Source organism: Pseudoalteromonas sp. c7(2019) (assembly GCF_011378625.1).
GTDB lineage: Bacteria > Pseudomonadota > Gammaproteobacteria > Enterobacterales > Alteromonadaceae > Pseudoalteromonas > Pseudoalteromonas arctica.
On sequence record NZ_WTKS01000006.1, the window covers coordinates 173,015 to 230,685 of the forward strand.

Here is a 57,671-nt window from a genome sequence, read left to right on the forward strand (position 1 = left end):
ACGTATTCATCGCCTTCAAATTTAGCGTTTGCTGCTTTAGGCGAGCGCGATATTTACCCATGGAAACACCGCTTAAATTTACTTGCCCTAGAGGGACAAATTTACGAAAGCGATGCGCAAAACGCAGAGCTAGCGCAGGCGGGTAAAATTGATTTTGTATTTGTAGTAAGTGCATTAGCACCGCTGATAGTTATTTTACTATTTCATGATTTATTTGCTAATGAGCGAACAAGCGGTAGGCATGATTTATTAGTAACTACTGCTAGGTCTTACTTTGCATTATGGGGGGCACGTATAACTGTGCGGTTGATTGCGGTAATAGTGTGTTTAATGCTGCCATTTTATATAGGTACATTGCTTAGTCATTCGGCCCTTGCTGATGTGGGGTTTGTTACTTTTATTTGTGTAATTTACATTGCGTTTTGGACTGCGCTCAGTGTGTGGTGGGGTAAAAATGCCAGCAGTGCGCCGCGTGTTGCTTCAACGTTAATTGGTTTTTGGGTGTTAGTTGCTTTTATTATTCCTATTTTAGGCGATTTAGTTATAAACAAAACGGTGCACTCACCAAAGGGCGGCGACATTGTGCTTACTCAAAGAGAGGCCGTTAACGATGCATGGGACTTACCAAAGAAAACAACAATGGATGCTTTTGTTGCTTCAAATCCACAGTGGAAAGATCACGTTGATATGCAAAGCGAGTTTGAGTGGAAATGGTATTACGCATTTCAACAAGTTGGAGACGAAAAAGCAGGTGAACTTTCACATGCGTATCGTGATGCTGCGCATACAAAGTATCAATTAGCGGGAATTGTATCGTGGTTTTCACCGCCATTACTGTTACAACGCAGTTTTACACGACTGGCGAGCACTGATGCTTTAGCTGCATTTAGATACGAATACCGTATGCGAGGATTTCATAAAAGTTTAAGGGAGTTTTACTACCCTTGGCTGTTTATAAAGGGCAACCCACCAAAAGCGGCGCTTAAGAATATGCCTAGCTTTAAAAAAACAATGCTTAATGAAATGGATGAGCCTGAAGTTACAGGCGTTAAGCTAAAAGAAAATTTATCAGTTAACTAATTAACAAGGTTTATAATGAATACCAATAATAAAGGGCTAAAGCTCACCTATTTAAGCGCATGCTTAGTCAGTTTATTTAGCAGCCATGCTATGGCTGTTGAGCAAAACCAAAAAGATGACAGCGTTAATAATAGCCCTATTGAAAGATTGGCTGTAATGGGTTCGCGTCAAGCGTATCAAGGTAAATTTAGTGCGTTAGAAACACCGCAATCAGAACTGAAAATAGATTTAGAAGCGCTTGAAAACGCAGGTGCGATAGATTTAAACCAAGCACTTGATTTATCGGCTTCGGTTGCTCGTCAAAATAACTTTGGTGGACTTTGGAATAGCTTTGCACTACGTGGTTTTGTAGGCGATGAAAACTTACCAAGTAATTACCTTGTAAATGGGTTTAATGCCGGGCGTGGTTTTGGTGGCTCGCGTGATTTGTCGGGTATTGAGTCGGTTGAGGTTTTAAAAGGCCCACGAGCTGCCCTATTTGGCCGAGGAGAGCCTGGTGGTACAGTAAACCTTGTTACTAAACGCCCAACATTTGATACAAGTGGCGAGCTAAAGCTAAGCGTAGGCAGCTTTGACACCTACCGCGCTGATGTAGATTACACCACGCCCCTTAGCGACGACGTAGCAATTAGACTGGTTGGTTTTTATGAAGACGCAAAAAGCTTTCGCGATACGATAGAAACAACTAAACAAGGCTTTAGCCCATCAATAACATGGAATATTAATGATAATAGCCAGCTAATATATGAGCTTGAATACAGCGACCAAGAGGTCCCTTTTGATAGAGGCGTATTAGCCATAGATGGCGAACTTGGTTTAATACCACAGAGCCGCTTTTTAGGTGAGCCAGGTGATGGCCCAATAGAGGCTGACGTACTTGGTCATCAATTAGAGTTTGTTCATGACTTTAATGATAACTGGAGCGTATTACTGGGCGCTAACTATCGTGATACATCGCTTGAGGGTTTTGCTACCGAAACCGGTTTTGCAGGTGTTGTTGATGGCGAGGTAAATCGCTTTAGGCGTTATCGTGATTACGATGCTACATACCAAGTATACCGTGCAGAAGTTACCGGTAATTTAGAGGTTGCTGGGTTAGAGCATCGTTTAATAATTGGTGTGGACTCTGATAAATTCGAAAATGATCAATTTGTTCTTCGCGTGCGTGGCGATCAGTTTATTAATGTATTTAACCCCGTGTATGGTGCGTATGAGTTACCTACGCCAACGGCCAATACCGATAAGTTAGAAGTGCAAGAGTCGTTAGGTATATTTATACAAGACCAAATAAGCCTAACCGATAAGCTAGATATACGTGTAGGTGCACGTTTTGATGACTACGAACAAACACTTAATAACCGTTTAGCGGATACTCAATCTAAGCAAAACGAATCGCGTGTTAGCCCGCAGTTTGGTGTCGTGTATGAGGCGAGTGAGTTTTTATCTGTTTATGCTGCTTATGGCGAAAATTTTAGGCCTTTATCAGGCACTGATACAAATGGCGATGGTTTTGAGCCAAATCAATCAACGTCGTCAGAGGTAGGCGTTAAATTTACTTTAAACGATGGCGCTTTATTTGGCACTATCGCGATGTTTAAAGTAGAGCAAGACAACATGCTGGTGGTTGACGATCCCACTGCATTTACTTTTGCTGCAATAGGGGAAGCACAAAGCAAAGGCATAGAAATTGATATAAACGGTGAGCTAACGGATGATGTAAGCCTATGGTTATCGTATGCGTATGTTGATGCAACTATTGAAAACTCATTTTTTGATGCGAACTTTGGCTATACCGTTGAAGCGGGCAGTTCTTTATTAAATATTCCTAAACATCAACTTAGTTTACAGCTTGTTAAATCAGCCGAGTTATATGGCAAAGCAATTAAATTTGGCGCAGGTTTAGTTTATGTAGACTCTCGAAACGGTTTTTTTGGTACCGACTTTGAGCTACCAAGCTATGCAACAGCGCGTACGTTTATAGATATTGATGTAACTAAGGCAATTGGCTTGCGTGCAGAGGTAGATAACCTGTTTGATGAAACTTATTACACTAACTCATTTGCTGATGCCTGGGTTCAACCGGGCACACCCAGAAGTGTAAGGCTATCTGCAACGTATAAGTTTTAAACGTAAACTAAAACGATACTAACGAAAAGGCTGCTTAAATTAAGCAGCCTTTTTGCTTAGTTAAAAACTTAGTTAAAAACTCGATTAAAATGGTGCATAGCCGTCGTTCGTCTTTTTAGGGTTAATCCAGCGCTGTTTAGCATTAATAGGAATGCGTGGTGCACCTTGTGCTGGTAATCGCCCACGTTCTCCATACAACCACAAAACAAAATTAGTTCGCTCACCACTGGTAATAGGCTTTGCTGCGTGTGCAATATTGCCACGATGTAACATGGCAGTGCCGGGCTTAAACGTAAGTGAATTAATGGAGCCTGTGTACGGGTGATAAAAGTCAACTTCTGACCCTGTAAACTCTTCGCCTGGTAAGTTTAAGTTAATATTAAGCGTTACGGCCGATGCATCGGTATGTGGGCGAATTGACGAATCTGTGTTTGGCTCATAATAAATAGAAAAACCAAATGTTTGTGTATCAAACCCCGTAACCTCCGGGAACAGCATACGCGAAATAGGGCGCATGTAAGTGTTTAGTATTTCGTTATAAAACGCTTGAATGCTTGGCGCTGCTAAATGACCTTCTGATCGGCTATCAAGCATTGCACCACGGCGATTTAACACTATGCCATATGGTGGGCGCATAGGAATTTGCGAATTCCATACTTGTTCTAAATACCCGCGTAATACGGCAAGGCGCTCTGGATCAAAAAATTGAAATTGAAATACATCAGTCGCTACTTCGTGTAATAACGCTTTTACGGCCAGCTCTTTTGATGGATCTTCCCATGCTTGCTTTACTGCTTCGCGTAGGTTTTTATCAAGTAGTGTATCGTCAAGCGTAAACGTTGAGCCATCTATTGATGTTGTTTCCCATTCGCTCCAGGCGTTTGTAATTAGGTCGGTGTTACTATTCCAAAAGTGTTGTACTGCTGGTTCACGGTAAAGCATGGCTTGGCGTGTAGGTAACTCTAGAGCACGCGCTAGCTGTAATTGATTGGCAAACATTTTGTGTAACTCCAGTTGTTGAATTTGGTTTATATCAATCTAGGAGTGCAATTTATTGCATTTGATTTAGTAGATAAACAGCCTGCTTTAGGAAACAGAATATACTATTTATTGATAATGAAGGTTTGTATACTTTTTGAAGCAGAGAAAGCTAGCTTTGTAGATATATAAAAGGCTGCACAATACGCAGCCTTTTGTTGGTGTAATTTAAGTTGCTTAATAAATACTAGTGGGTTGCTCTGTCGCCCCAAATATTTTCTAGGCGGCTATCGCGACCACAACGCCAACGATAAGTGTTGTATCGGATTGGGTTGTTTTTGTAATAATCTTGGTGAAAGCTTTCCCTCCCTTTAATAGGGTAAAAGGTACTTGCGTTTAGTATAGGTGTAACCACAGTTTGATTAGGAAACTCGGCTACAACAGCTGCTTTTGTTTTTTCAGCTAATTTACGTTGTTCGTCGTTTTGTGCAAATATAGCGCTTAAGTAACTAGGGCCTTTATCGCAAAATTGGCCTCTGGCATCAAAAGGATCAATATTTACCCAGTAATGATCAAGTATACCTTGATAGCTTACTATGGCTGGATCGTAAGTGATTTCTACGGCCTCGTAATGGCCTTTATGATTACCATTGTATGTTGGGTTTTTAATTTTTCCGCCTGTAAAGCCCGATATTACATCGGTTACGCCTTCTAGCTTTTCAAAGTCACTTTCCATACACCAAAAACAACCTCCAGCTAAAACGGCTTTTTCGGTTTTAGCTGCATGAGTAAATGTGCTAAACAATATTGCGGCAGATGTTAATACGAGTGCGAGTGATTTTTTCATAAAATTATCCACCTGAAGTGTGAGTTTAAATACTTATGAAGTTAGACCCGCTAAGTGCTAATACTATTTCATTGTAGAGGCATAGTTTTAGCTGGCTAACTTATATATGGTGCAAACTAATGTGCTTAAGATGTTTTATAAACGTAAAGCAGGTATTTAGATCACTTTTTAGTTAGCAGCATGGTTTAATTGGGTTAGCCAAATAAGCGTTATTTAATGGGGTGTTGAATTATGCTGGCTTGTTCATTAAAGTGACAACATTCGAGATATAAATTAGCAGGTGATAAATGAACCAGTTAACTGAAAAATCAATAAGCTGCCCCTATTGTGGAGAAAGTATTGAAGTATTACTTGATGCAGCAGATATTGATGAGCAATACATAGAAGACTGCCAAGTATGCTGTAAGCCTATTTCGTTTGTAGTATTTGAAGATGAAGACGAGTTAAACGTTAATGTTTACAGTGAAGACGAAGCATTTTAACTAGTTAATTAGATATTAGGCTGCAAAATTGCAGCCTTTTTATTGTGTATGTGTTTGGTTAGCTATTTTGCTCACGCGCTAGCTGGTTAGGAAGAAGTTCTTCTACTATTTCGCGTGCTGGAAGTGTATAGCGTGTGCCGTCAAACATTACTGAGGTAAACTCGTTAATATTAGTAATGCCTGTTAAGGTCCAGCCTTCGCCGCGCTTTGGGCAATATACTGTGGTAGTGGGTTGTATTACTTGAAAATCGTCACTCATTACGTTCTCTTACTCTTTTTGCTTTAAAGATAATGCTTGTTAATGGGGTATGGTAAGTTAATAATGCCTGCCCATAAAGAGCTAATTTAACTAACCACTTAAATAAAATGTTTAATACCACAAAGCTTGAACGCGTTACGCTGCGTTTAATTACCCACAAACACGCTGCGTGTTTATTTAATATTTTAAACCACCCGCATGTGTCAGAATTTAACGACTACGAAACACCGCTCAGCAAAACACAAATCAAACAATTAATACAAGATGATATTAGTGCCTACTACGAAGGCGAAGTGATTAGAGTTGCAATTGAACATAATATATCTGGAAAGTTAATGGGTACTTGTGGGCTTTATAATTTAACGCCGTGTAAAAGTAGTGCGTTTATAGGATTTGAGCTGCACCCCGACTTTTGGGATAAAGGCGTAATGTTTGAAGTAGTCACCGGTTTTATTGAAACGCTACTTAAGGAAATTGCGCTTAAACATTTATCGGCTGAGGTGAGTGCACACAATGCACGTTCCCATAATTTACTTATTAAGTTAGGTTTTAGCTTAAGAGAAAATTCTATTTGGCATAAATCACTTTAACGAAAGACGGCAATTATAAGTGCTTATCTTTTTTCAATCCTGAAAGGTCAACGCCTCCAAGTGTAAATAAAATACAAAAAATAACGGCTTTCTATTATAGTTAAGCGTAAGCAAATGAATTTGTTACCCGTGTTTTATTAAATATTTACGCTTAACAAGGATTTTATATGCTAGAAAAACTATCTCAAGATGCGCTTGTTATTTGGGCAACCATTGACCCCATAGGCACTATGGCGCTGTTTGCTGCGCTTACTTCTCATTTAACAGATCAACAACGTCGTAAAACAGCCTTTAAAACGGTCCTCTATGCTGGTTGCGTACTATTGGGTTCTATATTGATTGGGCAGCTAATACTTAATGCGATGGGAATTAGGTTGGTGTCGTTTCAGTTAGGAGGCGGAATTATATTGTTTTTGTTTGGCCTGCAAATGATATTTGGAAACGATTCTAACAAAGCTAAACAAGACCCCGATCACGATATAGCAGTGTTTCCGCTAGCTATACCAGCAACTGCGACCCCTGGCGCTATTTTGGCGGTGATACTACTTACCGACAACCATATACACCCAATTACCACTCAAATAGGCACAGCGCTTGTTACAATTGGTGTGTTGGGTATTACTTTAATACTATTGCTGCTTTCGGGTAAAATAATTAAGCTTATTGGTACTGGCGGCGCGTCTATTTTAACGCGTGTGATGGGGATGATTTTAGCCGCGTTTTCGGTTGAGCTTATTATGACCGCGCTTGAAATAAAACAATGGGTTAAGCTCGATTAAATAACTCTTAAACATTTGAAGGAATGCCGCATGGCAATAAAAATAACAAAACACTATTTTATTAATTTAAGTTTAGCCGTAGTCATTTTTGCTATCGGTATTTTAGCCATACGCTATTACAACCATTATGTATCGGCCTATACAGACGTAACAATTAACTCAAGCGTGCTTAATGAGTCGCGCAAAGTGTTTATAAGATTACCCGCTAATTACAATCCTAAAAAAGCGTATCCGTTAATTATTAAAACCGATGGTAACTTTAATTTAGATACATGGGACAAAGCACTTACAAAACAAGCTAAGAGCGAAAAAGGGGATAAGGCTATATTGGTGTCTATTCCTAATTTGTTTTTTACAGATACACGTAATCGCGATTTAGTGCCTCCTTATGCTCGCCAAGATGTAAATACACAAGCGCGCCCTGAGGGCGAAACACTTATAGAGCCTAATGGTGAAGCCGACAAGTTTTTAGCGTTTATTGAAACTGAGTTATTCCCGTATTTATCGGCAAAATATAAGCTTAGTAATAACCGTGTATTAAGTGGTTTTTCGGCCGGTGGCAGCTTTGTACTTTATACACTGCATACAAGGCCTGAACTGTTTAATGGCTACTTTGCATTTAGCCCAGCGGCTTGGTATGACGACATGACAGTGGTTAATAATGTAGAAGCGTTTTTAACTACTCAAGCAAATAAAATTAAGTCGCCTACTTATTTATACCTTTCGGTGGGTGGAGCAGAGCATCCGTTAATGTTAAAAGCGTTTGATAATTTAGAGTCTGCTTTAACAGCAAATCCTAATAATAACCTTGTGTGGCAAAGCGCTATAAACGAAGGTGCTGAGCATTCAGATAATCCAACACTGAGTGTATCAAAGGCATTAGCTGGTTTTAGTAAGTTTATTAAAAAGTAGGTTAGATAGGCATAACCGGTAACTGTGTGCATATACAGTTACCGGTGTTTTAACTATTTATGATAACGAATCAGCTTCATAGCACTTTACTTAGTTTAATGTTATTAACGACTTACAAAGGGAGTTGTTTTAATTTATTTTTACACAGTAAATACGCGCACTGTGTTTATATACAGCACGTAGGTGTTGAGTTAGAATACAGGCAGTACCTATGAGCATATGTGATCAGCAATAATCAGTGCAAGCACTTTGCAATTTCAATATAGTTTCACCATCTTTATATACTCTGCATGCAATTAATATAAGTTAGCTGGTGGCTTTACAGTAAAAGAACACATCATACTTAATTTTATTATAATGCTAAGCTTAGCAATAGAGTCAAATTGAAAAAAAAGTAATCAGGAAGGTAGTGCAAATAATCAAGTCTACGGTAACTTCAGCCAATAAAGATATAGATGCGAGTAGTTAACCTATTTGTGATTCGTTAAAATTTTGCTCGTTCATTGTATTGGGCAGCAAACGGTAGACGTAAAAATAGGGGCATCGTGAGTTGATGGTATTACACATTAAAAAAACAATACCAGTGCGGCTGTTAATGCATTTGTTGAAATAGCCTTAAATGCAAAACCAAATATTCAACAAAGCATGGCGAAATAAAAAAAGCCCAGTTAAAAAAGTTAAAAGGGCTAAAAGGGTTGTGCTTAGGGAAGTTGTAGTCGTTTTTAAACTTATATTTAGAGCTTATATTTAGAACTTATATCTAAAACCAAATGCTATACCGTCGTCTTCCGACTGCTCCATTTGTGCTTGTTGATCGTTGTTATCACTTTCGAAGTCACTAAAGTCCTTACGCGCTTCTATGTAGGCAATAGTGGCTTCGTCAATTAGGTAATGAAGGCCAATAACAGCAAACTGACGCTTAAATACATCGTTAGGATCGGCGTTAAAGTTTGGCTGAATTACGTAATCATCGCCGGCATCAAACACGTTGTAGGCAATAAAAGGGCGAAAGTCGTTATCAAAACGGTATGATGCGAATGTTTCTATACCAATTGCGTCTTTAATTAAGCGACCAATGTTATCTGTGTCGTGGTTTTTGTTTTTATTTACGTTGGCAGCAACGTAAAGGCCGCGTTTATCGATGCTGCCCCACATAATACCGGCACCATAAATTAAATCTTCAACATTACGAGTAGAGCCATCGCCAAACGTTAAATCAAACTCACCTCGGTTAACACCTGCCGTAAGCGTTAGCATATCGGTAGGGGTATAAGTAACAGACGCACCAAATGTGTAGTTAAATTCAACTTCTTGGGCTGCACTATCGCCAGAGTTCCAAAGCGTTTCGCATTCTTCTTCTGAAATATCGCTTACGTCACAGGTATAAAACTCGCTGTTTTTAAGCTGCGCTTGTACTGCAAAGCTAAAATCGTTATAGCTATTGCGGTACTGGACTAACTTATCACCACGGCCAGTGCCATTTACAGCGCCATCGTCTTTGTTATAGGTGTAAACGCCTGCTGCATTACCATCCCATACAAAGCTATTATTTGTTCCATAAACTACGTCGTACCATGCACCCCATTGTTTACCAATGGTAAGTTGACCGTACTTTTCGTGTGAAAGGCCTGCGTAACCTAAACGGTTATACAAAAATTCGTCCTGAATTGACTCAAAACGATTGTTATAAATAATGTCGCTACTACCAACAGGGTTTACACCCCATTCTACAAGAGCAAGGGCAGTCCAACCTTTCTTTAGCTCTCTAGTAAAACCAAAGTTAATGCGCGAAGTGCCGTTAACAACTTCGGTTTCGTTTTGTGTGTTAATTACACGCACATCAAGATATCCACCTACTTTTAGAGTGTTTTTATCATCTTTGTATAACTCTACCGCCGAGACAGCGGGTGCGAATACAATACTTGCGCTAATCAGTGTCGCTAATTTTTTGCTCATCTTGTGTGTTGCCCTGTGTAAATTTTTAGTGTTTTTACGTAGGTAAAAATTCAGATTTGAAGACTAACAAAGCAATAAAGAGCTCAAAAGTGAAAAATACTCAACAAAATTCACAGGCAGATTCTATTGATATTCACTAGAGGTTAATTTTGTTTTTCAGGTGTTGCAGAAGTTTGTTTTTATATTGAATATATAGGTAAATAGGATGGTAAATTTGTGGTGTGTTAAAAATTTAATTTGAATTAATTTCATCTTGTTCAAAAAGTAGCAACTAGTGCAAAAGCTCTAAAAGTGCTTTATTTTCATAAATATAACTTTTTATTGTTACTTCGTGTACAAAAATGAGTTAAGTAAACACACAAACACGTTAAAAGTGTTTTTACTCTAATTCAGTATACGTAATTCTAAACTCCCTAGACATATTAAAGTGAATATATTGATGAATTTTTACTTGTGTAAGCTGAATAAAAATTTACAAAACCATTTAATTTAATCTGTTATTTGAGTTACCCACTATACAGTGCTAATAAATGGCTAAACGCGTTAGTTTGCCTTTAAACTTTCATAGAAAAACAGGCCATTTTGGTTTAAACTGCGCGCAATTTAATTACATCCATACTCCCTTGGAGGGTAGCGCTATTATTAGTACAGCTAATGTCACCATGCAATTTGGTGCTAAACCATTATTTGAAAATATCTCAGCAAAATTTGGCGATGGAAACCGTTACGGTTTAATCGGTGCGAATGGTTGTGGTAAATCAACATTTATGAAAATTTTAAGTGGTGAGCTTGAAGCGTCTTCAGGTAATGTTAGTACTGATCCTAATGAACGCGTTGCTAAACTAAACCAAGACCAGTTTGCCTACGAAGAATACTCAGTAATTGATACTGTGATCATGGGTCACAAAGAGTTGTGGAAAATTAAACAAGAACGCGACCGTATTTACTCTTTACCAGAAATGAGTGAAGACGACGGTATGAAAGTAGCCGATCTTGAAACTGAATTTGCCGAAATGGATGGTTACTCTGCTGAATCTAAAGCAGGTGAGCTTTTATTAGGCGTAGGTATTGGTACGGATCAACACTTTGGCCCAATGTCAGAAATTGCACCAGGTTTTAAATTACGCGTGCTACTTGCTCAAGTATTGTTCTCAGACCCAGACATTATGCTACTGGATGAGCCTACCAATAACTTGGATATTTACACCATCAAGTGGTTAGAAGACGTGTTAAACCAACGCGACTGTACCATGATAATCATCTCGCATGACCGTCACTTTTTAAACTCTGTGTGTACTCACATGGCCGACATTGACTACGGTGAGCTACGTATTTACTCAGGTAACTACGACGAATACATGTTTGCAGCAACGCAAGCACGTGAGCAGCTACTTAGCGAAAACGCGAAGAAGAAAAACCAAATTGCTGAACTTCAACAGTTTGTATCACGTTTCTCTGCTAACGCATCTAAAGCTAAACAGGCAACATCGCGCGCTAAACGTATCGACAAAATTCAGTTAGACGAAGTTAAAGCGTCTTCACGCCAAACGCCGTTTATTCGTTTCGACCAAGAAAAGCAGTTATTCAGAAACGCGCTTGAAATGAATAACTTAACGCAAGGCTTTGATGACAACACGTTGTTTTCTGGGCTTGAAGGTTTAGTAGAAGTTGGCGAACGTATTGCTATTATTGGTGAAAATGGTGTTGGTAAAACAACATTACTTAATACATTAGCAGGGCGCTTAGCACCTAAAGCCGGTGAGTTTAAGTTTTCTGAAAACGCGAACATTGGTTACTACGCGCAAGATCACGCAGATGAGTTTGCAACCGACATGAACTTGTTTCAGTGGATGGAGCAATGGCAACAAGAAGGCGACGACGAACAAGTGGTTCGCAGCTTCTTAGGTCGTATGTTGTTCTCTCAGAACGATATTAAAAAGTCAGTTAAAGTAATTTCAGGTGGTGAGCAAGGCCGCATGCTGTTTGGTAAAATTATGATGCATAAACCAAACATATTGCTAATGGATGAGCCAACAAACCACATGGATATGGAATCTATTGAAGCGCTTAACTTAGCACTTGAAGCCTACGAAGGTACATTAATGTTTGTATCGCACGATCGTCAATTTGTATCATCGGTAGCTACCCGAATTTGGGAAGTTAAAGATGGTAAAATCATTGACTTTAGAGGCAACTACGCAGAATACCTAGCTAGTAAAGAAGCTTAATTAGCTATTTACCCGTTAACCCTAAAAAGCCATGTTTAAACATGGCTTTTTTTGTTTTTGTGGCTTTGTATTAGTCGCAATTAATATGGCTTTGGGTATAATACCCGGCTTAAACAGGACATAAGTCCGCTATTTTAAAAATACATTACTGAGGAGTATTTATGACTGTTGGCATTATTATGGGTTCTAAATCAGATTGGCCAACCATGGAACATGCAGCACTTATGCTTGAGCATTTTGGCATTAAGTACGAAACTAAAGTCGTGTCTGCACACCGCACTCCTCAATTACTTGCTGATTACGCAAGTTCAGCCGCAGAACGCGGTATTAAAGTTATTATTGCTGGCGCTGGCGGCGCGGCTCATTTACCAGGTATGGCTGCTGCTTTTACATCGCTTCCTGTACTGGGCGTGCCTGTAAAATCAAAAGCATTAAATGGTGTTGATTCACTTTTATCTATTTGCCAAATGCCTAAAGGCGTTGCAGTGGGCACACTTGCAATTGGTGAGCCGGGCGCAGCAAACGCAGGTTTACTAGCCGCACAAATTTTAGGGTGTCAAAATCCAGAAATTTTTGCAAAAATTGAAGCGTTTCGTAAAGCTCAAACCGACACTATATTAGCTAATCCAAACCCTGCAGAGTAATAATGAATATTTTAATATTAGGTGCAGGGCAACTTGCACGTATGATGAGCCTTGCAGGCGCGCCGCTTAATTTAAACGTGGTTGCATACGATGTAGGCAGCAAGCAAATTAAGCATCCGCTAACTGGTGAGGTTTATAGCACGTCACTTGAGCAAGCAATATTAAACGCTGATGCAATTACTGCAGAGTTTGAGCACATTCCTGATGACGTACTAACACTTTGCTGTAACAGCAATAAGTTCTACCCTGGGAAAGCCGCTATTAAAACCGGTGGCGATCGCTCGCTTGAAAAAGCATTGCTTGATAAAACAAACGTAACTTGTGCGCCGTATCAATTAATTACTGAAAAAGCGCATCTTGAACACGCAGTTAAAACCCTAGGAAAGCCACTTGTTATTAAAACATGCCAAGCGGGTTACGATGGAAAAGGCCAATGGCGTTTAAAATCGGATAGTCAAATAGACGAAATTTGGTCACAAATGTCTGATTTTATTGCATCGGGCACCGAGCTTGCGCCACATACAATTATTGCTGAAAAAATGATCCCGTTTGATCGTGAAGTATCTATTATTGGTGCGCGCGATAAACACGGTAATGTTGCTATTTATCCGCTAACAGAAAACGAGCACACAAATGGTGTGTTAACGCTTTCTATTGCCGGTAAAAATAATCACTGCGTTGAAGCGCAAGCAAACGATGCATTTACAAAAATAGCAAACGAGCTTAACTACGTTGGCGTATTAGCAATTGAGTTTTTTGATGTACAAGGCACGTTACTCGTTAACGAAATTGCACCGCGTGTACATAACTCAGGCCACTGGACGCAACAAGGCTGCCATTGCTCACAGTTTGAAAACCACATGCGTGCTGTTGCAGGTTTGCCGCTTGGCAATACAGAGCTTAAACACATTACCGCGATGATAAACGTACTAGGGCAACCTAATATTCCAGCTGACGTACTTAAATATGCAGATGTGACTAGCCATTGGTACGGTAAAACTGCAAAACCAGGTCGTAAAATGGGCCATATAAACGTATCGGCCACTAGCATGAACGACCTAGCAGATAAATTAGGTGAGCTTACTGAATATTTACCTGAGCAAGACTACCCTGGTATTTTAAAAGCGGCGGCAAATTTAATCCTTCATTAAATGGCTAACCGTTTTATTAAATGCCGAGCTTGCTCGGCATTTTTTTGTACTTAAAAAAAGCGCAAGGTTACCTAGATTGTGAAATAATGATTGAGTCTAAAATTTTACAGTGAAATTATTTAATGAAACTTAAAGCAATTTATAGCGCACTACTTGTTGCCGCTTCTTTTAGTCCTTTTTTTAGTAACAGTGCATTTGCATCAGACTCTCTTCGTGTTGCTACTTTTAATGTAAGTATGGATGCAACTAATCACACACCTAAAGGTGAGCAAGTTAAAAGTGATGCTTTAGTTAATGCACTTAAAGCAAACCACCAGCAAATTAAGAATATAGCGGAAATTATTCAACGTGTTCGCCCTGACATTATTTTACTTAACGAATTTGATTACATCCCAAAAGAGCAGGGAATTGAATACTTTAATAAGCATTATTTAAATGTAGGTCAGCAAAAACAAGCCGCTATTAATTACCCTTACTCTTATATTGCCCCTGTAAATACAGGCCTAGCTACCGAGTTTGATTTAGATAACGATGGCAAGAAAAATGGCGTGATGGGCGATGCACAAGGCTTTGGCTTTTTTGAAGGCCATTACGGTATGGCTATTTTGTCGAAGTACCCAATCGATTTTGATAAAGTAAGAACCCTTCAAACCTTTAAATATAAAGACATGCCAAATGCACAAATGCCCGTAATGCCTAAAACAGGCGAAAACTGGTATAACGCACAAGAATGGCAAGCGTTAAGACTTAGCTCTAAATCGTTTTGGGATTTACCTATTAACGTAAATGATAAAACCATTCATGTTATTGCATCTCACCCAACACCCCCTGTATTTGACGGTGAAGAGGATAGAAACGGCAAACGTAACCACGATGAAGTAAGATTAATTGCCGATTACGTTTCAAACGCTAAGTATATTTACGATGATAAAGGCGAAAAGGGTGGTTTAAAAACTTACTCCCGGTTTGTTATTTTAGGTGATTTAAATGCAGCCCCTGAAGGCGATAAAGCCCGCACAAATACCACCGACCAACTACTTAAAAACCCATTGATAAACGCTCACTTTGTTCCAAAAAGTGAGGGCGCTAAAGAGCAGTATGCTGTGCCTTATGCACAAAATTACAGTGCTAATTGGCAAGCGCGTGTTGATTACGTTTTACCGTCAAACTACGGCTTAAAAGTTAAAGACGGTGGTGTGTTTTGGCCAACTAAAACGAGCGATGAATATCGTTTAATTAAAGACAGAAACGCATCGAGCGATCATCGACTGGTGTGGCTTGATTTAATAGTTGAATAACGCCTATTAACAGGGGATGCGCTAGTAAACTGAGCTTTACCCTGTTAAATGGCTATTTATCTTAAAAAATTGCAATAACTTGAGTGCTTCTGCTTAAATACGGCTTAATTATAATAACCGTATAGAAGCACTATGATTTTTAATTTTTCTTCATCTAAAACGTTAGTGGCCTTAGCTGTTGCCTCAAGTGTCATGCTTGCAGGTTGTAGCGCGACCGCTAACACCTCATCAACACAGCAAAGTGCTTTACCAGCAACATCGGTTGCTGCGGTTGTAAACACGCCAGCAGATATCGGCTCACAAAAAATAACGCTAGAACAAGCAATGGCCGATCCGGATTGGATGGGCAATCAGCCAGAGAGCGCTTATTGGGCTAGCGATTCGGCTACTATTATTTATGCTCAAAAAGAGCAAGGTAATACACTACGCGATTTATTTAGCCAATCGGTTACTAGCCAAACAGCAGAGCAGGTAGCACTTAATAAACTTCATACTGTGGGTTCAAATAAAGCTGTTTATTCAAAAAATAAAACAATGGCGGCCTACACGTTTAAAGGCAATGTGTTTGTTAAAAACCTAAAAACCGGTGAACTTAAACAAATTACAGCGACATCAGCAAGCGAATCTAAACCACAATTTTTAAATAATGGCGATTTAGTTTACCGCCAAGGCAATGTATTTTTTAAAGTTGATTTAAAAACAGGCTTAACGAGCGAGCTTGCTAACTTAAAACTTGCTGATGAGCCAAAAGGGATTGAAGAGCCAAGCACGTATATTGCTAAAGAGCAGCATAAATTGATTAAGTTTGTGGCGCTTCAACAAAAAAATAAAAAAGATAAGCAAGCACGTAATGAGCAAATTAATGAACAAAACAATTCAATTGCTAACACGGCTTACTACTTAGGTGATGGTAATAAAGTTGCAGAAGCACAGCTTTCGCCAAATGGTGATGCGCTGTTAGTCGTTGTACAAAAGCAAACAGATTGGCGCGGTGATGGCGATATTATGCCTAACTACATTACAAATGACGCCACTATAGAACCTAAAAAAGCACGCCGCCGTGTAGCCGATGCTAAAGAAGAAACCTCAAAGCTTGTGTACATCAATTTAACTAACAAAGAGCAAACATCACTTAGCTTTAATACCTTACCGGGCTTTGATGAAGATGTTTTAGCCGCAGTTAAAAAAGAAAATTATGCACGTGATGGTAAAACATATAAGTCTAAAAAGGCGCCTCGTGGCATTAACCTTATTATGGACTGGGGTTTTGAGCAAAGCCCAATAGTATGGAACGATGACGGCTCACAAGTAGCTGTAATGCTTGAAGCATGGGACAACAAAGACCGCTGGCTTGCTACCGTTGATTTTAAAAACAACAAACTTGTCTCGCAACATCGCCTTCATGACGATGCATGGATTGCTTACGCGTTTAACGACTTTGGTTGGTTACATAACTCAAACACGCTTTATTACCTATCGGAAGAGTCAGGTTACAGCCAGCTTTATAAAAAACCAATTAACGGCAAAGCAACTGCGCTAACACAAGGCCAATTTGAGGTTTCTAACTTAACGCTTACCAGCGATGACAGCGCTATTTATTATAAAGCGAATGTTGAGCACCCAGGCCTGTACGAAATTTACCGCGTTAACCCACAAACAGGTAATAGCGAGCAAGTTACTGACTTAAATGGCATGACTGATTACACGTTAAGCCCAGATGAAACTAAGCTACTCCTTAAGCACTCTACAATTACCATGCCTAATGAGCTTTATGTAGCTGATGCTCAAGCCAATACAAAAGCAACGCGCTTAACGCATACTGTGTCGGATGAGTTTTTAGCTAAAAAGCTAACTGCACCTAAAATTGTTGCTGTGCCATCGAGCCATACTGATCAACCTATATACGCAAAAGTGTATTACCCAGCTGATTACGTTGAGGGTGAAGTAGGTAAAAACCGCAAAGCGGTTATTTTTAATCACGGCGCGGGTTACTTACAAAACTCACATATGGGGTTTTCGGTTTATTTTCGTGAATTTATGTTCCATTCATTGCTCGCTGATGAAGGTTACATAGTAATGGATATGGATTACCGCGCATCTAAAGGTTACGGCCGTGATTGGCGCACCGCGATTTATCGTCAAATGGGCACACCTGAAACACAAGATTTAGCCGATGGCGTTAAATGGATGGCGCAAAATGCCAACGTTGATACCAAAGCAGTTGGTACTTATGGTGGCTCATACGGCGGCTTTATGACCTTTATGGCATTGTTTACCGCGCCTGAGTTATTTCAATCGGGTGCAGCACTACGACCTGTTACCGACTGGGCACATTACAACACAGGTTATACGGCTAATATATTAAACCATCCTGATGTTGACCCGATTGCATATGAGCGCAGCTCGCCAATTTATTACGCTGAGGGTTTAAACAAACGTTTATTAATTAACGCACCCATGGTTGACGATAACGTGTTTTTTCAAGACTCAGTGCGTTTAGTACAGCGCTTAATAGAGCTTGAAAAACAAAACTTTGAAACAGCTATATTCCCTGTTGAACCACATGGTTTTGTACAGCCTTCAAGTTGGTTAGACGAATACCGCCGTATTCATAAATTATTTAAAGAAACGCTTTAATCTTTAATTCTTAAAGTATAAAAACAAAAACGCCGCATTAGTTTAGTTAACTAATGCGGCGTTTTTATTGGGTTGAACAAAATCTAACTTTATTTTTTCTTTTTAAAGTTTTTTTTAAGGAGCTCTATAGCCAGTGGTAGGGCAAGCAGAGTCCCGCCAATTACACCAATTAAATGTGCGTCAATAGCCACAGTGGAGTTAATAAGCTTTCCTATATCAGCATTAGGGCCGCTAAATTGCTCAAACGCTATTTTAATCCATACGCCTATAAATAATAAATAACCCGATTTAAGCCCTAAGGTTATATCTTTAACTGCCCCCCAAATAATTACACCATGCAGCAGAGCACTTAATCCGGTGTAAATATGTATGCTTGGGCAAAACCAATACACGCCGAGTCCACACCACAGTGCTAGCGCAGTTGTATTAAAAGCGTAGCGAGTAGGTGATGTGTATTCGCCATGTAAAAGCCATATTAGTAAAACACCACTGGCATTTAGTCCCAAATGAGCCCAATTAGCATGAACAAATTGGCTAGAAAAAATTCGCCACAGTTCGCCTTCATCAATTAGGCTTCGGTTAAATTCAAGTAAATTATTTAAATCAAATGCAGCAAAAATGGTACTAAATAGCAGCAGAATAATAGGCGGTAATATATAACGAGGTTGAATAGGTAAATTAAGCATTTTATTATATTTTTTTAGTCAAAATTTTTGCATATTGTGCCCGTTTAACTTTAAGATGCCAAATACAACTACGTAATTAAGTGTTTTTAGTATTTTTATGCATTTTAAACTTAACTCATTATTTGCCATTGGACTGTGCGCAGTATCACTGCCTTCATTTGCACAGCAAGCAACTCAAATTGAAACTCGCGAACCTGAAGCCGCTACTGGATTAATCCATAAAAAAGTAGTGCAAGGTGATAAATACATGGTTGCTGCGGCAAATCCATATGCCTCAAGAGCCGGTCAACAAATTTTAGCCCAAGGCGGCAGTGCCGTAGATGCTGCCATTGCTACTCAACTAGTGCTTACTTTAGTTGAACCGCAATCGTCAGGTATTGGCGGTGGTACATTTATGATGTACTACAACAAAGCAAACAATAAGCTGACTAGTTTTGATGGCCGCGAAACAGCACCTGCAAATGCAGACGAAACGCTGTTTTTAGATAAGCACGGTAAAGCCGTTAAATGGATTGAAGCTGTAGTAGGCGGACGCTCTGTTGGTGTGCCTGGTATTTTACATGCCTTTGCAAGCGCGCATAAACAATACGGTACATTGCCGTGGGAAGCGCTTTTTAAACCGGCTATTGAACTTGCAGAGCAAGGCTTTGTAATTTCGCCGCGTTTACATGGCTTATTAGCACGCCAGTTAAACCCAGGCGTGCTGAGCATGCCGATTATTAACGAATACTTTTACCCAAATGGTAAATTAATCGAAGCGGGTAGCGTTAAAAAGAATCAACCACTTGCTGATTTATATAAAGACATTGCAAAGCAGGGCATTGATGCATTTTACAAAGGCGAAAACGCTAAACAAATGGTTAATGCTGTACAGCACTCTAAAATTGCCCCTGGTAAATTAAGTGTGCAAGATTTAGCAGATTACAAAAGTATAGAACGCGATGCGGTATGTATACAATACCGTGCTTATAACGTGTGTTCTATGGCGCCACCAAGTAGTGGCGGTGTAGCAGTACTACAAATGCTTGGCCTACTTGAGCATAAAGATATGAGCGCACTTAAACCAAATGGCGAAAAGGCGATTCATTACTTTAGCCAAGCTTCGCGTATTGCATTTGCAGATCGCGATATGTACATGGGCGATCCCGATTTCACTCAAGTACCTACAAAAGAGCTTTTAAACAAAGATTACATTGCCTCACGCGCTAAATTAATTACCGAAACAGACCAAAAAGCCGTAGCCGGTAATCCAGTAGGGTACTTAAGTTATGCAATGGATGATTCATACGAGTTACCTTCTACCTCACATGTATCTATTGTCGATAGTAAAGGTAATGCCGTATCAATGACCAGTTCAATTGAAATGGCGTTTGGCTCTACGGTTATGGTTAATGGCTTTATTTTAAATAACCAACTAACTGACTTTTCGTTATCGCCACGTAAAAACGGCAAGCTTGTAGCAAACCGTGTAGAGGCCGGTAAACGCCCGCGTAGCTCTATGTCACCGGTAATGGTATTTAATAAAGATGGCAGCTTACGTTTAATTGTAGGCTCACCTGGTGGTAGTCGTATCATAGATTACGTTGCACAAGTTGTTGTGGGTGTTATTGACTGGAATTTATCAGCACAAGACGCTATTAACTTACCGCGTACAACAAATCGTAACGATTACACCAGCCTTGAAAAAGGCACAACCATTGAAGCCATTGCGCCTGCGCTTACTAAACGCGGCCACAATGTACGTATTATTGATTTAAACTCAGGCTTACACGCAGTTGAAGTTAAAAATAATACCTTATATGGTGGTGCGGACCCTCGCCGTGAAGGTGTTGCGTTATCTGATTTAACTGATAATAACGCCACTATACAATTTTAAATTATGTATAATATGCATGTGGGCAGTGAAGCCCGCATGTATTTTCTCTCAATGGTCTGACTAGCTTAATTGTCGTTGCAATTAAACCTTTAACACTGATAATGACAGATCATAACTTAAGACTCCGTTAAAGCTTGGAAATATGACAACTAATACTGATCCTAACTACTTATATATTCATCATTCTGGCCCTGGCCTAATTGAAACACCGCTATTAAATAAAGGCAGCGCCTTTAGTAAAAAAGAACGCGAAAATTTCAATCTTGCTGGTTTACTTCCTCCTCGCTTTGAAACAATAGAAGAGCAAGTTGAGCGTTGTTATCAGCAGTATTCTAGCTTTACCGACAACCTTAATAAGCATATTTACTTACGTGCGATTCAAGATAACAACGAAACACTTTACTACCGTTTAGTGCGTGATCATCTTGAAGAAATGATGCCAATCATTTACACGCCAACAGTTGGCGACGCTTGTGAAAAATTCTCAGACATTTATCGCAGCGCACGTGGCTTATTTATTTCGTATGAAGATCGTTACCAAATTGACGACATTTTACGCAACGCTACCAAAGGTAAAGTAAAAGTTATTGTTGTAACTGATGGCGAGCGTATTTTAGGCCTAGGCGATCAGGGTATTGGTGGCATGGGTATCCCAATTGGTAAATTGTCACTTTACACTGCGTGTGGTGGTATAAGCCCAGCATACACATTGCCTGTAATGCTTGATGTGGGTACTAATAACGAAAAGCTTTTAAACGATCCTATGTACATGGGTGCACGCCATAAGCGTATTGCTCAAGACGAATACGATGAGTTTTTAGATTTATTCATTAAAGCGGTTAAACGTCGCTGGCCAAATGTATTACTTCAGTTTGAAGATTTTGCACAACCAAATGCAATGCCGTTACTTAAGCGCTACCGCAATGAAATTTGTAGCTTTAACGATGACATTCAAGGTACTGCGGCTGTAACGGTCGGTTCTTTACTTGCTGCGTGTCGTGTTAAAAATTCAACCCTAAGCCAACAAAAAGTAGTTTTTGTGGGTGCAGGTTCTGCTGGTTGTGGTATTGCTGAACAAATTATTAGCCAAATGGTTTTTGAAGGTATTACAGAAGCTCAAGCGCGTAGCCAAGTATTTATGGTTGACCGTTTTGGCCTACTTTCAGAGGGGATGGAAGGCTTACGCGATTTCCAACAAGCACTTGCACAACCTCAAGGTTCAGTAAGTGATTGGACATACAGCGGTGAATACGCATCACTTCTTGATGTTATGCACTGTGCACAACCAGACATTTTAATTGGTGTTTCAGGTCAACCAGGTTTGTTTACTGAGCAAGCTATTCGAGCAATGCACGCCGGTTGTGAACAGCCAATTATTTTCCCATTAAGTAATCCATCTAAGCAGGTAGAAGCGCATCCTGCTGATGTGATTAAGTGGACTGACGGTAAAGCACTTGTTGCAACAGGTAGCCCATTTGATCCGGTAGAACACAACGGTGAAATTTTCCCAATCCCACAATGTAACAATAGCTATATTTTCCCGGGTATTGGTTTAGGTGTTATTGCCGCTAAAGCGACACGCATTACAGATGCTATGTTAAGTGTGTCTAGCGAAATGCTTGCAGAGTCGTCGCCGCGTGCAAACACAGGTAAAGGTAGTTTATTACCAGCCCTAACTGAAATTGAAACGCTAAGTAAGCGTATTGCATTTGCCATTGCTAAAAAAGCAATCGAAGAGGGCGTTGCTCTTGAGATTACTGATGATGCGTTATGGGCAGCAATCGACAAAAATTACTGGTTACCAAAATACCGTAACTATAAACGTTGTAGTGTTTAATAACGTTTATACGTAATTAAAAGTAAATGGTGTAATAGCATTAATTACAACGCTTAACAAAAAACAGGCAATGGCCTGTTTTTTTGTGCTTGTTCATATTTAATTAACCACGTACGGTGTTTACTAGCATTTACATAATTAAAGGATCGACTTAATGAAAACACTGACTCTTGTTTTAGGTAGTGCACTGGCTTTAAACGTACTTAGTTTTGATGCACTCGCGGCAGCGACTCCCGATGCTCCTCATATTTATGTTAAAGGCGAAGCTACTCTTACCACAATGCCAGATTACGTACAGCTTAGTGTAGGTATTACCGAAGTTGATAAAGACTTAATTGCTGCTAAAAATAAAACCGACTTAACCATCGCCAAAGCAATTAAGCTCGTAAAAGAAATTGGTGTTAAAGAGGAAGATATAAACGCCGGGCAAATCTCAATAAACCGTGATAGCCAATACAACCGCACTACCGGTAATCAAGAATTTAAAGGCTTTAAAGTATCTCGCACGCTAACTGTAAAACTTAGCGATATAAATAAATACCCTGAGTTACTACAAAGCTTAGTTAACAACGGTATTAACGAAATTAATCAAACGCAATTTTTAGCAAGCAACTACAACGAACTTCATAAAAAAGCGCAAAAGTTAGCAATTAAAGACGCACGGGATGCAGCAAAAGAGTTTAGTGAAGATTATGGCGTTGATTTAAAAGGATTATATAGCGCGTCACTAAGCCCACTCAATGTGCAGTCGCAACCTTATATGCGCGCAGAAAAAGTAATGATGGCTGATAGCGCACCAAGTAACTATGTACCTGATGCCTACCATGCTGGAGAGATTAAAGTAACAGCCTCAAGCTATGCTGTGTACTACATAGATTAAAATATAGGTTCTTCCTAGGGACGATTAACTCTATGTTGCTCGGTTTTTACTTAGCCCACTAGGTTACAAACCTCGCGCCGCGATTTAATCGCCCCTAGATTGAACAAATTTCAATCCAAATAATTCAACACGCCCTAGTGGTGCTCAAAACGTGCCACCAACTTCTCACCTTGCTCTTGGCTAATACGCGCTATAGAGTTGAGCATATTAGTCACTTCGCGTCTGTCGTATTCATTAGTTACATGTTCATTTATGTCATCAACAATCGCATTTAAGTAATTAAATAAACTGTTTCGTGCATCGGTATCTTTATGGGCAACAAACAAAATATTTTTAAATGCCTCAAGCACGTTTGTCATTACGTATGCATCGCCTTTGGCGTAATTACGCAGCGGTGTAAAGTTGTCGTGTAATAACTCATCAAAGCTTGTTTCATGAAGGTATAACAATGGGGCATTATCACTGTGCTTAAACGAGTAGTTAATATCGTTAATTGAAAGTCGTTGAATAAGTAAAATACTCAGCATATCAATTGATTTAACCGCAGTACCTGGATCGTTTATGCCCGGGCTCATTGCCTTAACTGCAATTTCTGATATTTGCGTTAACCCATAACGGTAATGATCGCTAATGTACTCTTCTATATAAAAAATAAAGCAGTCGAGAATTTTATTTATCAACTCTTCATCGTTTGATATGTCTTTATTACACTTTAAAAACGGATAGCCTTTAACTGTAAAATAGCCTTGGTTAACAGAGATATACACCTTTATATCTTGCTCTGCCAAAATGGCACAGAGCTTATCGGTTTGCACGCCTTTATAATATCCTTCTGTTTTACTGCTAACCGAATGCCACTTGCTAAAGTCTGGAAAGTCTTCAACTGGGTTCTCTTGTTGTCTTTGTATTATTGTTTTAATTTCGTTTTTAGTTTGGCTAAACAAGCCATTTAATACGTTATCAACCTGAATGGCGCGAGAGATTGAATGTATAAAAAATACAAACAAACCTAATGAAATCAGGCCAAAAATAAGTGCAAACAGTACACCAATTGAAGGAATAGCCGTACTGCCACCTTCAAGTTTATTAATATTTATAAGCATAATAATTGAGTAAATTATGCTGCCTAAATAAAAGCCCAAAACCATTTGGTGTGATTTACGCGTAATAAGCCCAGGCACTACGCGGGGCGATAAACTCGCACTGGCCGAATTTAAAACCACCATTACCATCGAAAAACTAAACACAGTAAGCGAAATAATACTCCCCGCTAAAGTGCTTAAAATAGTACGCGCGTTTTCGGCGCTATCAACAAGTACAACCGATATAAACGATTTCAGCTGCTCAATAGGGGCTAAATATTCAACCGACATAGTTATAATGGCAAATACTAAAAAGCCCACTGAAAGCATAGAAGGGTAAAAGCCAATACTGTTAATCATTTCACGGTAACTGTCGGCTACTTTGCGAGGTACAAACATAAAATCCTTATGTAATTTTCTACTTACTTAATACCCTTAGCTTAGCATAGGCATTTATTAAACTTCTGATAATGCTGCTCAAATTTATATGTTATTATCACGCTCACAATAATAAAGCGCATGCTTATGCGATAAAAATAACAGGAAAACGCCGTGATCATTTCAACTTATGCTGCATTACTTGCATTCTTTTACATTTATTTGAGCTTTAACGTAATAAAAGTGCGCCGCGCGGAGCAGATATCACTTGGTGATAATGGTAACGCAACGCTACAACGTGCTGTGCGTGCCCACGCTAACTTTATGGAGTACGTGCCAATTGCTTTAATTTTACTTTTTTTGGCAGAGTACCAAGGGCTTGCTAGCCATTACTGTCATATATTAGGTGGTGCGTTATTAATAGGCCGTGTGTTTCAAAATTTAGGCATAGTAGAAAAAAGCCTGAAATATCGCCAAATTGGTACCATTACTACATTTTTAGTGATTATTGTTAGCGCCTTTGTATTGCTAGTGACACGCGGATAATTAAAGAAAAGTTAATGAGCAAAATATTTATAATAGGTTTACCGCGTACCGGCACTACTAGTGTGTGCCACGCATTTTTAGAGCTTGGTATTACAACGGCGCATACCGCGTATACTAATGCTTGTTTTGAAAATGCTAACGCGATTGCCGACACTCCCATATTTAATGACTTTAAAGCGCTTGATATTCATTACCCAGACTCTAAGTTTATTTATTTAGAGCGCGAACTTGGTGCATGGCTTGTATCAATAAAACAGCTTTTAACGCGTATGCACACTAATTTAACCCGTGCAGACGGGGGCTTTAATATTCATATAAAACGTTGTTATTTAAATACGTTTAGTGAGCTTTCGCTTAATAATATTAGCGACGATAGTTACTTAGCAGACTGTTATAAAAAACATTTTAATGATGCTCAAACGTACTTTAATAACCGTGACAACGATTTTTTATCCATTGATATAGCAAAGCCTGATAGCTATAAAAAGCTATGCAATTTTTTAGCGTTAAAAAGTGATAAAACTGATTTTGAAAAAATGAATATGGGCGGAAAAGTCACCGCATGGAACGATATTAAACACCCGTTAAAAGTTGAGTCTACGGCTAAAGGGCGCATAGATAAATTACTGCCTTACAAGATTTTTTAAATCAAATACGTTAAAATCCCCGCATTATTATTTAAGTTGTACAGAACATGTTTGAATTAAAATACCACACCCCATTTGAATGGACCGAAGTTGTCCTTGCTGACTTTAATACTTTTTTACAAGATCATGCCGCTGCTGAAAAAAAAGCATCGGGTATGGCTATGTCTATGCTTTCGCATTATCCAGACAAACGTAAATTAGTAAAAGCTATGACCGATTTAGCACTAGAAGAATTAATACACTTTAAACAAGTGCTTAAGTTACTTTTAGAGCGCGATGTAAACTTAGGTGACGACAAAAAAGATCCGTACATAAAACAAATACGTGCACTATTTAGACACGGTCGTGATGGTTTTTTAATGGACCGATTACTAGTAGGTGGTGTAATTGAAGCACGTGGCCACGAGCGTTTTTCTTTAGTTGCACAAGCACTTCCTGAGGGTAAAGAAAAAGACTTTTATGTTGCTATTGCTAAGTCAGAAGAAAAACATAAAAACCTATTTGTAGAACTCGCTTACGAATACTTTGAAAAAGAAGAAGTTGATGTTCGTCTAGAAGAGCTGCTTATAGCTGAAGCTAAAATTTGTGAAAGCATTCCGTTTACAGCCGCTTTGCATTAATTAAAACTAGCGCAGAGCTTATTTTACTCGCTTTGCGCCATACACTTCTGCTCTTATTTCTTTGTTAATCTCTTCATGAATCATTGATTTGCAATTTGCGAATCAAAATAATAAAAAACACGTTCATACATCTTAATCCATTGATTATAAAAACAAAAACCTTTGGCCTCATACTTGCTACCTATATAGTAAGCAAATTGAGGGAAAGGCTTATGTTAAAATTTATTTTTATACTATTACTAATATCTTTTACCGCTATGGGCAGTGAAAGTCATTTAGATTATATAGAAAATGCAAATGGTGAGCGGGTACAAAAAGTATCGCACTTGGTTAAATGGACGCATACTCGCTTTGTGTTTACCCGTGATATTTCGCGTATAGCACTAGGCCACGAAACAACGCTTGATGTGAACGTGGTAAATGGCCGTGAGCTACTAATTTTAGCTAAAAAGTTAGGCCGTACATCTATGATGGTGTGGTACGACGATAAAAGCTCTGAAACATTTTTACTTGGCGTAACCGAAGACTACAGCGTACTAGAAAATGCCTTAAACGATATTCACCCTGACGTACAGCTAACCATAGCGCCTGATCGCCATGCTGTTGTATTACGTGGTGAAGTACCTACTATAAATTATCGTCATGCCGCTTATGAAGCTGCAAAAAACTACCTTTATGCCAGTAGCTCACAAGCATCACAACCCGTTATCACCTCAAATCCTAACCAAGGTATGTTTAATTCACTTGCTCAACGCTTGCAAGGCTTGGGTAACGCAAACGGCGGCAGCTCTCAAAACTCGAGTAAAGTCGCTATTATTAATTTAATAAAAGTAACTCAAGCACCCAAGCCTAAAGAAGAACGTATTAGCGAAGTAATAAAATCAATGGGCGCAGATAAAGTGACCATTAAACGCATCTCGGTTGATGAGTTATCAAATGACGACAACGATGTGTTTTTACTTTCCGGTTCTGTAAAAAACCAGATAGAGCTAGTGCGCTTATTAAATACAATTAATAAATTATTCGAACCAGAGCAAGCATTACAAACTCAGGGATCTCCTCTTGATCCTAATAATTTAATGGGCGGCGCAACGCAGGATAAAAGTTCAGGTATTGAAGTACTTGCCAACGAGTCGGGCGGTTTAATAAATGATGCTACCTCAGGATTAAATTTAAGTAATGTAAGTTCAAACATTGCAAGAGCAACGTTGCTTTCAGTGGCTGGCGGTAAAGTTTTGTCGAGCATTGAAGTTGAAGATTTACCGCAAGTGCGTGTATCGGTGCAGCTATACGAAGTAAATCAACGTAGGTTAAAGCAATGGCGCCCAGATATTAGCGTGCTCTCTAATGGATATGAAAAAGAAGCGGGCTTGTTTGGTCGTGACGGTATGACTAATCGCGAATCTGGCTCTGCAACAATAGAAAATGCGCTGCAATTAATTGGTGGTCAATTAACTAATAACTTACAGCTTTCAACCTCACAGTTTGCCATTGATATGTTGTTTTCATTACTTGAACAAGAAGGTATTTCTCGAACGCTTTCTCGCCCTACAATCACGGTTTTAGCCGGTGAAAGTGCCGTGTTTAAAGTCGGTGGTGAAGTACCTGTACCTACAAGTTATAGCCCTTCAGGAATTACAAGCGGGCAGCAAGGTAGTAGTGGGTCGGTGTTTAGCGGTACAGAATTTAAATCATTTGGAGTTGAATTAAATGTACGCGCCATGGTTGACGACAAAGACAGAATAACACTTGATCTAAACCCAGTAATTTCATTACCCGATACCACGTTAACCGCCGAAATTGCACAAAGTACAGGCAGCAGTTTAAACAGCAGTGCATTTAATACACGCAGCATGCAAACATCAACGCGTTTAAAAGACGGACAACCTCTTATTATTGGTGGCTTAATTAGCACTGATAACAATGCAAGCCACGACTTTGTACCTGATGGCAACGGCAATAGCATGCTAGGAAAGTTAAGCGAAACAACCAGCAAAAGTGAAAACAACCGCGAGCTTATAATTGTTGTAACTCCAAACCTGGTGCGTGAGCCAATTAATACATTACGTTCGTGGGAGCAGGCAAATATAGACACCCAGGTACTTAGCTATATACAGGAGCAAGGGCTATGAAAATATTTTATATTATTTTACTTCTTACTTTATCGGGTTGCGCTCATATTGATTACAAGCCAACAGTAAATCCTTACAACGCGCTCGGTGACATCGTTAAAAAATACCAATTAAATGCCCAACCATTAAAGTGTGAAGGTATAAATGCAAGTAACTGTTTGAGCCTAGTGCATGAGGTGAATCAATTAATGCTTGAACACCCCGATAACACGGCAATACTGTCGATATCGGCCTACGTACTTTATAAAAGTGGCCGTGCTAATCAATCTCAACAGGTTATAAACACATTACTGAATAAAGCTAATCCACCATTAAATGCAATTACTTTAGGGGTTACGTTAGCAATAGAGCAAGGTAATTTAGCTAAAGCAAAAAGCATTGCTCAATACGGCGTTGATGTTTTTGGTACACATGCTTCACCATACCTGCAAATGGCCTCTATACATTATGCCCAGGGCAGTTACGTTATAGCTTCAAACTACTTAGAGCTTTCGGTTAAGTTTGGTTTAAATAGTACCGCCTATTTTTACCATAAAGGGTTAATTGAAGAAGCGAATACCAATAATTTATTGGCTTGTGGCTATTATGAGCAAGTTTTACGTGCAGAACCCACGCATAAAAAAGCACTTGCTAGGCGCGGTAAACTCTCCGTTTTAGGTAATTGTTATTCTTAAGGCCTTCGGGCCTTTTTTTATGTCTACAATTTGGCATTATTAAGGAGCCAAAACCACTTTATTATTTATCAAAAATAGGAGTAAAGCTTACGCTCATCCTACGTTTTATACGTAACCTCACAAGACTGCTTTTAATATTTACCCATTACACTATCCATCAGTTTTAATAATACTTTCAATAACGTAAACCTAGCATTATTTATCTAAAATATTTTTAATATTGATTTGCATTTTGCAAATCAAAAATGAAAATATCTAATAAAAAACAACCATTAAAAACATAACAAACTGTATTTAATGGTTATTTATAGCTGGCATGGTCCTCGCAATATGTAAAGTGAGCATAAGCTCTTCTAATTTAAAGGCTACGATTATGAAAACTATTAAACATAACTTAAATAGCAAAAAGCAAAAAGGTTTTGTACTAACGTCAGAGCTAATCATTCTTTCTACTTCAATGGTAGCAGCACTTGTAATTGGTTTATCTACATTACGTGACTCGGTAACCAGCGAACTTGAAGATGTAGCTGAAGCAATTGGCTCACTTGACCAAAGCTATGTATTTGACGGCATGATTAACGCCGAAGGCACTGCTGAAGTGTCTGGCTCTGGGTTTGTAGATTCAGTTGATGTGTACGCAGGTGATGGCAGTTCATTCACTTTTGTTGCATCAGACTTTAGTGAAAGTGCCGCACTTGTTAATGCAACACCAAGCGGCGATGCTGCAACACGTACAGCAGCTGGCGGTTCGCAAGGTAACTAACGCAAGGTACCCAATATAAGGCAACCAGGTTTGAATACCAAGCTTAAGGCTCACTGCCACAAAAGTGTGGCAGTGAAAGTTACTCTGGAGGAATATTATGAAAAGTAAAAGTAACAAAGGCGCAACCACTGCGGCTCTCACATTACTCATCACCTCTGGCATGTTAGCTTCGGCTTTGGGCATTAGACAGGTAAACGATGAAAATAGCGTAACAGCCTGGGTAGTAAACAAAAATATGTCGGCCGGTCAAACAGTAACCGTTCACGATGTAGAGCAAAAAAGTATAGATCCAAGTAACTATTCAAATATTGCACTGAGCGTTCAAAACCCACGTGCATTAATTGGTCAAAAATTAGCAACTAACAAAATGGTTGAACAACCCTTGTTCGACACCGATTTTATTAGAGCGAAAAGCCAAAACTTATCAGAAGCCATACCGGCAGGGCGTGTTTTATATACTTTAAAACTAAACACCTTAGATATTCCGCTTTCGCGCATACACAAAGGTGACCGACTCGACATAGTCGCTAAAACTAATCGCTTAGTAAGAACAGTTGCCCGTGATGTACAGCTTATTGGTGTTTCAAAAGGTCCTAAATCGCAAGCCGCTAAAAGTGGCGTAATGGATAATTTAGCTAAAGAGTCTAATTCTGCTGCGGGCGGCGTTTCATTAGTCCTTGCGGTACTTCCAAAAGATGTTTATTCGTTGGCGGGTATAGATAACGCCGACAAAGTTTCAATTATTGTGCATAGCGCTTATGACATTGAACAAGGTCGTTTGCAAAACTTTTCACGCTTACAAACCAGTCGCACAATCGAAGTGGTTAAAGGCGTTAAAAACGAAGCTGTATATGTAGCTAAGTGAGTTTTTATGTTTAATTTATCAAGCAAACATGAAGAAGTTCAAACCAGTTTAAGTACCTTTGAAGAGCTTAAAAAGCTATTGCACGATGCCGTTATCGAAGAGTACGAACAAGAGCCAACCGCGCTTTTATCAAGTAATGTTCTCGAAAAAATCTCTGCATTGTGCAGTGAAATTCCACAATTTAATCAATCTTCATTTAATCAACACCAACAAGAGCAGGTTGTTCAGGCTGTATTTGATGAAATTCAGGGCCTTGGCCCTATTGCACAATTTATGCTGGACGATCAAGTAAGTGATATTTTAATAAACGACACGCAAGATATTTGGATTGATAAACAAGGCAAACTACTTTGCACAGCCAGTAAGTTTGACGACGAACGCCATTTACGCCGATTTGTTGATCGCTTACTTGATGGCTGTGGTCGCCAAGTAAATGCGCTTATGCCAATTGTTGATGGCAAACTAAAAGATGGTAGCCGTGTTCATATTATTGTACCGCCTGCGTGTACCAGCGCCGCGATTGTGTCTATTCGTAAGTTTAATCATAAAAAAATAAACGATGACTTTTTAGTTAATAACCATTTTTTAGATAAAAACATCTTATCATTTTTAAAAAGTGCAGTTAAAACAGGCGTTAATATTTTAGTGTGTGGCAATGCGGGGGCTGGTAAAACGTCATTATTAAACGTACTTGCCAACTCAATTAATCCAAATGAACGTGTTGTAACCATTGAAGAAAGCGCTGAGCTTAATTTGCATCACAACCATGTTGTGCAATTGGAAGCCCACGACACAAACAGCGATGGTAAAGGTGCAGTAAGCCTAAGAGATTTAGTAAAAGCAGCCCTTAGAATGCGCGCAGATAGAATACTTGTTGGAGAGGTACGCTCTGGCGAAGTAATCGATATGCTCCAAGCAATGAACTGTGGTCACCAAGGTTCGATGACGACCATACATGCTAACAGCGCAAATGATGCCGTTATTCGTTTATCTACCTTAGTGCAATTACACAATGCACAACTGAGCGATACCCATACAAGTTCGCTAATCGCGTCGAGTATTCAACTTATAGTGCATGTTTCTCGCTCAACTAATGGCACCCGAACTCTAAAAAGTATTGGTGAAATTAAGCGTGTTAATGGCGGCGCACATTTTAGCCCGCTATATAGTATTAACGAAGCAGAGCCTGTACAAAGTGAGTTAATAAATACCTCGAGTGTTATTGAGTTTATGAAAGGCCAAGGGGCAAATGCACAAGAATTAAAAGCATTACTGCACAATAACCCGGAGGCTAACAATGACTAAACTTGATTATTTATTAGCTATAGCGGCGGTTATAACCTTTGTACTTGCAACTAGTGTGTTGGTTTCTTTGTATGCTAAAAATAAAAGCAGCCAAGGCACTAAAAAAGTAGATATTTTAGAAGAAAAAGACGTACTTACTCTGTCACTACGAGTGCTAGGCTTAAACATAAGTAACGCCTGGTTTATAAGCATGGCGTGCTCGCTCTCTAGTAGTTCATGGTTTTTAGCTAAATTATATTATCCAGAGGCATCAACCAGCGCGTTTATTATTTCAATCGTGGTTTTTGTAACCTGTTTTATAACTGTGATTGACTTGGCTCATTATAAATTAGCAAAATTTGAGCATCATTTTTTAGAATTTATTGAAACCGTACAATCGTGTTTAAGCACTGGGCTATCGCTACAGCAATCAATGCAGTTTGCTGATGAACATGCAGACCCATATATAAAAAAACAAAGCACCTTACTAATACAACGCATGAGCATGGGTAGTGATGCCGAAACGTCGTTTGCCCCTTTAATTGAAAGATACAACTGCGAAACCGTAAGATTGTTTGCTCATAGCATCATTACACATACACAAAGCCAGTGTGATTTAACCGACATGCTAAAAAGCGTATGCAACATGATGTCGCTTCGGACCCTCGACCGCCAACAGCTAAAAGCTAAGCTTTCGGGCACTAAATACGCTGCTGTATTTAGTGGTTTTTTACCTTACGCACTAATTCCTTTATTTAGCTATACCGATCCAACCTGGTTTGAACCATTATTAAACGACCCTAATGGTATTGCATTTATAACGGTTGCGCTTCTTTGTCAGCTATTTGGTTTTTTATGGCTACGCCTTAGCTTAAGGGTAACATTATGATTGATATACTTTTACTTATCGGACTTTTAGTAAGTATGGGGTCATTTATCCATATTCATAGGCAATCTCTTAAAGTTGAATTAGATAAACCCGATACTAAAAACATTAATTGGTATCCGCTAATCATCATCTCTAAACGTCAACTAAGACAAGCAGGGATTCAAATTAATAAAATATTAATAAGTCTGTACTGCTTCAAAGTGGCTGCTACTTTTAGTGCATTTACGGTTATAGAACTAACAGGTTATGAGCTGAGCCAATCGATTAAATTGTTACTGTGTTTTATGTGTTTTTTTGCACCCGAATGCTGGTTTTTATTACGTAAAAATCAACGCAAAACCACTATTAATAATAGCTTAGAGTTTTTTTTACGGGTGTTACTGGTTTACATGCGCGCTGGATTTTCACTAGAGCGCTCATTTGCACTGGCGGTTGATCATGGATTAAGTCAAAAACACCCATTATACAAAGAGCTAAAGTTATTTTTATTCGAACTAAGCGCAGGTAAAGATCGTGAATTTGCATTTAATTCACTTTTTGAAAGAACCGGCGTATTAGGAATTAAAAAGCTCGCTAACTTAATGTTAATAGGGTCAAAACTTGGTACGCCACTTATCCAAGCAGTAGAGGCTCAACTTGAAGGCCTAGCTCTAAAAAAGAACATTTTACTCGCTAAAAAGGTAAACAAAAAAGCGATGCACACGACCTTTCCCATTATCTTAATTTGTTTTCCGATGTTTTTGGTATTGGTGTTTTTTCCCGCAGCATTACAAGTAATGAACGTACTTAAAATGCTTGTAGAAGTATTATAGGAGCCTGATATGAAAAAGCATTATCAACAAGGGTACATACTTACTATTGAGCTTATATTAATTATAACAATTTTAATTATTGGCTCAATTGGTGGGGTTATTTTAGTCAGGGATGCCCTTATTAAGCGCCATCAAACTAAGGTAGATAATCAAATTACTGTCGTTGATGCTAATAATAGACCACTCGGTATTGCAGTAAGTTTTGATGAGCACCAAGCCCCACTAATTTTTTATACAGACCGGGGGGCAAACAGCACATACAGAGCGCTAATTGGCATACGAGATGATAGGTTTACCTCACGAGAAGCTGTTTATTACGATGCTCCAAATTGCCAAGGTAATCCGTGTTTAAAGGGCTTAAGCGATGAAGCAACAGACAGCCAAGGTGTGAGTAAACTAAATAATACCGGTAATGTAAGTTATATAAATGCGCTGCAGCAAGGTCCAAATTATGCAATAGGGCAGTTAGGTAATACCGTTATTGGTCAGTTATTAAGAAGCACGCCACAACAATGCCCAGCTAATAGTGAACAAATTCTATCTCGTTATGTATCGCAAAAAGTAGTAACAGGCTCACCTTGTGAAAGCTTTGAAATAGATAAGCAGCCGGCCGACAGCAGTTGTTTAGTTGGGGTAACAGCTTTAGGTAATCCACTTTTAGGTACAAGCGATCAAGGTTTATCGCAATCGTGTGATACATGCCAAACGGGGTACGAATCGCAAGGTGACATACTTGATTTATATTTACCTCAGGTAGAACCGCTTTTAAATACAGCCCTTAATGCGCTGTCATTAGTTGGTATTGGAACAAGTGTTGATATAGAGCTAGGCACTATATGCTGCCCAGAAGGGACACGCTTAGAAGAAGATGAAAACATTGTAGAGACACTCGTCTTCACTATTTTACAAACTACATTTGAGCTCGCCGGTATTGATTTAGTAAATAACCTTATTATTAGTGAAACACTGAGCTTAATAGGGATTGAGCCAGGCATTACATATTGCAAAACATCACTTAATTTAGTTAATGCAGAACAAGTAATTAATATCACTACAGGCGAACCTGCACTTAGTAGCTTAACACCACCATTTAAAGTTTTACTGCCAGTACATAGCGGCCAAAACAGTACAACGTGGATACATACTCCCCCAAAAGGGGAAGGAGAACGTCAATGAACGCCTCAAATATATTTACCTCACATGCTAATGTAGCAGATACACAAACTGATGAAATATCAACAGAAATTAAAGAAACGCTAACACTACTAAAACAGTTTTATGATGTTTCAATTGTTAAATTTATCGATTTTAGAGAAGTTTATTCAAAGCAGTTAATAACCTGCAACGATAAAGAAAGCGTCGAAAATGAGTTATTAAGCTATCAAAAACGCTGTACACAAGAAAAACTATATCTATTTGAAGATACTTTTTTTGATGATGTATCAAACAACACGCACAAATTAATTCGTTTTTATGCACAATATCCAATTTATAGTGTCACTAATAAATTAATTGGCGTAGTGCTGATGGCCGATTTAGCACCTAAAACATTAATAGGTTCACAAAAAGATCAGTTTATTTCATTTGCTCAATTATTGCAGACACAGTTAAATAAAAATTCAGATTTAGTAAGTAATCAAAGTACTAAGCCTGAGAAAAAAAATTATGGTGAAAAGTATATTCATGTATTTAGTTTAGCGCCCGTCGCATTTTTAATTGCATTAGTATTATGCTCATTCACTGCATTACTTCTTTATACTATTGAAAAAAAGGAGCTGCAAAGTAACTACAATCAACAAACCCAGCAATTACGTAAAACGTTATTTAATGCATTAGAGCGATTTGATAATCAAGGATTGTATATATCTCAAAAAGATTTAGTTATTGCAGGCTTTTTACAAAGCCAAAATAACTATACAAAAGAGCAACTTAACAATTTAGTGCAGAGTCAGGTTTCACAAAATTTAACTTACAAAGGGTATGTTGTGTTTGATTCTGAGTATAACCAGCTTGCACTTTGGTCAAAAAATAATTTTTATTTAGCCGCGTATGGGTTTACAAACTGGTTAGAAAAATTTAATAAAAGAGCAAATAAACAAGCAGTAGAAGTATTTACGGTTGCTGATACGGCCTTCTTAATTTCTGAAATAAAAATAAAACAAGGTTCTATTTATACGCTTACAGCATTTGATTTAAGTAAGTTTTTAAAAGCCGTTATTGGCAAATTAAACACTGAAAATTATAACGTTTTTATAGCAACACCACAGTTTACTTTAGGAAAACAAGGAGAAGTAAACCCGAGTATAATTAAAAATAGTATTAGCGCTTTAAGCAGTCGTTTCCCTCCTACTTGGCGCTTGCATGTGCAACCAATGAATAAAATAGTACGACCACAAATAACTAAATACAGTTTAATTAGATTAGGGTTAATCTCTTTTTGTGTATTCGCGTTTGTGTATTATTTTTTACGTTTGCCAAGGCGTTTACACAGTGAAATAAAACAAAAAAATCAGTTAATACTCAATAGAGAAGAGCTTTTTTCAAGTTCTCTGGATGCATTGCCGCATGGGTTTGCTATTTTTAATAGCCACGAATTTCCTGTGATTACCAACAATGCTTTTAATCTTTTATTTGCACAGGTGAATAAACAAAACAGTCAGCTATCGTATAGCCAGCTGATAAGTATTGCGCAGCAGCATAATATTATAAATCACTACCATGAACATCATAAGCTTGATGATGACCGTAACCAATTAATAGATATAGGTTTTACAGACGGGAAGTGGATAACTGTATTACAAAGACATACAGATTTTAATGGTTTCGTTTGCTACTTTAGAGATGATACAGAGGCACATCAAAAAGAATGTTTACTCGCTGATGTTCTCGAAAAATCAAAACAGACAAATCAATTAAAAGAAAAATTTGTTACAAGGCTTAGTAGTCAGTTAAAAACGCCTTTATCATCTTTAAAGTCATTAGTTGAAATATCTAAAGATCCAATAAGCTTTAACGAATTTAAAAACAATGTGGGGAATATTTCTGATGCATGCGACCAGCTCGAAAGTGTAATTCAACAACTCGTAAATATAAATAAATCGGAAATAGGTAAGTTAAAGCTTCAGGCCAAAAACGTAAACCTAAATCAAATGATCAATAATAACATGTCGATTTTAGCTAAAGAGGCTGAAAATAAAAGAATCGCTTTTAAAAATAATATTACGCCTGAATTAACGGTCGCAAGCGATGAAAAGTTAATTTCTCAATTGGTTATTCAATTAGTGACTGAGGTTTTGGATTCATCAAATAATACAACGCTTTCAATTAACGCTCAGATTAAAAATGAAAGTAAACGTAATTACTTATACCTCGATTTTTCATTAAGTAATTTGATCGACAGTAGTAACTTTATAACTGAGCTTAAAAGTATATCGGGTGATGATATAACGCGCTTTATAGATGATAAAGACGTGTCATTAGAGTTAAAGTTTTTTATTTCAATATTTAAAATGTTAGGTGGTAAAGCGATAACTGTAAGTAGTAACGCGAATAAATCAACGATATCACTTTCTATGTTGGTCAACATAGCAACCAAACAAGGTAAAGACAATGAGCAAGAAGTACCAAGTAGCTCGTTAACAAATAATGATTTAGTAAAAGCTAGTTTAGTAACTAACAAACACCAAAACACGCTATTACTGGTTGATGACGATCCTCTTGTTGAGGTTGTAATTAGAGCGATGCTAAAAAATGAGAATATTAAAATAGATTACGCGCGCAGTGCAATAGAAGCGATGTTGATGGTATCGCAAAACAGTTACGACATTATTTTAATGGACATAGTAATGCCAGAATTGTCGGGAACTGACGCTATGTTAAAAATTAAAAAACACAGTGACAATTTGAAAACTAAAATAATTGCGCATACATCGACACCCGATACAGATTCAAAATACGTTAACCAGGGCTTTGATGACATGCTATTAAAACCAGTAAAACAAGGTGTATTAATAAACCAAATAACACGCATTTTAAAAGATAAGTCGTTATAAATTAGCGTATATTACTGGAACAGTAATGAGGTAAAACATGAAAAACACTATTGAAAATATGGCTGAAGTTATCGAGTTTAAAGTAACGCCAATAAATAAAACTAAACGACTGCTTTTAGTAGATGATGACTTGCTAATAGAAATAGTAATTAGAAAAATGCTTAACGAAGAAAATATTTTAATAGATTTCGCATCAAGTGCTATAGAGGCGCTACTTATGGTTTCTCAAAATATTTACGATATTATTTTAATGGATATAGTGATGCCGCAATTTACAGGCACCGACGCAATGCTAAAAATAAGAAAGCATGCTGACGCATCAGCAACAAAAATTATCGCTCATACATTTAGTGAAAACGAAAATAGTGATAACAAGTATGTAAAGCTTGGTTTTAACGGCCTGTTATTGAAGCCAGTTAAGCAAAGTGTATTAATAGAAAATATTAGATGTTTTTTGGAATGATAAATAGAAACAGTAGGGCGGTTAACTATTTTTTATTTATAGCTTACTAAAAAGTTAAATTATAATTTTTGAAAGCACTAATATTTATTAGTGCTTTTGCGTATATGAACCTTTAATTTATTTAAATTTGTAAAAGTTCTTTAATAAGAATAATTATTTCAAATTATTCCTTCAAAGTATTACAAACTACGCTTTTGTAATTGTTGCATGTATACGAGTCATCGTTTCACACTTCTTAAAGCGGTTTGATAAACACAATTATTAAACACTGCAATATTATAAAGTCAGTAAATTTATTTAGCCTAGAGCCCACGTATCACAGGGGTTTAACTTTTAAAACATTAAGATTTTTTAATAACTAATAAATACTCATCTTGGGATGGAATTTGCTTTATAAGGCTATATTCTAATTTTATAGTTTACTAAATATGATAATTTTTAAAGTTAAAGAGGCAAAATTATGAACAAGACACAGTACGTTACAGTAGAAGGTCATCAAATTGCTTATCAAGAAATGGGACAAGGAACACCTTTATTATTGATACACGGAATACCAACCAATAAATTTTTATGGCGAAATGTGATGCCAAAACTTGCATCAAAATATCGAGTAATAGCGCCTGATTTACTAAACTTTGGTGAATCTGATATGCCAATTAACACCGATGTATCTATAAATGCGCAATGTAGAATAATGTGTAAGTTTTTGGAAGAACTCGGTATTTCTAAAGTTAATATTGCTGCCCATGATATTGGTGGTGGTGTTGCTCAATTAATGGCTGTAAATCATCCGGATAAAGTAAACGGGTTGGTTTTAATTGATAGTGTATGTTTTGACTCTTGGCCAATACCAGAATTTGAACCTTTGCTAGAACCAGGTGTAGAAGAAAAAACAACTGTAGCTGAATTTGTGGATACATTAAGAGATTTCATGCCCAAAGGTGTTTACGACTCGAGCGTAATGACTGAAGAGTTGATGAAAATATACTTAGCACCATGGAATAATGAAAAAGGAAAAGCCGCTTTATTTAGTAACATGCGCAGGCTCAATAAAGAATATACCGAAGCTATTACAGGCGATCTTAAAAGCTTACCTCATGAAACACTCATAATATGGGGTAAAGAAGACAAGTTTCAAAAGCCAAAGTATGCGCCAATGTTAGAAGAAGCAATTCCAAATTCATCATTGATTTGGATAGATAAAGCCGCTCATTGGGTTATTGATGAACATCCAGATAAAGTGTCTGAGCTTATTAGTGAATTTATGAATAATAAAACATTCTAGTGAATTACTAGGTTTATTAAAAAGCTATTTGTTTCAATACGTTAAGTTTGATTGGGTAAAGTGGCGAATAGGCAATCATTGTAATACCGCTTGATTATATTAATAACCAAGCGGTATTTTTATATGTTCAAGAAGCTAATACCGTAAATGGGTAAGGCACTAACTATTAAGATAAGTAGGTTAATGCTTATTAAATAGTCAAAATATCGCGTTTATACGTTAATTAATGAAGGTGAGTAACTTGGTTATGTATTTATTTATGCTATTTAACATAATATAAATTATAGGTAGTTAATGTATATATAGAAAGAGCGCTTAAAAGCACCCTTACTATGTCCAATACTAGACGGTATCGGACATTAAGTGGTTTTATTACAATAACAGATATTACTAATACAGATACTTTATTTATCAATTTGTTTAATCAATACTTAATAAACGCTCAGCTGTATATTCGTTAGTAATTAATCCACTGATCATGTTTGACCTTACTGCGCCCAAAATGGCTAACACTTTTTCTTCACCAGCAGCTATCGCATAAATCTGTTTGTTAGCATTTGTTTTTAATGGCGTACTTGCTACGCGCTGATTAACTGTGCAATCTAAAAGCTTACCGTTTTTATCAAACACCCAACTAATCATTTCACCAACAGCACCAAGATCTTGTAACTCTTTAAGTTCTTGCGCATCAATAAAACCATCTATATGTAATGGCGACTTTTCACCTAAGCTACCAATACCCACAAATGTTACATCGGCATCTTTAGCGAGTTTTAAATTACCGGTAATATTTTGTTGTGCATGTAACTGTTCTTTTTCTTCAATACTTCTTGGTAAAACTGGCAATGGCATTGGGTAATGTTTTGCATTGGTGTGTTCGGCCATTCTTACTACAACATCATAAGGTGAAGCCGATCCATCCAAAGCCATATTACCTAGCATCGCTACAATTTTATGTTGCGGACAATCAACGGTTCTTAGCTCATCTACACATGAACGTAAAACACGACCTGTTCCCATAGCAAGTACTTTGGGTTGTTCTGATTTTAAATGACGTTCTATTTCAGCCGCGCCAGCTTGAGCCAAACCAAGCGTAGACGATGGTTCAGACGGATCGCTTGGTACAACTTCACACGAATCTAACCAAAAACGGCTTTTTAATTTTTCGGCCAAATCCATACATTTAGCAATCGGGTGGTCAAGTCTAACTTTAATTAGACCTTGGCTCACAGATAATGCGACCATTCTTTGTGCAGATTGACGAGATATATTTAGCTTTTTAGCAATTTCATCTTGTGTGTTACCGCCAACATAATATAACCACCCTGCTCTGGCTGCATCATCTAGCTTTCTAATTTCTGTATTTGATAGCTTTACCACGTAAACCTCTTAAAATAGAAGGAAAACTAAGTCCTTATTTTCATTACATAATTTTAATTATATGTGCTGCTATATAAATTATTTTATTAATTTTGGAGTATCTATTTATCAATAACGTTTTTGTTATTTATAGTTGTAAATATACCATTCCTTAATAAAAAATACCTAGGTTTCATAGGATTATGTAATTAGAATTTAGTTAATAGCACCCTTATAAAGGTGCTATTTAAGGTAATTAAAAATTGGCTTTAGCGAATAGTTAAACCGTTATTATCAAACTTTAATACTTTATCTGCAGGTGCGCTTAGGTAAATACTGTCGCCATATTTTAATGGGCAATCACCATCTGCTTTTACTGTTACGGTCCCTTTGCCTTCAATATTTATATGTAAAAAGCTCTCCGATCCTAAATGTTCAATTACACCTACAGTTCCAGCCCAAGTACCTTGCTCAGTAGAGAGTGTTATATGCTCTGGTCGTATACCAATACAGCTAACATTCGCATCTTCATTTTGTGGAGCATCTATAAAATTCATTTTTGGCGAACCAATAAAACCAGCTACAAATTTGTTTACAGGATTTTTATAAAGCTCCAAAGGTGTGCCTACTTGTTCAATAATACCAGCATTAAATACCGCGATTCTATCTGCCATTGTCATGGCTTCAACCTGATCGTGTGTAACATAAACCATTGTTGTAGCTAAACTTTTATGTAATTCAGATATTTCTAAACGCATATTTACACGTAGTGATGCATCTAGATTTGAAAGGGGTTCATCAAATAAAAATGCCGATGGTTGGCGTACAATTGCGCGCCCTATCGCTACACGCTGGCGCTGACCGCCCGACAATTGCCCAGGCTTTCGGTCTAAATAATCGGTCAAATTAAGTATTTTAGCGGCGTTAGCAATTTTACTTTCGATTTCTGCAGGGCTAACCTTGGCTCTTTTTAAAGGAAAAGCAATATTGTTACGCACTGTCATATGCGGATACAACGCATAGGATTGAAACACCATCGCTAAGCCTCTTTTTGCCGGCGGTGTTTTTGTAGCGTCAATGCCATCAATTTCTATATTACCACTGGTGGTATCTTCAAGACCTGCGATCATACGAAGTAATGTAGATTTACCACATCCCGATGGACCGACAAAAACGATAAACTCACCGTCTTTAATTTCTAAGTCGAGCGGTTTAATTACGGTAACGTCATCAAAGTTTTTAGTGACTTGTTTTAGTGTGATGCTGCCCATGTGTATTCTCCTATTTTACTGCGCCGAAACTTAATCCACGCACTAATTGTTTTTGACTAAACCAACCAAGTATTAAAATTGGCACAATGGCCATGGCAGATGCTGCCGATAACTTAGCGTAAAATAACCCCTCAGGGCTTGAGTAACTGGCAATAAATGCCGTTAAAGGTGCAGCATTTGCAGCGGTTAAAATAAGTGTCCAAAATGCTTCGTTCCACGATAAAATAACATTTAACAATAGCGTTGAGGCTATACCCGGTAAGGCTATTGGTAATAAAACATGGAATATTTCTTCACCAATTGTTGCGCCATCCATACGTGAAGCTTCAAGTATTTCGTTTGGTATTTCTCTAAAGTAGGTGTACAGCATCCATACCATTATTGGTAAGTTAATGAGTGTCATTACAATCACTAAACCTAATTTTGTATCGAGTAACGCAAAGTCACGAAACAATAAATAAATAGGAATAAGTACGCCTACTGGCGGTAACATTTTGGTTGAAAGCATCCACATTAATAAATGCTTTGTTTTTTTAGTTTGTACAAAAGCCATAGACCACGCAGCAGGTACCGCAATTAATAACCCCAGTAAACTTGAACCTAGCGATATAACTACAGAGTTCCAAAAATGGGTAAAGTATGGTGAACGCGACAGTACATCGCGGTAATTTTCGAGTGTCCAATCAAACGCATATAAGCTTGGGCTTGCTGAAATTGCTTCAGCTTCCGTTTTAAAGCTGGTGATTAACGTCCATAAAATTGGAAAGAAAATCATGCCGCTTATTGTCCATGCTGCAATGGTATAAATTAGTTTGGAACGACGGCTATCTTTTATAGTCATAATTAACCCTCCAAGTTTTTGCCAATTAAGCGCATTAAAAATATAGCGACAATATTTGCAATTATGACTGCAACTATGCCCCCTGCCGAACCACCGCCTACATCAAATTGAAGTAGTGATTGCGTGTAAATTAAGTACGTTATATTGGTCGACGAATAACCAGGACCACCGCTGGTTGTAACTAATATTTCGGCAAAAATTGACAATAAAAATATAGTTTCGATTAAAATTACAGCGGTTACCGCACGTGATAAATGCGGTAAAACGATGTAGAAGAACTTACTAAATGGGCCAGCTCCGTCCAAATCAGCCGCTTCTAATTGTTCACGGTCGAGTGATTGTATTGCTGTTAGCAGTATTAAAGCTGCAAACGGTAACCACTGCCAAGACACAATTATGATGATTGAAAATAGCGGCATTTGAGCAAAAAAGTCGATAGGTTCAAAGCCAAGCCAAATAGCAAAGTGTGCAAATAAGCCATTAACTGGGTTCATTAGCATGTTTTTCCATACCAATGCCGACACAGTTGGCATTACAAAAAATGGGGCTAGTACCATAATGCGAACGTAGTTTCGCCCCCATATTGCTTGGTCTAATAAAATAGCCAAGCCAATACCACCACAAATAGTGATAAGTAAAACCCCAGTTACTAGGTAGAGCGTGTTAAAAAATGATTCAAAAAAAGCCGGATCAGTTAGGAAAAATTCATAGTTTAAAAAGCCTACAAACTCTTTATCCCCTGGTACTAATAAATTGTAATCAATAAAAGAAAAATACAGTGTCATACACAGCGGAACTATCATCCAAGCAAGTAATAAAATTACACTTGGAAGAAGCATAAACCGAGCAAGCGTGCGCGAGTTAGTTGTTGCCATAAAGGTGACCTTAAAAAAGCCAATTCTATTTACTTGTTAACTATCAAGTGAAAATAAGAAACCCTTGATAGCGTTTATAACTAACAAGTAAATAGAATTGACATAAAATATTGGGTAAGTTTGAGTACTTACCCGCCCATTACATGCTATTTAGGATAGCGAGCTTTACGCATTGTTCGCTCAACGAGGTGCTGAGACGTACTAAGCGCTTGCTTAACGGTCATTTGGCCAGTTAATGCTGCTGAGAATTGTTGCCCAACAGCTGTACCAATTCCTTGAAACTCAGGAATAGCAACAAACTGAATACCTACATAAGGCACCGGTTTAACGGTTGGATTTTTAGGATCTGCAGATTGGATAGAATCTAAGGTAATTTGCGCAAACGGTGCTGCGTCCATGTACTTTTGATTACTGTAAAGTGATTTACGTGTACCTGGCGGTACTTTTGCCCAACCTTTTTTGTCAGCTACAAGTTGAGTGTATTCTTTTGATGTCGCCCAGCTAATAAATTTCATTGCGGCATCTGGTTTTTTGCTGCTTGCCGGTACGGCTAAAGTCCAAGACCATAACCAGTTACCGCGTTTACCTAGACCATTATCTGGCGCAAGTGCAAACCCTACTTTATCGGCAACTTCTGAGTCTTTTTTATTAGTAACAAATGCGCCTGCAACGGTTGCATCAATCCAAATACCACATTTTCCTGTTTGGAATAGTGCAAGATTTTCGTTAAACCCGTTTGCAGATGAACCAGCAGGTCCTGACTCTTTCATTACATCGACATAATACTGAAGGGTATTTTCCCACTCTGGGGTATTAAACTGTGGCTTCCAATTTTCATCAAACCAACGCGCACCAAACGAATTAGCCATTGATGTAATAAGCGCAACGTTTTCGCCCCAACCTGCTTTACCACGTAAACAAAGGCCATAAACACCTTCTTTTTTATCTGTCATCGCTTTAGCAGCTTCGCGTATAAAGTCCCATGTTGGGGCTTTAGGCATTTTCAGCCCCGCTTTATCCATTAAATCGGTGCGGTACATAACCATTGAGCTTTCTCCATAAAATGGGGCAGCATAAAGTTTGTCGTTAATCGTTAAACCGCTTCGGATTGCTGGGATTAAATCGTCTAAATCGTAATTTTCACCTAAATTATCTAACTCTTTTAACCAATTTTGTTTGCCCCAAATTGGTACTTCATAAGTACCTATGGTCATAACATCGTATTGGCCGCCTTTTGTTGCTACATCGGTAGTGACACGTTGGCGAAGAATGTTTTCTTCTAGGGTGACCCATTTTAGATCTATATCAGGGTTTTGGCTGGTAAAGTCACTGCTTAATTCTTTCATGGTGATCATGTCACCATTGTTAACAGTCGCTATTGTAATTGTTTCTTTTGCCGCAGCGCCCATGCTTATAAAGCCACACGCGAGCATAATTAATTTATTTTTCATCGGGTATTCCCCATACACGTTATGTTTTAACAAGTGCTATTAAATTTCAATCTATTACCAATTCTATTTATGGCAGTTTTAACGCATAAAACTGCCCGCAAAGTGCCTTTTTAGGTCCTTTGTATAAATAGTTAGACTAGTTGGATAATGACTTAAAATTTAACAGATATTTCAGAAGTGAAGCCGTCAAATCCTTTACCGATTTGGCCGCCCGAATTAACACCTTCTTCTTGGTTAACATACTCAACTTTTAAAAGCGTTTTATCGTTAAACCAGTAACCTGCGGCTACTTGAATACGCTCTACTGTGTTGTCTGTTTGTTCAATTAAGTCGGAAGTGTTTTCGGCTTCTGCATAACGAGCCGCTACATATAGCTTTTTAGGAATAATATATTGTTGTGCTTCAAACACGAAGTACTCAACCGATGAGTCGCCTTCTATTACACTGTTTGAATCAAAAGTAGTGCCATTTTCATCAGCTATGCCGTTTGTACCAAAGTAGGTAATACCGGCAACTGCATTACCTGCGGCATCTGCAAATGTGTAATCATCAGATGATTTACCAACCATAAAAATTAAGCTAGTTTCATCAGATGGTTGATAAGCTAAGTTAAGCTGGATGATTGATTGCTCAAGCCCTGGCATTGCGCCAACGTGAGTGTCACGCTCGTTTGAAGGTGACGCTGAGAAGTTATAGTTTTCACCATCGCCAAAGCGATAGTTTGTTGTGGTTACACCATCAAGACTGGCTACGCCGTTTTCAAAACGTAACTGGTCGCCTTGATTGGCTTTTAATAAGTTTAAACCTGCTTTAAAGCCACCTTCAAATTCTAGAGTACCTTGAAGTCGGTAGTTATAACCTCTGTCTTCTTGAAACGCTTCACCAAAACTAGAAGTCGTAATGTGACCTGTAACATTATAAGCACGTACTACACCACTATCGAAAGTTTCGCTGTAACTTAGCTGTGCGCCGTTTTCTGCGGTTGCGTAATCGGTAATACCATTACCAATAAGTGCATTACTTTGGTTATCTGCGCCGTCTTGAAAACCTTTAAATTGAAATGGTGAGCCACCAATATTACCCAAACGCAGTGTTAAATTTGCGTTTTCTTTTGGTGTGCCATATAGACCTAGTAAGTCAAATTCAACACCTGCAAAATCGTTGTGAAATGAAAAGTCACGATCTTCGCCACCAAAGTCATTAGGCTCTTCTGCAATATCTATATCGGCAGTGATGAACTCGTTAATATGAAATTTAAGCATTAGATTAGCTCTAATACGGCCAAATCCTGACTCTTGTTCTTCATCTTCTGGACGAAATGCGCCGTCTTTAGCTTGAATTGACTGAAAGTTTTGCATTAGTAAAAAGTCTACGTCAACGCGATCTAAATATTCAGAAATATCAGCCTGTGCTGGTGCTGATGTAGCCATAGCTGCCGCTATGAGAGAAATTGCAAATTTAGTCTTTTTATTATTCAACATAATAAGCTCTTTATTTAGTGTGGTGTGTGATGCCAACTTTATTAAATTACATATGCATTTAATGAAATTGGTATTAATTCAGTGTGTATAGATGAGGCTATCTGAGCAAAACATTAAATAGTTAATGAAGTTGCACTTGTGAGCATAAGCCCATCTGCTGAGCATAATCACAGAATGAATTTGGAAGGTCAACGATTTTTTATTACAAAACGTTTACAAAAAATCGAATTTATATGTAAATATTTTTGAATCAATAAGTTAAGTAGCAAATTTGTTACATCAAACTTTGAGGAAATAAGGTGTTGGGTTAACGAATTTATTGTAGATGCGTCATTATTGTTCAATACAATTAATGTATATATAAGTTAGTAGAAGATATAAAAGCAGGTAATTCTTTAAAAATAGGCTGTTGGGCAAACCTATAAACAGTTTATTTATTAGTGTTTTTTAAGTAACGTTCTTGAGCTTATGATGGGGTTAGCTTAGTATTAAAGCACTTAGATGTATTCAAAATAGAAGTAACCTACATATGGAATTTGTTCGCCCGCTAGAGCCCATCCTCATTATTGATGACGTTAAGGAAATTCGTGATTATCTAAACCAAATTTTAACTGACTTAGGGTTTGAAGATATATTAGAAAGCGCTGATTTTAGCTCTGCTAAACCTATTATGGACAATAAACCGCCAGGCGTAATATTTGTAGATGTCGATTTACCTGACTCTAACGGTGAAGAGATATTGGAATACATTAATAGTGCTTACCCACACACTCATGTTGTTATGTGTTCGGGCCACAATAGTCTCGAAAACGTACAAAACACGTGGGAAATGGGTGCTAAAGGCTTTATTGCAAAACCCTTTAACACAAAAAAAGTCGACACTGTAATGAAGCGTCTTGAAATAATAGAATAATAATAAGGTTAGCATGCATAGTACTGTTACTGCGATTATAGAAGATCTTTCGACTGTTATATTTGGTAAACAACAGCAAATAAAACTGGCACTTACATGCTTATTTAGCGAAGGGCATTTACTCATTGAAGATTTGCCTGGTATGGGAAAAACCACTCTCTCTCATGCATTGTCAGCTGTATTAGGTTTATCATATCAACGTATACAATTTACTAGTGATCTTCTTCCTGCTGATATTCTTGGGACTAATGTATTTAACTCTACCGAGCATAGCTTTACGTTTCATAAAGGCCCTATTTTTAGCCAAGTAGTTTTAGCAGATGAAATAAACCGCGCAGGCCCCAAAACACAAAGTGCGTTGCTTGAAGCAATGGAAGAGCAACAAGTAACAGTTGATGGAAAAAAATATACGCTGCCAAATCCATTTTTTGTGATAGCAACACAAAACCCGCTTTACCAATCAGGTACCTACCCGTTACCTGAGTCGCAATTAGACCGTTTTTTAATGCGTATTAGCTTAGGTTTTCCACCTAAAGAAGCCGAAAAACGCTTAATTTTGAATATGCAAAAACGAGATTACAGTCAGTTACCTAAGCGTATTAACCAACAAGAGTTAGCGGCAATTCAAACCCAGATAAGCCAAATTACTTTAAGTAGCCCGGTTATTGACTACATTATAGAGCTTGTTAATTACACACGCACAAGCAACGCTTTTGCATCTTCGTTATCACCGCGTGCCAGTATGGCTCTTGCTAAAGCGGCTAGGTCGTGGGCCTTTATTGATGGTCGTGATTTTGTAATGCCAGAAGATGTTCAAGCCGTATTTGCAAGTGTGTGTCAGCATCGTTTAGGTTTGCATAATGAGTCAGGTGAAGCGCAAGTAAACGATATTTTAAAAAACGTATTAGTTCCGGTATAAACTTTTATGCCAAAAAAAACAGCTAAGCGCCCTTCTTTATTTAAGTCATTTAAGCGAAGTGTATTTAATAAGTTATTAAAAAATAAGCATTTAAAAAACTCAATTACACTTGAACACAGAACAATTTATGTATTGCCATCGTCCCTAGGTTGGTACTTTGTAATTGTGGCTATTTTAAACTTTGTAATGGGCATTAATTATCAAAATAATTTAATTTTAATAATGTCTTATCTTATGTTTGTGGTGATGATTATTGCTGTATTAATGGGCTACAGTAACGCTAAAGGCTTAACGGTTAAATTTAAAGATGCATTTAACAGCTACGCCCCCCAAAAACCGAGTATTGTATTTGAATTACAAAGCCCTTCACTAACCCAATCTATTAATTTAACATATCAAGGTAGTGAGCAAACTCACAAACATACCGACGAAGTTGATAGTAAGACTCAGTTACTTACACTCAACTTACCCTACAGCTCACGCGGTAAGTACTCAGTGCAACGTATTAAAATAGCGAGTAACTATCCCTTTGGTTTAATAACTGTTTGGAGCTACATTCAATTACAAGAAGATGTATTTGTATACCCGTCGCTTGAACAAGTACACAGTGATGCGCATGTTTCTGTGCTTGATGAGCAAGCCGATAAAGGTATTTCTACACAATCTGGTAGCGAAGAGTTTGAGTCGTTAATCCCACATTTACCAGAGATGGGCTTGCAAAGAGTCTCTTGGAAGCATTACGCAAAAACACAGCAGTTGTTAGTTAAAGAGTTTGTAGACTTTAAAACAGCGAATGCGCTCTTCGATTTTACGTTGATGAATGGAGATACAGAACAACGTTTAAGCCAGTTATGCTTTTTAGTGTGTGAAGCAACCGAAAAAAATACCCCTTTTATGTTAAAACTACCGAGTAAAACAATAAATACAAATACCGGACAGCAACATAAGCAGCAGTGTTTAGCGTTATTGTGCTCATTTAATGGTGGTGAGTAATGGATATAATTAAAAACGAAAAAGTAATAAATTATTCACTGTCTTTTATATATTCATGTTTAATTGTATTTTTTGTACCACATTTACCGCTTGTTTTTGTAGGTGTACTTACACTTATTTGTGCATGGAACTTTTACATAACGCTGAGTAATAAACCAAAGCCAAATGCTTGGCTGGCAAACATACTCGCAGGTGTTTCACTTGGTTTAATGCTCTACACCGTAGGTATGTCGGATACGGTTATTTTATTTGTGGCCATGCTGCTACTTGCTAGTTTATTTAAGCTGCTGCAGGCTAAAACCAAAAAACACTATCATGTAATTACAACGCTTACGTTTTTTTCACTCTCATCGGTGTATTTATTTAACCAAAGCATTTTAACGACTTTAACTGTAAGTGGTTTATACATATTAAACTTTGCAGTACTTGGCTTACTCGAATCCAAACATAATTTAAAAATAGCCTCTAAGCAAAGTGGTAAATTACTACTTTTAGCGCTTCCTTTAGCTGTATTTTTACTGCTTTTTTTACCAAAAATGCCCGCCTTTTGGCAGCTTCCTGGGCCTAAGCTTGCAAAAACAGGGCTTTCTGAACAAGTCGATCCATTCGATATTGCAAAGCTTTCAAATTCTGACGAGCTTGTGTTTAGAGCTAAATTTAACGAAGAAAAACCTGTAGCGCCTTATTATTGGCGAGCAATAGTTCATGATGAGTTTAATGGCAATGCGTGGCTTACGTCTGACTTTTTAAAATATAATAATGTAAAAACAAATACCCAGAGCGAAAATGATGAGCAACTTATTGCAAGCTACTCAGTTATTACAGAGCCTGCTACACAAAAATGGCTCTATGGTTTAGCGTATTCCAGTAGTAACTCACCAAATGTTGAAGGTAATTCGCTAGGTTTATTGCGTAAAAAAAGTCGTCAAGCTAAAAACTTACAATACGATGTAAATAGCTTTAACTTCACAGCTTTACCGCTTGGCGAATTTGAAGAAAAACGCTACAAATACCTCACTTATAAAAAGAATGTAAAAACATCATCACTTGCTAAAAACTTAAAGCAAAATACACACTCTGACCGCGATTTTTACAATAGCTTATTACAATACTTTGCAGGTACGGGATTTACTTATACGTTAACACCCACTCCTATGAGCGGCGATAATACAATTGACCAATTTTTATTTGAAAACCAACGTGGATTTTGTGGTCATTATGCAAGCGCTGCTGCGTACATTTTTAGAACCGCAGGTATACCCGCTCGATTAGTAAGTGGTTATTTAGGCGGTGAATTAAATCAAGATAATAATACGCTAACAGTTCGCCAGTACGATGCGCATGCATGGGTAGAAGTATATTTACAAAACGAAGGTTGGGTTATTTTTGATGCAACCGCTGTTGTCGCACCGGAGCGTTTAAATGGCTCGCTTTCGCAAAACCAAGAGCTGAATGACGAATTTAAAAGTAATCTTGATTTTGGTTTAGTGAGTTTAAGTAATTTCCCCGCTATTAATTGGTTAAGGTTGGAACTTGAAAATCTCGATTATCAATGGTCTAGCTGGGTACTTGGTTTTGACGAAGAAAAACAAAATGATTTTTTAAAATCAATTTTTGGTAGTAAAAACATTTGGCTTGTACCATTAATGGTTTTATTAACAGCTGGTTTTTGTTTTGTAGGTTATTTTGTTTATTTAAACTTACCAAAACGCCCGACTAAATTAGCGCCTATGGTTAAAGAATTTTATGAAGTAAAAGCATGGGCGAAAAAACAAAAAATAAATACACCCGATAATTTAACACCGAGTCAGCAGTTACATTTTTTTGCTGATCAACTTCCTCGTTCTGCACAATCTATAAACACATTTAGTCAGTTATTTAACCAAGTACGCTATAGTAAAAAACCTTTTACGAAAGAGCGTAAAACTCAGGCTAAAGATCTGATAAAATTAATCAAAATTTCCAAATAGAGAATACTATGAATGCTGTTGTTATAGGCGTTATTTTAATGCTCGGGCTATCTCTGGCTCGCGTTAACGTCATTGTTGCCATGATCATAAGTGCTTTAGTTGCTGGTTTAACCGCAGGCTTGGGTATAAAAGAAAGTGTTGATGCATTTAATTCTGGCCTTTCTGCCGGAGCTGAAATTGCACTAAGTTATGCCATGCTCGGTGCATTTGCCGTTGCTATTTCTAAGTCGGGTTTAACACGTATTCTCGCTGATAAGTTACTTGCTAAAGTAAATGCTAAAGGCAGCGGGAATGAAACGTTTTTAAGTTACTTCATTTTATTAATTATTTTAGGTTGTGCAATTTCTTCGCAAAACTTAGTACCTGTACACATAGCGTTTATTCCTATTTTAATCCCGCCGTTACTCGTGGTTTTTAATCAGTTAAGGTTAGACAGGCGTGCTATAGCGTGTATTTTAACATTTGGATTAGCAACCTCTTACATGGTGCTGCCTTATGGTTTTGGTGGTATTTACTTGTATTCTATTTTGCATAAAAATCTAGTCGATAACGGCTTAGACATTGTAAATACACAAGTCCCTATGGCGATGATTATTCCTGCATTAGGCATGTTTATAGGATTACTTATTGCGGTATTTATTACCTACAAAAAACGCCGCGAATACACCGAGCTCCCATTAACAACTCAGAGTAAATCGGCCGAGGTAGAAAACCCTAAAAAAGTAATGATTGTAGGGCTATGTGCGGTACTTGCCTCACTTGTTGCACAAAACCTAAGTGGCTCAATGATTTTAGGGGGTTTAGTAGGTGTAATGATATTTAGTGTATTTGGTGTAGTTAAGTGGGAAGAAAACGGCGACGTATTTAGTAAAGGCGTTGCGATGATGGCGATGATTGGTTTTATTATGATATCGGCACAAGGCTTTGCATCGGTTATGCAAGCTACCGGCGATGTAGCGAGCTTAGTACACAGTGGAGCCGCCCTTTTTGATGGCAATAAACCCCTTGCTGCGGGTGTTATTTTGTTAGTTGGTTTATTAATTACAATGGGAATTGGTAGTTCGTTTTCAACAGTGCCTATTATTGCAACTTTGTTTGTACCTCTATGTTTAGACCTTGGCTTTTCTGTTATGGCTACCGCTGCGCTTGTTGGTACTGCGGGCGCTTTAGGTGATGCAGGCTCCCCTGCTTCAGACTCAACGCTTGGCCCAACATCAGGTTTAAATGCCGATGGCCAGCACGACCATATTAGAGACTCTGTTATTCCAACATTTATTCACTTTAACATTCCACTGCTGATATTTGGCTGGATTGCAGCAATGGTGCTTTAGTTGTATGCATGTAAGTATTCGTAAATTTAATTAAAAGTTAAATGTAACTAAAAAGGTATGTTTAAAGCATGCCTTTTTAGTATCCAAATCCAACAACTCTCACCCCTATCAATTCCCCCCCAGTTTGATTATTTTTTTAGTTAATATTAACTCTGTTGTTGAGGTTATATTTAATGAACATTTAGTATGATGTGTTCTTTCAAGGGTTTTATATAAGCACCAATTAAGGTGCTTATATAAATTTACTTTACCGCATATTTAAAGCTTTAAATTAATCAAAACCATAAATCATTTTGTCGCATACTACCGGAGTCGGTCTGTGGTTATCATCGACTGCAACAAACGTAAAGCTACCACTAATGGCAGAGTGCTTATCATCTCTGTGCATAGTTTCTAATAATATATCTACATCAACTTTTAAGCTGGTGTTACCTACATGGACTACTTTAGCAATTAACTCTGCAAAAGTACCTGCTGGTATCGCTTCTTTAAAATCAACTCTATCGGAAGATATGGTAACCAAAGGTTTACGACAAAAACGAGTAGCAGCTATAAATGCCACTTCATCCATCCACGCCAGTGCATCACCACCAAATAAAGTATTGTGATGATTGGTACGCCCTGGAAACACAGTTTTAGTTACCGATGTGGTTGAGTCTTCAATACGCTGAGCAATTATTGCATCGCGATTTACTTCAGTCATAATCTCTACTTTTTGTTTGCTAATGTATCTTGCATTAGTAATGCAGGATCAAGGCGTTCGCCTTTCCAGTTAAAACGCCAATCTAGGTGAGGACCCGTTACACGCCCTGTTGCACCAATTTCAGCCACTTTGTTACCTTGCTTAATTTTGTCACCCACTTTTACATCAAGCTTACTTAAATGAATGTAAGTTGAGGTAATACCATGGCCATGATCAATAATTAATGTACCACCTGAGTAGTATAAATCAGGTTCAGAAAATACCACGGTACCACTAATTGGCGCGTAAACAGGAGAACCTGTTTTATTAGCAATGTCTAAGCCAAAGTGCGGACGACGAGGCTCACCATTAAAATAGCGCTGACTACCATAAACACCCGATATACGCCCTTCTGCAGGCTTTAACACAGGGTCTAAAAAGTACAGTAAATCAGAGTCAACTTCTCTCGCTTTACGAACAGCAACTGCTTCGCGGCTTATACGTGCACTGACTTCTTTTGCCGGTGAAACATACTTCTTAGCCACGCCGGTAATTTTATCAATTTCATATTCACGCTTAGTTATGGCTAGCGGCTGTGAATGCGATTTACCCGTGTTATCTACCCATTTTAAAGTATGAGTCGTTTCAGCGTCACGCCCAAAACCAAATACAAAGTCACCATTTGGCGAAAGTTTTAAGCTTTTACCATCTAAGCTTACTGATTTAGCGTTTTCTAGCTTTCCAGTAACTAAACCGCCTTGTGTTAAATGCCCTTTTAACTCAAGCGCCATAGCACTAAAGCTAGCAGAGGCAACAAGCGCTGTTGCTAAAAGTGTTTTAAACATAGCTAATCGATCCTTTTCCAACACCTTCATAAGCAGTCACTTTCACTGCTTTTTCTGGATATTGGGCTTTAATTTGGCCAGCTACATGTTCAGCAATACATTCAACAGTGGTGTCTACTGGTAAAATGTCGCAACGGGATTCGCTAATCGCCATTTCAAAATAGCCTTGTGCCGACGTGTAAGCAAAACATACATCACCCGCTTTGGCTGTTATGTGTTTTAAATCAGGTGCGTTAATTTGATCTTCGCTGGTGGCTAAGTAAATATCTTCCCACTTTTGAGACCATTCTTTTTGCAAGCGCGGCATAGAGATGCCATCTAGGCTAATACCAATTTGAGAACGATGCCCATGAATAATACGTTGGCAATTACCGTCATGCTTTTTAAGGCCATGGCTGTAATGATAGTAAAAGCTTTGGCTGTGCTCAGGCTTAAGTGACAGCTCAATTTTTTCAATGTTATCTGGTAGCTTCGGTAAAATAGTCGCAATTAAAAATTCAGTAACCGATTCAACCGTTACTTCGTCTGCGTTAATCATGCAATAAGCTTGATGAGGAGCACTCATAGCTAAGTGGTTATTTTCACCAAATGTGCAATCGAGTGTTTTATGCTCGTCAAATTCAGATACAGTGCCATTAAGCCCTGTAGGAATTGCTAAACGGTGATCAATACACTCATCTATAATGCCTTTAATTTGCTTTTTAACTAAACCAAAGTCTAAAACCATAGACTCTTCGTTAAGTTTACCGTGCAAAGTTAAATCAACAATCCAGCTCTCGCCAACGGCGCCGCGTTTGTTACATAAGTAAGAAAAATCAATCACAGTTAGTGAGTTAACAAAAAGGATCATAAACTTCCTTTAGACTGGTTATAAGACAGCGCTAATTATAATGATTTCTGATTGTAATTGCGCGGTTTTATAGTGCAAAAACCAATCGCACTGATTGATTGGTGATTTTATGTGCAATATTTTGATTTTTTAACTGCTCCGAGTTGTTTAGCGTACAAGTGTACGCTAAAGTACTTGGCAATTTCTAAGCGAAGATAAGTGTTATGGAACCTAAAAATAGCTATACAAAAGAAGATTTGATCCTGTGTGGTCAAGGTGAAATGTTTGGTGAAGGCAACTGCCGTTTACCAAGTGACAACATGTTAATGATGGACCGCATTACCTCTATTACTGCTGATGGCGGAATTCATGGTAAAGGCGAAATTGTTGCTGAGCTTGATATTGACCCTAGCCTGTGGTTTTTCGATTGCCATTTTAAAGGCGACCCAGTAATGCCAGGTTGTTTAGGATTAGATGCTATGTGGCAACTAGTTGGCTTTTACTTAGGTTGGTCTGGTGGCCCTGGTCTTGGCCGTGCGCTAGGTGTGGGTGAAGTTAAATTTACTGGCCAAATTTTACCAACTAATAAAAAAGTAACTTACCGCCTTGTAATGAAACGCGTAATTAAACGTAAATTGTTCATGGGCGTTGCAGATGGCACTGTAGAAGTAGATGGCCGAGTAATTTACGAAGCAAAAGATTTAAAAGTGGGCTTGTTCCAAGACACTAGTGCATTTTAATTTTTAAACGCACAAACAAAAAGGCCTCCAATGTGGAGGCCTTTTTGCTTAAATTCGATTATTGATTTTAGGTTTTGTACATGTTGCGGTTTTCAATCGCTTCACGCCAACCTCCTAACCACTCTGATTTTGGATCTACTTGTTGATAAGGGCATAGCTCTTTTGAGCGACCTGCTAAACCTGCTTTAAAACCTTGAGAATGAGCTCTTTCTAAACGATCTCTTTTCTGTCTCTTCATCGGTAATATCCTCACCTTTTTATTTATATATTGTGTAGCATTAGTGAAATCTACATTTAATGAATAGTTAATAAAAATGTAAAATTCAAATCGTAAAAGCAATTAAATTGTTTGACTTTAACTAAGCTGCTGATGCAAAAATGAATTAACATTTAAAAAAGTAAGTGGTCATACAACATTTAATTTGACCGGTTCGTAAAAACAAATTGGCGATTTAATAATCACTAAAAAGCACTTGTGTGCTTTAATTGTGACCGACTAATATTGACTAAGTTCCGAACAAAAATGTAATCGTGACACTTTTATTTCATTATTTTTAAATTAATAGCACTCACCATATTTGAACTATTTTTAAACAATTTAAATTTACACTTGATTATTTAAAGTCGATCGGTCTAATATGAGTTCATGAACAAAAACACATCAACACCAATACGCCGTGGTCGCCCACCTAAAATAGCCAGAGAAAACGCCGATACAAAAGCGTTACTTATTCGCACAGGTCTAGAAACCCTAACCGAATTTGGTTTTAGTGCCACAGGGCTTGATACTATTTTAAAAAAAGCAGCTGTGCCCAAAGGCTCTTTTTATCATTACTTTAAAAGTAAAGAGGCCTACGGCATAGCGTTAGTTGATGCATACGACTGTTATTTTATTGCCAAGCTTACCCATTACCTACAGCAAGAAGATGTTCCGCCACTTGAGCGAATCGTTAATTTTACCCAAGGCGCAATTAAGGGGATGAAAAAATACGATTACAAACGTGGGTGTTTAGTCGGTAACTTAAACCAAGAGCTCAATCACTTAAGTGAAGAGTTTAAAACCAGATTAATGCAAAGCTACACCACATGGCAAAACCATGTAGAGGTTTGCTTAAACCAAGCTAAGCAACAAGGCACTATTGCAAGCCATGTAAACACGCAATTAATGAGTGAGTACTTTTGGATTGGTTGGGAAGGTGCTGTTATGCGTGCCAAGCTTACTAAATCAAATACCCCACTTACTTTGTATACAGAAATGTTTTTGCGCGCATTATTAACCTAATGCGTTTTTATTTACCAATTAAAAGACGATCGGTCTAAAAGGATATCCCATGAGTAACCCAATTAAAGCCATTGTTATTAATAAAGAAGATAATAACTATAGCGCTTCATTATCAACTATCGAACATAGTGATTTACCAAACGAAAATGT

At 38.0% G+C, this 57,671-nt stretch carries 52 protein-coding genes (2 of these 52 running past the window's edge); 36 read left to right on the forward strand and 16 right to left on the reverse strand.

What is annotated here, in order from left to right; translation table 11 throughout:
* Both GQR38_RS08950 and GQR38_RS08955 read left to right on the forward strand, forming a co-directional pair.
* Positions 1-1,080, forward strand: partial view of a DUF3526 domain-containing protein gene (locus GQR38_RS08950; protein ID WP_165721905.1) — the 3' portion only. It extends 243 nt beyond the left edge of the window; the window shows 1,080 of its 1,323 coding nt (coding positions 244-1,323); the start codon falls outside the window, past its left edge; the stop codon is at positions 1,078-1,080.
* A 15-nt stretch (positions 1,081-1,095) separates the two neighbouring features.
* Positions 1,096-3,207, forward strand: coding sequence for a TonB-dependent siderophore receptor (locus tag GQR38_RS08955; RefSeq protein ID WP_165721904.1), 2,112 nt, complete (start codon positions 1,096-1,098; stop codon positions 3,205-3,207).
* An 84-nt stretch (positions 3,208-3,291) separates the two neighbouring features.
* Here the strand turns inward: GQR38_RS08955 and GQR38_RS08960 are convergent, their stop codons facing one another.
* Positions 3,292-4,206 (reverse strand): 2OG-Fe(II) oxygenase family protein, encoded by a 915-nt coding sequence (locus GQR38_RS08960; RefSeq protein ID WP_165721903.1) that lies wholly within the window; start codon positions 4,204-4,206, stop codon positions 3,292-3,294.
* 226 nt (positions 4,207-4,432) lie between these two features.
* Positions 4,433-5,032 (reverse strand): peptide-methionine (S)-S-oxide reductase MsrA, encoded by a 600-nt coding sequence (msrA, locus tag GQR38_RS08965; RefSeq protein ID WP_165721902.1) that lies wholly within the window; start codon positions 5,030-5,032, stop codon positions 4,433-4,435.
* A gap of 287 nt (positions 5,033-5,319) precedes the next feature.
* Here msrA and GQR38_RS08970 point away from each other — a divergent pair, with 287 nt between their 5' ends.
* Positions 5,320-5,514 (forward strand): CPXCG motif-containing cysteine-rich protein, encoded by a 195-nt coding sequence (locus tag GQR38_RS08970; protein WP_024593951.1) that lies wholly within the window; start codon positions 5,320-5,322, stop codon positions 5,512-5,514.
* A gap of 58 nt (positions 5,515-5,572) precedes the next feature.
* Here GQR38_RS08970 and GQR38_RS08975 read toward each other — a convergent pair whose 3' ends face one another.
* On the reverse strand, positions 5,573-5,773 hold the full coding sequence (locus tag GQR38_RS08975) for a hypothetical protein (RefSeq protein ID WP_007586727.1): 201 nt from the start codon (positions 5,771-5,773) through the stop codon (positions 5,573-5,575).
* A 107-nt stretch (positions 5,774-5,880) separates the two neighbouring features.
* Between GQR38_RS08975 and GQR38_RS08980 the strand changes: the two genes are divergently transcribed.
* The 3 genes from GQR38_RS08980 (at position 5,881) to GQR38_RS08990 (ending at position 8,054) form a co-directional block, all read left to right on the forward strand.
* The gene (locus GQR38_RS08980) at positions 5,881-6,363 is read left to right on the forward strand and encodes a GNAT family N-acetyltransferase (RefSeq protein ID WP_165721901.1); all 483 of its coding nucleotides are present in this window, start codon (positions 5,881-5,883) and stop codon (positions 6,361-6,363) included.
* A gap of 167 nt (positions 6,364-6,530) precedes the next feature.
* Entirely contained in the window at positions 6,531-7,142 is a 612-nt protein-coding gene (locus GQR38_RS08985) for a MarC family protein (RefSeq protein ID WP_010552776.1), read from the forward strand.
* Positions 7,143-7,172: 30 nt separating this feature from the next.
* A complete protein-coding gene (locus tag GQR38_RS08990) occupies positions 7,173-8,054 on the forward strand; it encodes an alpha/beta hydrolase-fold protein (RefSeq protein ID WP_165721900.1) in 882 nt (293 codons plus the stop codon).
* A gap of 747 nt (positions 8,055-8,801) precedes the next feature.
* Here the strand turns inward: GQR38_RS08990 and GQR38_RS08995 are convergent.
* On the reverse strand, positions 8,802-10,010 hold the full coding sequence (locus tag GQR38_RS08995; RefSeq protein ID WP_165721899.1) for a porin: 1,209 nt from the start codon (positions 10,008-10,010) through the stop codon (positions 8,802-8,804).
* 638 nt (positions 10,011-10,648) lie between these two features.
* Here GQR38_RS08995 and GQR38_RS09000 point away from each other — a divergent pair.
* The 5 genes from GQR38_RS09000 to GQR38_RS09020 all read left to right on the forward strand — a co-directional run bounded on the left by GQR38_RS09000 (position 10,649) and on the right by GQR38_RS09020 (position 17,968).
* Positions 10,649-12,238: an ABC-F family ATPase gene (locus GQR38_RS09000; RefSeq protein ID WP_076915491.1), complete on the forward strand. Its 1,590-nt coding sequence runs from the start codon at positions 10,649-10,651 to the stop codon at positions 12,236-12,238.
* 161 nt (positions 12,239-12,399) lie between these two features.
* The gene (purE, locus tag GQR38_RS09005) at positions 12,400-12,882 is read left to right on the forward strand and encodes a 5-(carboxyamino)imidazole ribonucleotide mutase (protein WP_002962540.1); all 483 of its coding nucleotides are present in this window, start codon (positions 12,400-12,402) and stop codon (positions 12,880-12,882) included.
* 2 nt (positions 12,883-12,884) lie between these two features.
* Positions 12,885-14,033, forward strand: coding sequence for a 5-(carboxyamino)imidazole ribonucleotide synthase (locus tag GQR38_RS09010; RefSeq protein WP_165721898.1), 1,149 nt, complete (start codon positions 12,885-12,887; stop codon positions 14,031-14,033).
* Between the two features lie 122 nt (positions 14,034-14,155).
* Complete coding sequence (locus tag GQR38_RS09015; RefSeq protein WP_165721897.1) at positions 14,156-15,331, forward strand: endonuclease/exonuclease/phosphatase family protein; 1,176 nt, start codon at positions 14,156-14,158, stop codon at positions 15,329-15,331.
* Positions 15,332-15,463: 132 nt separating this feature from the next.
* The gene (locus GQR38_RS09020) at positions 15,464-17,968 is read left to right on the forward strand and encodes a prolyl oligopeptidase family serine peptidase (protein ID WP_165721896.1); all 2,505 of its coding nucleotides are present in this window, start codon (positions 15,464-15,466) and stop codon (positions 17,966-17,968) included.
* Between the two features lie 89 nt (positions 17,969-18,057).
* Here GQR38_RS09020 and rrtA read toward each other — a convergent pair whose 3' ends face one another.
* Positions 18,058-18,654 (reverse strand): rhombosortase, encoded by a 597-nt coding sequence (rrtA, locus tag GQR38_RS09025; RefSeq protein WP_024589384.1) that lies wholly within the window; start codon positions 18,652-18,654, stop codon positions 18,058-18,060.
* A gap of 97 nt (positions 18,655-18,751) precedes the next feature.
* Here rrtA and ggt point away from each other — a divergent pair, with 97 nt between their 5' ends.
* The 3 genes from ggt to GQR38_RS09040 all read left to right on the forward strand — a co-directional run bounded on the left by ggt (position 18,752) and on the right by GQR38_RS09040 (position 23,247).
* Complete coding sequence (gene ggt / locus GQR38_RS09030; protein ID WP_165721895.1) at positions 18,752-20,530, forward strand: gamma-glutamyltransferase; 1,779 nt, start codon at positions 18,752-18,754, stop codon at positions 20,528-20,530.
* 142 nt (positions 20,531-20,672) lie between these two features.
* A complete protein-coding gene (locus GQR38_RS09035) occupies positions 20,673-22,367 on the forward strand; it encodes an NAD-dependent malic enzyme (RefSeq protein ID WP_165721894.1) in 1,695 nt (564 codons plus the stop codon).
* Between the two features lie 154 nt (positions 22,368-22,521).
* Positions 22,522-23,247 carry an SIMPL domain-containing protein gene (locus GQR38_RS09040; RefSeq protein ID WP_165721893.1) on the forward strand — a complete coding sequence of 242 codons (726 nt, stop codon included), beginning with the start codon at positions 22,522-22,524 and terminating at the stop codon, positions 23,245-23,247.
* 134 nt (positions 23,248-23,381) lie between these two features.
* Here the strand turns inward: GQR38_RS09040 and GQR38_RS09045 are convergent, their stop codons facing one another.
* The gene (locus tag GQR38_RS09045) at positions 23,382-24,728 is read right to left on the reverse strand and encodes a DUF2254 domain-containing protein (protein WP_165721892.1); all 1,347 of its coding nucleotides are present in this window, start codon (positions 24,726-24,728) and stop codon (positions 23,382-23,384) included.
* A gap of 153 nt (positions 24,729-24,881) precedes the next feature.
* Between GQR38_RS09045 and GQR38_RS09050 the strand changes: the two genes are divergently transcribed.
* The 14 genes from GQR38_RS09050 to GQR38_RS09115 all read left to right on the forward strand — a co-directional run bounded on the left by GQR38_RS09050 (position 24,882) and on the right by GQR38_RS09115 (position 39,739).
* A complete protein-coding gene (locus GQR38_RS09050; RefSeq protein ID WP_007586689.1) occupies positions 24,882-25,253 on the forward strand; it encodes an MAPEG family protein in 372 nt (123 codons plus the stop codon).
* 14 nt (positions 25,254-25,267) lie between these two features.
* On the forward strand, positions 25,268-25,900 hold the full coding sequence (locus GQR38_RS09055) for a sulfotransferase (RefSeq protein WP_101216675.1): 633 nt from the start codon (positions 25,268-25,270) through the stop codon (positions 25,898-25,900).
* A gap of 47 nt (positions 25,901-25,947) precedes the next feature.
* The gene (locus GQR38_RS09060; protein ID WP_007586685.1) at positions 25,948-26,520 is read left to right on the forward strand and encodes a tRNA-(ms[2]io[6]A)-hydroxylase; all 573 of its coding nucleotides are present in this window, start codon (positions 25,948-25,950) and stop codon (positions 26,518-26,520) included.
* A 212-nt stretch (positions 26,521-26,732) separates the two neighbouring features.
* On the forward strand, positions 26,733-28,652 hold the full coding sequence (locus GQR38_RS09065; RefSeq protein WP_024609061.1) for a pilus assembly protein N-terminal domain-containing protein: 1,920 nt from the start codon (positions 26,733-26,735) through the stop codon (positions 28,650-28,652).
* The gene (locus GQR38_RS09070; RefSeq protein ID WP_165721891.1) at positions 28,649-29,326 is read left to right on the forward strand and encodes a hypothetical protein; all 678 of its coding nucleotides are present in this window, start codon (positions 28,649-28,651) and stop codon (positions 29,324-29,326) included. The genes GQR38_RS09065 and GQR38_RS09070 overlap by 4 nt, the downstream gene beginning before the upstream one ends.
* A 373-nt stretch (positions 29,327-29,699) precedes the next feature.
* Positions 29,700-30,089, forward strand: a complete 390-nt coding sequence (locus GQR38_RS09075; RefSeq protein WP_010552792.1) for a hypothetical protein — start codon at positions 29,700-29,702, stop codon at positions 30,087-30,089.
* Positions 30,090-30,186: 97 nt separating this feature from the next.
* Positions 30,187-30,954 (forward strand): hypothetical protein, encoded by a 768-nt coding sequence (locus GQR38_RS09080; RefSeq protein WP_007586678.1) that lies wholly within the window; start codon positions 30,187-30,189, stop codon positions 30,952-30,954.
* A gap of 6 nt (positions 30,955-30,960) precedes the next feature.
* Complete coding sequence (locus tag GQR38_RS09085) at positions 30,961-32,259, forward strand: ATPase, T2SS/T4P/T4SS family (RefSeq protein WP_165721890.1); 1,299 nt, start codon at positions 30,961-30,963, stop codon at positions 32,257-32,259.
* Positions 32,252-33,127 carry a type II secretion system F family protein gene (locus tag GQR38_RS09090; RefSeq protein ID WP_024589373.1) on the forward strand — a complete coding sequence of 292 codons (876 nt, stop codon included), beginning with the start codon at positions 32,252-32,254 and terminating at the stop codon, positions 33,125-33,127. Before GQR38_RS09085 ends, GQR38_RS09090 begins: the two co-directional genes overlap by 8 nt.
* A complete protein-coding gene (locus tag GQR38_RS09095) occupies positions 33,124-33,939 on the forward strand; it encodes a hypothetical protein (RefSeq protein WP_007586675.1) in 816 nt (271 codons plus the stop codon). The genes GQR38_RS09090 and GQR38_RS09095 overlap by 4 nt, the downstream gene beginning before the upstream one ends.
* A gap of 9 nt (positions 33,940-33,948) precedes the next feature.
* Positions 33,949-35,115, forward strand: coding sequence for a hypothetical protein (locus tag GQR38_RS09100; protein ID WP_165721889.1), 1,167 nt, complete (start codon positions 33,949-33,951; stop codon positions 35,113-35,115).
* A complete protein-coding gene (locus GQR38_RS09105) occupies positions 35,112-37,991 on the forward strand; it encodes a hybrid sensor histidine kinase/response regulator (protein WP_165721888.1) in 2,880 nt (959 codons plus the stop codon). The genes GQR38_RS09100 and GQR38_RS09105 overlap by 4 nt, the downstream gene beginning before the upstream one ends.
* Positions 37,992-38,028: 37 nt before the next feature.
* On the forward strand, positions 38,029-38,454 hold the full coding sequence (locus GQR38_RS09110) for a response regulator (protein ID WP_165721887.1): 426 nt from the start codon (positions 38,029-38,031) through the stop codon (positions 38,452-38,454).
* A gap of 460 nt (positions 38,455-38,914) precedes the next feature.
* Positions 38,915-39,739, forward strand: coding sequence for an alpha/beta hydrolase (locus GQR38_RS09115; RefSeq protein WP_165721886.1), 825 nt, complete (start codon positions 38,915-38,917; stop codon positions 39,737-39,739).
* 420 nt (positions 39,740-40,159) lie between these two features.
* Here GQR38_RS09115 and GQR38_RS09120 read toward each other — a convergent pair whose 3' ends face one another.
* The 6 genes from GQR38_RS09120 to GQR38_RS09145 form a co-directional block, all read right to left on the reverse strand.
* Positions 40,160-41,119, reverse strand: coding sequence for a sugar-binding transcriptional regulator (locus GQR38_RS09120; protein WP_165721885.1), 960 nt, complete (start codon positions 41,117-41,119; stop codon positions 40,160-40,162).
* Positions 41,120-41,367: 248 nt separating this feature from the next.
* The gene (locus GQR38_RS09125) at positions 41,368-42,369 is read right to left on the reverse strand and encodes an ABC transporter ATP-binding protein (protein ID WP_165721884.1); all 1,002 of its coding nucleotides are present in this window, start codon (positions 42,367-42,369) and stop codon (positions 41,368-41,370) included.
* A 10-nt stretch (positions 42,370-42,379) separates the two neighbouring features.
* Positions 42,380-43,210: a carbohydrate ABC transporter permease gene (locus GQR38_RS09130; RefSeq protein WP_024589367.1), complete on the reverse strand. Its 831-nt coding sequence runs from the start codon at positions 43,208-43,210 to the stop codon at positions 42,380-42,382.
* A gap of 2 nt (positions 43,211-43,212) precedes the next feature.
* Positions 43,213-44,085, reverse strand: coding sequence for a sugar ABC transporter permease (locus tag GQR38_RS09135; protein WP_002960879.1), 873 nt, complete (start codon positions 44,083-44,085; stop codon positions 43,213-43,215).
* 146 nt (positions 44,086-44,231) lie between these two features.
* Positions 44,232-45,536: a sugar ABC transporter substrate-binding protein gene (locus GQR38_RS09140; RefSeq protein WP_165721883.1), complete on the reverse strand. Its 1,305-nt coding sequence runs from the start codon at positions 45,534-45,536 to the stop codon at positions 44,232-44,234.
* A 152-nt stretch (positions 45,537-45,688) separates the two neighbouring features.
* On the reverse strand, positions 45,689-47,017 hold the full coding sequence (locus tag GQR38_RS09145) for a hypothetical protein (protein ID WP_002960881.1): 1,329 nt from the start codon (positions 47,015-47,017) through the stop codon (positions 45,689-45,691).
* A gap of 529 nt (positions 47,018-47,546) precedes the next feature.
* Between GQR38_RS09145 and GQR38_RS09150 the strand changes: the two genes are divergently transcribed.
* Genes GQR38_RS09150 through GQR38_RS09170 form a run of 5 tightly spaced genes read left to right on the forward strand, consistent with a single transcriptional unit; the run spans position 47,547 to position 53,143 of the window.
* Complete coding sequence (locus GQR38_RS09150) at positions 47,547-47,930, forward strand: response regulator (RefSeq protein ID WP_096793086.1); 384 nt, start codon at positions 47,547-47,549, stop codon at positions 47,928-47,930.
* A gap of 13 nt (positions 47,931-47,943) precedes the next feature.
* Positions 47,944-48,849 (forward strand): MoxR family ATPase, encoded by a 906-nt coding sequence (locus GQR38_RS09155; protein WP_165721882.1) that lies wholly within the window; start codon positions 47,944-47,946, stop codon positions 48,847-48,849.
* 6 nt (positions 48,850-48,855) lie between these two features.
* A complete protein-coding gene (locus GQR38_RS09160) occupies positions 48,856-49,842 on the forward strand; it encodes a DUF58 domain-containing protein (RefSeq protein ID WP_007582743.1) in 987 nt (328 codons plus the stop codon).
* Positions 49,842-51,812, forward strand: coding sequence for a DUF3488 and transglutaminase-like domain-containing protein (locus GQR38_RS09165; protein WP_165721881.1), 1,971 nt, complete (start codon positions 49,842-49,844; stop codon positions 51,810-51,812). The genes GQR38_RS09160 and GQR38_RS09165 overlap by 1 nt, the downstream gene beginning before the upstream one ends.
* A gap of 8 nt (positions 51,813-51,820) precedes the next feature.
* Complete coding sequence (locus tag GQR38_RS09170) at positions 51,821-53,143, forward strand: Na+/H+ antiporter family protein (protein WP_165721880.1); 1,323 nt, start codon at positions 51,821-51,823, stop codon at positions 53,141-53,143.
* A 271-nt stretch (positions 53,144-53,414) separates the two neighbouring features.
* On the opposite strand, the gene GQR38_RS09175 is transcribed toward GQR38_RS09170, so the two are convergent.
* From GQR38_RS09175 to GQR38_RS09185, 3 genes are read right to left on the reverse strand one after another with little or no spacing between them, the layout of a single operon-like run.
* Positions 53,415-53,846 carry an acyl-CoA thioesterase gene (locus tag GQR38_RS09175; RefSeq protein ID WP_024595365.1) on the reverse strand — a complete coding sequence of 144 codons (432 nt, stop codon included), beginning with the start codon at positions 53,844-53,846 and terminating at the stop codon, positions 53,415-53,417.
* Positions 53,847-53,851: 5 nt separating this feature from the next.
* Positions 53,852-54,670: a M23 family metallopeptidase gene (locus GQR38_RS09180; protein WP_024606894.1), complete on the reverse strand. Its 819-nt coding sequence runs from the start codon at positions 54,668-54,670 to the stop codon at positions 53,852-53,854.
* On the reverse strand, positions 54,663-55,520 hold the full coding sequence (locus tag GQR38_RS09185; RefSeq protein WP_007582754.1) for a 6-carboxytetrahydropterin synthase: 858 nt from the start codon (positions 55,518-55,520) through the stop codon (positions 54,663-54,665). The genes GQR38_RS09180 and GQR38_RS09185 overlap by 8 nt, the downstream gene beginning before the upstream one ends.
* Before the next feature lie 203 nt (positions 55,521-55,723).
* Between GQR38_RS09185 and fabA the strand changes: the two genes are divergently transcribed.
* The gene (fabA, locus tag GQR38_RS09190) at positions 55,724-56,239 is read left to right on the forward strand and encodes a bifunctional 3-hydroxydecanoyl-ACP dehydratase/trans-2-decenoyl-ACP isomerase (protein WP_007582756.1); all 516 of its coding nucleotides are present in this window, start codon (positions 55,724-55,726) and stop codon (positions 56,237-56,239) included.
* A 67-nt stretch (positions 56,240-56,306) separates the two neighbouring features.
* Here the strand turns inward: fabA and rmf are convergent, their stop codons facing one another.
* Positions 56,307-56,477, reverse strand: a complete 171-nt coding sequence (gene rmf / locus GQR38_RS09195; protein ID WP_002960897.1) for a ribosome modulation factor — start codon at positions 56,475-56,477, stop codon at positions 56,307-56,309.
* Between the two features lie 408 nt (positions 56,478-56,885).
* Here rmf and GQR38_RS09200 point away from each other — a divergent pair, with 408 nt between their 5' ends.
* Together GQR38_RS09200 and GQR38_RS09205 are read left to right on the forward strand one after the other, a co-directional pair.
* Positions 56,886-57,521 (forward strand): TetR/AcrR family transcriptional regulator, encoded by a 636-nt coding sequence (locus tag GQR38_RS09200; protein ID WP_165721879.1) that lies wholly within the window; start codon positions 56,886-56,888, stop codon positions 57,519-57,521.
* A 49-nt stretch (positions 57,522-57,570) separates the two neighbouring features.
* Positions 57,571-57,671, forward strand: the 5' end (the start) of a protein-coding gene (locus tag GQR38_RS09205) for an MDR family oxidoreductase (RefSeq protein WP_165721878.1). The gene runs 892 nt beyond the window's last position; the window shows 101 of its 993 coding nt (coding positions 1-101); it begins with the start codon at positions 57,571-57,573; its stop codon lies beyond the right edge, outside the window.

What these genes read in the sequence shown, in the direction of transcription:
- rmf (WP_002960897.1), bottom strand. Translation starts at nt 56,477, where the DNA reads ATGAAGAGACAGAAAAGAGATCGTTTAGAAAGAGCTCATTCTCAAGGT.
- GQR38_RS08995 (WP_165721899.1), bottom strand. Translation starts at nt 10,010, where the DNA reads ATGAGCAAAAAATTAGCGACACTGATTAGCGCAAGTATTGTATTCGCA.
- GQR38_RS08980 (WP_165721901.1), top strand. Translation starts at nt 5,881, where the DNA reads ATGTTTAATACCACAAAGCTTGAACGCGTTACGCTGCGTTTAATTACC.
- GQR38_RS09040 (WP_165721893.1), top strand. Translation starts at nt 22,522, where the DNA reads ATGAAAACACTGACTCTTGTTTTAGGTAGTGCACTGGCTTTAAACGTA.
- rrtA (WP_024589384.1), bottom strand. Translation starts at nt 18,654, where the DNA reads ATGCTTAATTTACCTATTCAACCTCGTTATATATTACCGCCTATTATT.
- GQR38_RS09075 (WP_010552792.1), top strand. Translation starts at nt 29,700, where the DNA reads ATGAAAACTATTAAACATAACTTAAATAGCAAAAAGCAAAAAGGTTTT.
- GQR38_RS09165 (WP_165721881.1), top strand. Translation starts at nt 49,842, where the DNA reads ATGGATATAATTAAAAACGAAAAAGTAATAAATTATTCACTGTCTTTT.
- GQR38_RS09085 (WP_165721890.1), top strand. Translation starts at nt 30,961, where the DNA reads ATGTTTAATTTATCAAGCAAACATGAAGAAGTTCAAACCAGTTTAAGT.
- GQR38_RS09055 (WP_101216675.1), top strand. Translation starts at nt 25,268, where the DNA reads ATGAGCAAAATATTTATAATAGGTTTACCGCGTACCGGCACTACTAGT.
- GQR38_RS08960 (WP_165721903.1), bottom strand. Translation starts at nt 4,206, where the DNA reads ATGTTTGCCAATCAATTACAGCTAGCGCGTGCTCTAGAGTTACCTACA.
- GQR38_RS09105 (WP_165721888.1), top strand. Translation starts at nt 35,112, where the DNA reads ATGAACGCCTCAAATATATTTACCTCACATGCTAATGTAGCAGATACA.
- GQR38_RS09100 (WP_165721889.1), top strand. Translation starts at nt 33,949, where the DNA reads ATGAAAAAGCATTATCAACAAGGGTACATACTTACTATTGAGCTTATA.
- GQR38_RS09125 (WP_165721884.1), bottom strand. Translation starts at nt 42,369, where the DNA reads ATGGGCAGCATCACACTAAAACAAGTCACTAAAAACTTTGATGACGTT.
- GQR38_RS09115 (WP_165721886.1), top strand. Translation starts at nt 38,915, where the DNA reads ATGAACAAGACACAGTACGTTACAGTAGAAGGTCATCAAATTGCTTAT.
- GQR38_RS09170 (WP_165721880.1), top strand. Translation starts at nt 51,821, where the DNA reads ATGAATGCTGTTGTTATAGGCGTTATTTTAATGCTCGGGCTATCTCTG.
- GQR38_RS09140 (WP_165721883.1), bottom strand. Translation starts at nt 45,536, where the DNA reads ATGAAAAATAAATTAATTATGCTCGCGTGTGGCTTTATAAGCATGGGC.
- ggt (WP_165721895.1), top strand. Translation starts at nt 18,752, where the DNA reads ATGCATTTTAAACTTAACTCATTATTTGCCATTGGACTGTGCGCAGTA.
- GQR38_RS09200 (WP_165721879.1), top strand. Translation starts at nt 56,886, where the DNA reads ATGAACAAAAACACATCAACACCAATACGCCGTGGTCGCCCACCTAAA.
- GQR38_RS09180 (WP_024606894.1), bottom strand. Translation starts at nt 54,670, where the DNA reads ATGTTTAAAACACTTTTAGCAACAGCGCTTGTTGCCTCTGCTAGCTTT.
- GQR38_RS09015 (WP_165721897.1), top strand. Translation starts at nt 14,156, where the DNA reads ATGAAACTTAAAGCAATTTATAGCGCACTACTTGTTGCCGCTTCTTTT.
- GQR38_RS09135 (WP_002960879.1), bottom strand. Translation starts at nt 44,085, where the DNA reads ATGGCAACAACTAACTCGCGCACGCTTGCTCGGTTTATGCTTCTTCCA.
- GQR38_RS08955 (WP_165721904.1), top strand. Translation starts at nt 1,096, where the DNA reads ATGAATACCAATAATAAAGGGCTAAAGCTCACCTATTTAAGCGCATGC.
- GQR38_RS09080 (WP_007586678.1), top strand. Translation starts at nt 30,187, where the DNA reads ATGAAAAGTAAAAGTAACAAAGGCGCAACCACTGCGGCTCTCACATTA.
- GQR38_RS08970 (WP_024593951.1), top strand. Translation starts at nt 5,320, where the DNA reads ATGAACCAGTTAACTGAAAAATCAATAAGCTGCCCCTATTGTGGAGAA.
- GQR38_RS09020 (WP_165721896.1), top strand. Translation starts at nt 15,464, where the DNA reads ATGATTTTTAATTTTTCTTCATCTAAAACGTTAGTGGCCTTAGCTGTT.
- GQR38_RS09110 (WP_165721887.1), top strand. Translation starts at nt 38,029, where the DNA reads ATGAAAAACACTATTGAAAATATGGCTGAAGTTATCGAGTTTAAAGTA.
- GQR38_RS09065 (WP_024609061.1), top strand. Translation starts at nt 26,733, where the DNA reads ATGTTAAAATTTATTTTTATACTATTACTAATATCTTTTACCGCTATG.
- purE (WP_002962540.1), top strand. Translation starts at nt 12,400, where the DNA reads ATGACTGTTGGCATTATTATGGGTTCTAAATCAGATTGGCCAACCATG.
- GQR38_RS09130 (WP_024589367.1), bottom strand. Translation starts at nt 43,210, where the DNA reads ATGACTATAAAAGATAGCCGTCGTTCCAAACTAATTTATACCATTGCA.
- fabA (WP_007582756.1), top strand. Translation starts at nt 55,724, where the DNA reads ATGGAACCTAAAAATAGCTATACAAAAGAAGATTTGATCCTGTGTGGT.
- msrA (WP_165721902.1), bottom strand. Translation starts at nt 5,032, where the DNA reads ATGAAAAAATCACTCGCACTCGTATTAACATCTGCCGCAATATTGTTT.
- GQR38_RS09150 (WP_096793086.1), top strand. Translation starts at nt 47,547, where the DNA reads ATGGAATTTGTTCGCCCGCTAGAGCCCATCCTCATTATTGATGACGTT.
- GQR38_RS09070 (WP_165721891.1), top strand. Translation starts at nt 28,649, where the DNA reads ATGAAAATATTTTATATTATTTTACTTCTTACTTTATCGGGTTGCGCT.
- GQR38_RS09090 (WP_024589373.1), top strand. Translation starts at nt 32,252, where the DNA reads ATGACTAAACTTGATTATTTATTAGCTATAGCGGCGGTTATAACCTTT.
- GQR38_RS09145 (WP_002960881.1), bottom strand. Translation starts at nt 47,017, where the DNA reads ATGTTGAATAATAAAAAGACTAAATTTGCAATTTCTCTCATAGCGGCA.
- GQR38_RS09035 (WP_165721894.1), top strand. Translation starts at nt 20,673, where the DNA reads ATGACAACTAATACTGATCCTAACTACTTATATATTCATCATTCTGGC.
- GQR38_RS09160 (WP_007582743.1), top strand. Translation starts at nt 48,856, where the DNA reads ATGCCAAAAAAAACAGCTAAGCGCCCTTCTTTATTTAAGTCATTTAAG.
- GQR38_RS08990 (WP_165721900.1), top strand. Translation starts at nt 7,173, where the DNA reads ATGGCAATAAAAATAACAAAACACTATTTTATTAATTTAAGTTTAGCC.
- GQR38_RS09095 (WP_007586675.1), top strand. Translation starts at nt 33,124, where the DNA reads ATGATTGATATACTTTTACTTATCGGACTTTTAGTAAGTATGGGGTCA.
- GQR38_RS09045 (WP_165721892.1), bottom strand. Translation starts at nt 24,728, where the DNA reads ATGTTTGTACCTCGCAAAGTAGCCGACAGTTACCGTGAAATGATTAAC.
- GQR38_RS09060 (WP_007586685.1), top strand. Translation starts at nt 25,948, where the DNA reads ATGTTTGAATTAAAATACCACACCCCATTTGAATGGACCGAAGTTGTC.
- GQR38_RS09175 (WP_024595365.1), bottom strand. Translation starts at nt 53,846, where the DNA reads ATGACTGAAGTAAATCGCGATGCAATAATTGCTCAGCGTATTGAAGAC.
- GQR38_RS08985 (WP_010552776.1), top strand. Translation starts at nt 6,531, where the DNA reads ATGCTAGAAAAACTATCTCAAGATGCGCTTGTTATTTGGGCAACCATT.
- GQR38_RS09010 (WP_165721898.1), top strand. Translation starts at nt 12,885, where the DNA reads ATGAATATTTTAATATTAGGTGCAGGGCAACTTGCACGTATGATGAGC.
- GQR38_RS09185 (WP_007582754.1), bottom strand. Translation starts at nt 55,520, where the DNA reads ATGATCCTTTTTGTTAACTCACTAACTGTGATTGATTTTTCTTACTTA.
- GQR38_RS09155 (WP_165721882.1), top strand. Translation starts at nt 47,944, where the DNA reads ATGCATAGTACTGTTACTGCGATTATAGAAGATCTTTCGACTGTTATA.
- GQR38_RS08975 (WP_007586727.1), bottom strand. Translation starts at nt 5,773, where the DNA reads ATGAGTGACGATTTTCAAGTAATACAACCCACTACCACAGTATATTGC.